The 42,135-nt window shown below is 73.3% G+C and carries 9 protein-coding genes and 1 pseudogene; 5 read left to right on the top strand and 5 right to left on the bottom strand.

Annotated elements, in window-relative coordinates; all coding sequences use genetic code 11:
- The 5 genes and pseudogenes from ACZ7C5_RS37330 to ACZ7C5_RS37310 form a co-directional block, all read right to left on the bottom strand.
- Positions 1-1,808 (bottom strand): annotated as a pseudogene (locus ACZ7C5_RS37330) (type I polyketide synthase); the annotation flags it as partial.
- A gap of 391 nt (positions 1,809-2,199) precedes the next feature.
- Positions 2,200-7,821 (bottom strand): type I polyketide synthase, encoded by a 5,622-nt coding sequence (locus ACZ7C5_RS37325; protein ID WP_470324403.1) that lies wholly within the window; start codon positions 7,819-7,821, stop codon positions 2,200-2,202.
- A 118-nt stretch (positions 7,822-7,939) separates the two neighbouring features.
- Complete coding sequence (locus ACZ7C5_RS37320; protein ID WP_470324402.1) at positions 7,940-13,273, bottom strand: SDR family NAD(P)-dependent oxidoreductase; 5,334 nt, start codon at positions 13,271-13,273, stop codon at positions 7,940-7,942.
- Positions 13,274-13,292: 19 nt separating this feature from the next.
- Positions 13,293-34,424, bottom strand: a complete 21,132-nt coding sequence (locus ACZ7C5_RS37315; protein WP_470324401.1) for an SDR family NAD(P)-dependent oxidoreductase — start codon at positions 34,422-34,424, stop codon at positions 13,293-13,295.
- 243 nt (positions 34,425-34,667) lie between these two features.
- Complete coding sequence (locus ACZ7C5_RS37310; RefSeq protein ID WP_401086794.1) at positions 34,668-35,534, bottom strand: ACP S-malonyltransferase; 867 nt, start codon at positions 35,532-35,534, stop codon at positions 34,668-34,670.
- A 448-nt stretch (positions 35,535-35,982) separates the two neighbouring features.
- Between ACZ7C5_RS37310 and ACZ7C5_RS37305 the strand changes: the two genes are divergently transcribed.
- The 5 genes from ACZ7C5_RS37305 to ACZ7C5_RS37285 all read left to right on the top strand — a co-directional run.
- Positions 35,983-37,674, top strand: a complete 1,692-nt coding sequence (locus tag ACZ7C5_RS37305; protein ID WP_401087248.1) for a flavin monoamine oxidase family protein — start codon at positions 35,983-35,985, stop codon at positions 37,672-37,674.
- A gap of 67 nt (positions 37,675-37,741) precedes the next feature.
- On the top strand, positions 37,742-39,490 hold the full coding sequence (locus ACZ7C5_RS37300) for a fatty acyl-AMP ligase (RefSeq protein WP_470324400.1): 1,749 nt from the start codon (positions 37,742-37,744) through the stop codon (positions 39,488-39,490).
- Complete coding sequence (locus ACZ7C5_RS37295) at positions 39,487-41,082, top strand: acyl-CoA carboxylase subunit beta (protein ID WP_401086799.1); 1,596 nt, start codon at positions 39,487-39,489, stop codon at positions 41,080-41,082. The genes ACZ7C5_RS37300 and ACZ7C5_RS37295 overlap by 4 nt, the downstream gene beginning before the upstream one ends.
- 14 nt (positions 41,083-41,096) lie before the next feature.
- Positions 41,097-41,315, top strand: coding sequence for an acyl-CoA carboxylase epsilon subunit (locus tag ACZ7C5_RS37290; RefSeq protein ID WP_470324399.1), 219 nt, complete (start codon positions 41,097-41,099; stop codon positions 41,313-41,315).
- 77 nt (positions 41,316-41,392) lie between these two features.
- On the top strand, positions 41,393-42,135 hold a 743-nt coding region (locus tag ACZ7C5_RS37285; protein ID WP_470324398.1), incomplete at its 3' end, for an ATP-binding protein.

Raw genomic sequence — 42,135 nt, 5'->3', positions numbered from 1 at the left:
GAAGCCTCGAACACCACGTCCTTCAACGGGAATTCGAACCTGGCACACACCTCGTCGAAGGCGGCGGCGAACACCGGGAACGCCGCGTACAGCTCCCGGCCCATCCCCGCCCGCTGGCTGCCCTGCCCCGTGAACAGGAAGGCGAGCCCGCCGACCGAACCGGCCGATCCGGCGACGACACCCGCGCCGGTCCGGTCCTCGGCCACCGCCGCGAGGCCGGCGAGCAGTTCGTCGCGGTCCGCGCCCGAGACGACCGCCCGCTGCTCGAACCGGGCCCGCGACAGCGCCAGCGAGTATCCGATGTCCGTGAGCGGCAGCTCCGGCCGCTCCCCGACGAAGGCCGCCAGGCGCGCGGCCTGGTCGCGCAGCGCCGCCTCCGACTTGCCCGACACCACCCACGACACCGGAGCGGTGACGGTGGCCTCCGCCGCCTCCTCGGGCTCCTCCGCCGGAGCCTGCTCCAGGATCACGTGGGCGTTGGTGCCGCTGATGCCGAACGAGGACACCGCCGCCCGGCGCGGACGCCCGGCGGCCGGCCAGTCCCGCGCCTCCGTCAGCAGCTCCACCGCGCCCGCCGACCAGTCGACCTTCGTCGACGGCTCGTCCACGTGCAGGGTCTTGGGCATGACGCCGTTGCGCAGCGCCATGACCATCTTGATGATGCCGCCCGCGCCGGCGGCGGCCTGGGTGTGGCCGACGTTGGACTTGAACGAGCCGATCCACAGCGGGTTGTCGGCCGGGCGCTCCTGGCCGTAGGTGTTGATCAGGGCCTGGGCCTCGATCGGGTCGCCCAGGCTGGTGCCGGTGCCGTGTGCCTCGACCACGTCGATCTGGTCGGAGGAGAGCTGCGCGTTGTCCAGCGCCTGGCGGATGACGCGCTGCTGCGACGGGCCGTTCGGCGCGGTCAGGCCGCTGCTCGCACCGTCCTGGTTGACGGCCGAACCCCGCACCACCGCAAGCACCTTGTGCCCGTTGCGGCGCGCGTCCGACAGCCGCTCCAGCAGCAGCATGCCGACGCCCTCGGCGAAGCCGGCGCCGTCGGCCCGGTCGGAGAAGGCCTTGCAGCGGCCGTCGGCCGAGAGGCCGCCCTGACGGGCGAGGTCGATGAAGGCCTCGGGGGTGGACATGACCGTGGTGCCGCCGGCCAGGGCCATCGTGCACTCGCCGTTGCGCAGCGCCTGGGCGGCCAGGTGCAGGGTGACGAGGGAGGAGGAGCAGGCCGTGTCGACGGAGACGGCGGGGCCCTCCAGGCCCAGGGTGTAGGAGATCCGGCCGGAGGTGACGCTGTAGGCGTTGCCGGTGCTGAGGTACCCCTCGACGTCCTCGGGGAGGCGGTCGAGCCGGGTCGCGTAGTCCTGGTACATCACGCCCGCGAATACGCCGGTGCGGCTTCCGCGCAGCGAGTGCGGGTCGATTCCGGCGTGCTCGAAGGCCTCCCAGGAGATTTCCAGGAGAAGGCGCTGCTGCGGGTCCATCGCGAGCGCCTCGCGGGGGGAAATCCCGAAGAAGGCGGGGTCGAACTGCGCGGCTTCGTAAAGAAATCCGCTTTCCCGGTTGTAGAACGTTCCGGGCTTTTCCCGGTCGGCGCTGTAGAGCCGTTCGATGTCCCAGCCGCGGTCGGACGGAAGGGCGGACACCGCGTCCCTGCCCTCGGCGACCATCTCCCAGAGTTCCTCGGGGGAATTGGCGCCACCGGGATAGCGGCAGCTCATTCCCACGATGGCGATGGGCTCGTGCGCCCGCGAGTCGGCCTCGTTCAACAGCTGCTTCGTCTGCTGCAGATCGGCCATTACCCGCTTGAGGTAGTCGCGAAGCTTCTGCTCATTCTGCATCTAAAGCAACCTCTTGAGGAGCGCGGCGGGACATCGACATGACTTCACATGCGACGCTAGGAGCTGGCTCCCCGCGGCGGCCACCCCTAGCGTCCCTAGTCGCCCCCCTACGACCCCAGAGGGGCGGGAATGCCGAGTGGCCAGGGGATATTCGGCCCGCCGGGAAGGTCGTACGGGACCGAGGTCCGGTACGGAGATACGGGGCGGAGATCCCGGGCGGAGGCGTGGGGCGGAGGTCCGGTACAGGGGTGCGGAACAGAGGTGTGGAACAGCGGGAACAGAGGTGTGGAACAGCCGTCCGGACGGCCGAGGGACGGCCGTCCGGACGGCTGGGGGGGGTTCGGCGGGCCCTGCCGGGCCCCTGGGGTCAGCCCAGGCCGAGTTCCTGGTCGATCAGCGCGAACATCTCGTCGTCGCTCACCGCGTCCAGGTCCGTCACCGCGCCGCCGGCGCCGGCGCCCCCGCCGGACACCACCACGGAGCGGCCGAGGACGGCCAGCAGGCCCTGGAGGCGGTTGACCACCTTGTCCCGGTCCTCGTCCGACAGGTCGGCGGAGGACAGCGTGGCCTCCAGCCGGCCGAGGTCGGCGTGCACCGGTGCGGCGCCCTGGACCGCCGGGCCGGCGCTGATCCGGGTGCCGAGGTGTCCGGCGACCGCGCCCGCCGACGGGTAGTCGAAGATCAGCGTCGCGGGCAGGCGCAGCCCGGTCGCCCCGTTGAGCCGGTTGCGCAGCTCCAGGGCGGTCAGCGAGTCGACGCCGAGGTCGATGAAGCCGCGCCCCGCCTCGACCTGACGGTGACTGGTGAACCCGAGCACCTTGGCCACGTTGATCTGCACCAGCTCCAGCAGGACCTCGGCGCGCTTCTCCTCGCTCAGCCCGCCCAGCCGCCTGACCAGCAGCTCGGCCGGGGACTCCCCCGCCGCGCCGGCGGTCGACGCCTCGCGCCTGGCCGGCACCCGGACGAGCCCGTCGAGCAGGGCGGTGAGGTCGCCGGCCGCGGCCTGGGCCCGCAGCTGCGGCAGGTCGAGCCGCACGGGCACGATCACGGCCTGCGCGGTCGCGAGCGCGGCGTCGAGGAGTTCCAGGCCCTCCGACGAGGGGATCGTCGCCAGGCCCGAGCCGGTGATGCGCTGCACGTCGCCGGAGCCGAGCCCGGACGTCAGCTCGCTGCGCTGCTCCCACAGACCCCAGGCCAGGGAGTGGGCGGTGAGCCCGGCGGCCCGGCGGTGCCGGGCGAGGGCGTCCAGGAAGACGTTCGCCGCGGCGTAGTTGGCCTGGCCGGGGCCGCCGAAGACGCCCGCGGCGGAGGAGAAGAGGACGAAGGCCGTCAGGTCCAGCTCGCGGGTCAGCTCGTGCAGGCTGACGGCCGCGTCGACCTTCGGGCGCATGACCGCCTCCAGCCGCTCGGGGGTGAGCGAGCCGATCACGCCGTCGTCCAGCACACCGGCGGTGTGCACGACGCCGGTGAGCGGGTGCTCGGCGGGGATGCCCGCCAGCAGCGCCGCCAGGGCCCCGCGGTCGGCGGCGTCGCAGGCCGCGACGGTCGCCTCGGCCCCGAGCCCGGCCAGTTCGGCCACCAGCTCGGCGGCACCGTCGGCCGCCGGGCCGCGCCGGCTGGTCAGGAGCAGGCGGCGGACGCCGTGCCCGGTCACCAGGTGACGGGCGACGAGGCCGCCGAGCGAGCCGGTTCCGCCGGTGATCAGCACCGTCCCCTCGGGGTCGAACCGGGGAGCGCCGGACCCGGCGGCCTCGGCGGCGTCGACCTCGGAGGCCACGGCCCCGGCGGACGGCTCGACGCGGGCCAGCTTCGGCACGTACAGCACGCCGTCGCGCAGGGCCAGTTCCGGCTCCACGGAGGCGGCGGCCAGCGCCAGCACATCGTACCCGACGGACTCGGCGCCGTCCGGGTCGAGGTCCAGCAGGACGAACCGTCCGGGGTTCTCGGCCTCGGCCGAACGCACCAGACCCCACAGGGCCGCGTGCACCAGGTCGGTCGGCGCCGCGTCGGCCCGCCCGGCCGTCGCACCACGGGTGACCATCAGCAGCCGGGCCCCGTCCAGCCGGTCCGCCGCCAGCCAGCCTCGCACCGTCTCCAGGGCGCGTACGGTCGCGGCCCTGGCGTCCTCGGCGAGCGTCGGCAGGGTGTCTGCCGAGCCCTCCGGGGCCCACGGCAGGCAGACCACGTCCGGCACCTGCCCGCCCGCCTCGACGGCCGCGAGCAGCTCGGTGAGGCCCGGATGGACCGACACCCCGCCCGCGACGCTCTTCAGGGCGGCGTGCAGGCCGAACGCGTCCTCGCCCACCGTCGCCCAGCTGCCCGTGGCGGGTGCGACCGCCGGAGCCGGCACCCAGTCCACGTGGTACAGCGGGCGGGCCGCGCCGCCCGCCGAGGCCAGCTGCCGGGCGGACACCGGCCGGGTCGCCAGGCCCTCCACGGAGACCACCGGCGCGCCGGTGGCATCGGCGGCGGCCAGGGTGATCCGCTTCTCCTCGTCCATGGTCAGGCGCACCCGCAGGTGGGAGGCGCCCTCCGCGTGGAAGGTGACACCGGCCCAGGAGAACGGAAGCCGGACCTCGGGTTCCTCCTCCCCGCCGGCCGCCGGATCGGCGGCGGCGGCCGCGACCCGGTGGTTCACGGCGACGATCGAGGCGTGCAGCGCGGAGTCCAGCAGCGCCGGGTGGACGGAGAATCCGCGGGTCGCGGTGCCCTCCGCGAGCTCCACCTCGGCGAAGACCTCCTCGCCGCGCACCCACACCGAGCGCAGGCCCCGGAAGACCGGACCGTACTCGTACCCCTGCTCGTTCAGCCCCTCGTACAGCCCGTCCAGCCCGATCTGCTCCGCCCCGGCCGGCGGCCAGGACAGCAGATCGGCCTCGACCGTGACGGCGGCCGCGCCGAGCGAGCCGACGGCGTGTGTCGTCCACGGCTCCTCAGCCGCGCCGTCCGGGCGGGAGTGGACGCCCACCGAACGGTGACCGGACGCCTCGGGCGCACCCACCACGACCTGCACCTGCAACGCGCCGGCCGCCGGGAGCACCAGCGGCGCCTGGATGGTCAGTTCCTCGACCTGGCCGTACCCGACCTGGTCACCGGCGTGCACGGCCAGCTCCACCAGGCCCGTGCCCGGCACCAGGACCGTCCCCATCACCGCGTGGTCCGCCAGCCACGGGTGCGACCGCAGCGAGACCCGCCCGGTGAACACCATGGTGTCGGTACCGGCGGGCGTCACCGCGGCACCCAGCAGCGCGTGCGCGCTCTCCACCAGGCCGAGCCCGGCGGCGTCACCGGCGGAGGCACCGCCCTCCAGCCAGAAGCGCTGGTGCTGGAAGGCGTAGGTCGGCAGGTCGGTGCGGCGCGCGCCGCGACCGGCGAAGACGGCCTCCCAGTCGAGTGCCACACCCTGGGTGTGGAGACCGGTGACGGCCTGGGTGAAGGACAGCGCCTCCGGCCGGTCCTTGCGCAGGACCGGGGCGAAGTGGCCCTCGGTGATCTCCTGGGCGAGGGCCGACAGGGTGCCGTCCGGGCCCAGCTCCAGGAACGTGGTGACGCCCTGAGCGGCGAGGTACGCGACGCCGTCGGCGAAGCGCACAGCCTGACGGACGTGGCGCACCCAGTACTCGGGCGAGGTCAGCTCGGTGGCGAGTTCACCCGTGACGTTGGAGACCACGGCGAACTTCGGCTCGGAGTAGGCGAGTTCGGACGCGACCGCGCGGAACTCGGCCAGCATCGGCTCCATCCGCGGCGAGTGGAACGCGTGACTCACCCGCAGCTGACGACCCCGACGACCCTGCTCCTTCCAGTGCTCCAACACCTCCAGGACAGCGGCCTCGTCACCCGAAACCACCACCGACGTCGGCCCGTTGACCGCCGCCACGGCGATCTCCGACTCCCGGCCCGCCAACAGCGGCAACACCTCGGCCTCGGTCGCCTCGATGGCCGCCATCGCACCACCGACGGGCAGGGCCCGCATCAGCCGGCCACGCGCCTCGACCAACTTCGCGGCGTCGCCCAGGGAAAGGACCCCGGCGACATGGGCAGCGGCGATCTCACCGACCGAGTGGCCCACCAGGAAGTCGGGCCTCAGACCCCACGACTCCACCAGACGGAACAACGCCACCTCGACGGCGAACAGCGCCGCCTGCGTGTAAGCCGTCTGGTCCAGCAGCTCCGAAGCCTCGAACACCACGTCCTTCAACGGGAATTCGAACCTGGCACACACCTCATCGAAGGCGGCGGCAAAGGTCGGGAACGCCTCGTACAGATCCCGGCCCATCCCCGCCCGCTGGCTCCCCTGCCCCGTGAACAGAAACGCGAGCTTGCCACGGCCCACCGAAGCGCCGGACACTTCACCACTCGCCAGACCTGCCAGCCCGGCCAGCAGCTCCTCCCGACTCGCACCCGACACCACCGCACGGTGGTCGAACCGCGCCCGCGACACCGCCAACGAGAAGCCGACATCCACCGGCGACAGCTCCGGCCGCTCCCCCACGAACGCCGCCAGCCGCCCGGCCTGCGCCCGCAGCGCCGCCTCCGACTTGCCCGACACCACCCACGCGACCGGAGCGTCGACAGTGACCGCGACGGCCTCCGCCGGCTCCTCCACCGGAGCCTCCTCCAGGATCACGTGCGCGTTGGTCCCGCTCAGGCCGAACGAGGACACACCGGCCCGGCGCGGGCGCCCGGCCTCGGGCCACTCGCGGTTCTCGGTCAGCAGCTCGACCGAGCCCGCCGACCAGTCGACCTTGGTCGACGGCCGGTCCACGTGCAGCGTCTGCGGCATGACGCCTTCACGCAGCGCCATCACCATCTTGATCACACCGGCGACACCGGCGGCGGCCTGGGTGTGACCGATGTTGGACTTGATCGAGCCGAGCCACAACGGGCGGCCCGCCTCCCGGCCCTGCCCGTACGTGGCCAGCAGCGCCTGCGCCTCGATCGGGTCACCGAGCGTGGTGCCGGTGCCATGCGCCTCGACCACGTCCACGTCACCCGTGGACAGGCCCGCGTCGGCCAGCGCCTGCCGGACCATGCGCTGCTGCGAAGGGCCGTTCGGGGCGGTCAGACCGTTGGACGCGCCGTCCTGGTTGACGGCCGAACCCCGCAGGACGGCAAGGACCTTGTGGCCGTTTCGGCGCGCCTCGGACAGCCGCTCCAGCACCAGCATTCCGACGCCCTCGCCCCAGATGGTGCCGTCGGCGGCCTCCGCGAAGGCCTTGATCCGGCCGTCCTCGGCGAGACCGCGCTGGCGGGAGAAGTCCGTGAAGGAGATCGGCGTCGCCTGGACCTGCACACCGCCCGCGAGCGCGAGGGTGCAGTCGCCGCGCCGCAGCGCCTGCGCGGCCAGGTGCAGGGTCACCAGCGAGGAGGAGCAGGCGGTGTCCAGGCTGACCGCCGGGCCCTGGAGGCCGAGGCTGTAGGAGATGCGGCCGGAGGCCACGCTGTTGACGTTGCCGTTCGAGAGGAACGGTTCGAGGTCGGCCGGCACTGTCGGGAGGATGCAGCCGTACTCGTTGTGGATCACGCCGAGGTACACCCCGGTCGGGCTGCCCTTGAGCGAGGCCGGGTCGATGCCCGCGCGCTCCAGCGCCTCCCACGAGACCTCCAGCGCGAGCCGCTGCTGCGGGTCCATGGCGACGGCCTCGCGCGGCGAGATCCCGAAGAACGCCGGGTCGAAGGCCTCGACGTCCTTCAGGAAGCCGCCCTGGTGGACGTAGGTGGTGCCGGGCCGGTCGGGGTCCGGGTCGTAGAGCTCCTCCAGGTCCCAGCCGCGACCCTGCGGGAAGTCGGCGATCGCGTCGCCGCCGCCCGCGACCAGCTGCCACAGCTCCTCCGGCGAGCCCACCCCGCCCGGGAAGCGGCAGGCCATGCCGACGATCGCGATCGGCTCCCGCCCGGCCTCCTCGACCTCGATCAGGCGATTGCGAGTTCGGCGCAGCTCCGCGGTCACGAACTTGAGGTTTTCCAGCAGCTTCACGTCTTGCGCCATTTCCGCATCACCTATCGACGTCAATCTTCGGCGGACGGGCCCGGGTTCGGCCCGTCCGTCCCCCTGAGAACAGAACGGCGGCCCGGACGGCGCGTGGCCGTCCGGGCTCGCCATGGCACTACGCCCCGCCGAACTCCCGCTGGATGATGTCCAGGATCTCGTCGGCCGTGGCCGACTCGAGGTCGTCGTTCCCGTGCTCGGCCCCGAGGGCCGTGCTCTGGACCTCGTTCCACCTGGCCAGCGCGGCCTGCAGCCGGTCCGTGATCCGCGCGGCCTCCTCGCCCTCGGGCGAGGCGGCGGCGATCGCGGACTCCAGCCGGTCCAGCTCCGACAGCACCGAACCGACAGGCGCGACAGCGGGCTCGGCGGCACCGCCGACCTCGGCGAGCAGGTACTGCGCCAGGTCCGCCGGGGTGGGGTAGTCGAAGATCAGGGTCGCGGGCAGACGCAGTCCGGTGAGGGTGTTGAGCCGGTTGCGCAGCTCGACCGCCGTCAGCGAGTCGAAGCCCAGTTCCTTGAAGCTCCGCTCGGGCTCGATCGCGCCCGAGCCCGCGTGCCGCAGGACCTCGGCGACGTTCGACACCACGAGGTCGAGCAGGTACTCCAGCTGCTCGGCCGCCGGGCGGCCGGCCAGCCGGTCGCCCAGCGACACCGGGCCGCTGCCGGTGCCCGTGCCGGCCTGCGCCACGCGCCGCACCGGCGTCCGGACGAGCTTGCGCAGGATCGCGAAGTCCGGTCCGTCGCTCGGCTGGATCCGGTCCGGCTCCAGTCCCATCGGGGAGGCGACGGCGAGCCCTGCGGACAGCACGACGTCCAGCAGTTCGAGACCGCGCCCGGTCGGCAGCGGGCTCATCCCCGCCTGACGGATCCGCTCGACGTCCGCGTCCGACAGGCCCTCGGTGATACCGCTGCGCTGCTCCCAGAAGCCCCACTGGAGCGAACTCGCGACCAGGCCCTCCGCCCGGCGCTGCTCCGCCAGGGCGTCCAGGAAGGTGTTGGCGGCCGCGTAGTTGCCCTGACCGGCGTCGCCGAACAGGCCCGCCGAGGACGAGAACAGCCCGAAGGCGGCGAGATCCAGGTCCCGGGTCAGCTCGTGCAGGTTGTACGCCGCGTCCACCTTCGGGCGCAGCACCGCCTCCAGCCGCTCCGGCGACAGCGAGGCCACCAGGCCGTCGTCCAGCACGCCGGCCGTGTGGAACACGGCGGTCAGCGGACGCTCGGCGGGGATGGTGGACAGGAGGCCGGCGAGGGCGTCGCGGTCGGCGGCGTCGCAGGCGGCGAACTCGACGGTGGCGGCGCCCAGTTCGAGCAGCTCCTCCGTCAGTTCGCGCGCACCGGCTGCCGCGGCGCCGCGGCGGCTGGTCAGCGCCACGTGCCGCACGCCGTGCTCGGTGACGAGGTGGCGGGCCACCAGGCCGCCCAGCGTGCCGGCACCGGTGACCAGCACCGTCCCGGACGGATCGAACTCCACCGGCTCCGCGGCCAAGGACGACGGCACCCGCACCAGACGCGGCACCCTCACGCTGCCGTCACGCACCGCCAGCTGCGGCTCACCCGACGACACCGCCCCGGTCAACCGCTCCCACACCGGCGCGACGTCCTCGACGTCCAACAGCGTGAACCGCTCCGGGTTCTCCGACTGCGCCGAACGCACCAGACCCCACACCGGAGCATGTACCAGATCCCCGACACCCTCGCCCTCGACCCCGGCCACCGCACCACGCGTCACGAACACCAGCCGCGAACCCGCGAACCGCGCGTCCTCCAGCCACTCCCGCACCACACCCAACGCCCGGACCACAGCCCCGCGCACCACATCCGCCGAAACCGAACCCGCCACCGGCTCCAACGGGAAGAACACCACACCCGGAACCGACGAACCCAGCCCCGCCAGACCCCCCTCACCCACAACAGCGAAATCACCAGCCGCAACCGACTCGGCCTTCAGCTCCGACCACTCGACCCGGAACAACGACTCCTCGAAGCCCCCGGCCACCGACAGCTCACCCGCCGGCACCTCACGACGCACCACCGAACGCACCGCGAACACCGGCACACCCGAACCGTCCGCCGCCACCACAGCATCGCCCGACACCCGCACCCGCAGCACCGAAGCACCCGACGCGAAGACCGACACCCCCGACCACGACCACCCCGCACCAGGCCCCGCCACACCCACGGCCGACTCGATCAGCCCCGGATGAACGACAAACCCCTCCACCGACACACCATCAGCGAGCGCGACCTCGGCGAACACCTCATCACCGACCGACCACACCCCCTCCCCCACAACCCGCGCGCCCACCGGCGGCCACACCGACAGATCGAACGCCGGCCCCTCCGACACCACCGACACCACACCCACCGCATGCACCGTCCACTCGGTCCCGTCACCGGCACCGTCCGGACGGGAGAAGATCCGCACCTGACGACGGCCGTCCTCGCCGGCCTCGTCCACCGACACCCGCAACACGACGCCGCCCTGCTCGGGCAGCACCAGCGGCGCGTGGACGGTCAGTTCCTCGACCGTGCCCGCACCGACCTGGTCACCGGCGTGCACCGCCAGCTCCACCAGAGCGGACGACGGCACCACCGCCACACCGTGCACCCGGTGCTCACCCAGCCACCCGTGCGACTGCAACGACACCCGACCGGCCAGCACCACACCGTCCGAGCCCGGCAGATCAACCACCGCACCCAGCAGCGGATGACCGGTGCTCCCGAGACCAAGGCTGGTCACGTCCGCGGCCGCAGCCGTCGAACCGAGCCAGAACCGCTCGCGCTGGAACGCGTAGGTCGGCAGGTCCACCCGCCGGCCGCCGCGACCGGCGAACACGCCGTCCCAGTCGAGCGACGCGCCACGGGCGTGCAGGCCGGTGACGGCTTCGGTGAAGGACAGCGCCTCGGGGCGGTCCTTGCGCAGGACGGGGGCGAAGTGGCCCTCGGTGATCTCCTGCGCCAGAGCCGACAGGGTGCCGTCCGGACCCAGCTCCAGGAACGTGGTGACACCCTGCTCCGCCAGATACTCGACGCCGTCGGCGAAGCGAACGGCCTGGCGGACGTGGCGCACCCAGTACTCGGGCGAGGTCAGCTCGGTCGCCAGCTCACCCGTCACATTCGAGACGACGGCGAACTTCGGCTCGGAGTAGGTGAGTTCGGACGCGACCGAGCGGAACGCGGCCAGCATCGGCTCCATCCGCGGCGAGTGGAACGCGTGGCTCACCCGCAGCTGACGCCCCCGACGCCCCTGCGCCTTCCAGTGCCCCAGCACCTCAAGCACAGCGGCCTCGTCGCCCGAAACCACCACCGACGTCGGCCCGTTGACCGCCGCCACGGCGATCTCGGCCTCCCGGCCCGCCAGCAGCGGCAGCACCTCGGCCTCGGTCGCCTCGACGGCAGCCATCGCACCACCCGTGGGCAGCGCCTGCATCAGCCGGCCACGCGCCTCGACCAACTTCGCCGCATCCGCCAGTGACAGCACACCCGCGACATGCGCGGCCGCGATCTCACCCACGGAGTGACCCACCAGGAAGTCCGGAGTCAGCCCCCACGAATCCACCAGACGGAACAGCGCGACCTCGACGGCGAACAGCGCCGCCTGCGTGTAAGCGGTCTGGTCCAGCAGCTCCGAAGCCTCGAACACCACGTCCTTCAACGGGAATTCGAAGCGGGCACACACCTCGTCGAACGCCGCAGCGAACACCGGGAACGCGTCATACAGCTCCCGCCCCATGCCGGTCCGCTGGCTCCCCTGGCCCGTGAACAGGAACGCCACCTTGCCACGGCTCACCGAACCGCCGGACGCCTCGCCACTCGCCAGGCCTGCCAGCCCGGCCAGCAGCTCGCCCCGGCTCGAACCCGACACCACCGCACGGTGGTCGAAGCGGGAGCGCGACAGCGCCAGCGAGTACCCGATGTCCGTGAGCGGCAGCTCCGGCCGCCGCTCCACGAACGCCGCCAGCCGCCCGGCCTGCGCCCGCAGCGCCGCCTCCGACTTGCCCGACACCACCCACGGCAGCGGAGCGTCGACCGTCACCTCGGTCATCCCGACCGGCCCGGCCTCCGGAGCCTGTTCCAGCAGCACGTGCGCGTTGGTGCCGCTCATCCCGAAGGAGGAGACGGCGCAGCGCCGGGGCCGCTCGGTCTCCGGCCACTTCCGGGCCTCGGTGAGCAGCCGGACCGCGCCCGACGACCAGTCCACCTCGGGGGTGGGCTCGTCCACGTGCAGGGTCTGCGGCAGGATGCCCTCCTGCATCGCGAAGACCATCTTGATGATGCTCGCGACACCCGAAGCGGCCTGGCTGTGGCCGAGGTTGGACTTGTGCGAGCCGATCCACAGCGGCTCGCCGCCCTCGCGGCCCTGGCCGTACGTGGCCAGCAGCGCCTGGGCCTCGATCGGGTCGCCCAGCCGGGTGCCCGTGCCGTGCGCCTCGACCACGTCCACGTCGCCGGTGGTCAGCCCGGCGTTGCTCAGCGCCCGCCGGATGACCCGCTGCTGCGCGGGGCCGTTCGGCGCGGTCAGGCCGTTGGAGGCGCCGTCCTGGTTGAGGGCGGTACCCCGGACGACGGCCAGCACCCGGTGCCCGTTGCGCCGCGCGTCCGACAGCCGCTCGACGAGCAGCATGCCGACGCCCTCGGCCCAGCCCGTGCCGTCCGCCGCCGCCGCGAAGGGCTTGCAGCGGCCGTCGCCGGCCAGGCCGCGCTGGCGGGAGAACTCCAGGAAGGTGTCCGGGGTCGACATCACGGTGACGCCGCCCGCGAGCGCGAGCGTGCACTCGCCGCGCCGCAGCGCCTGCACGGCCTGGTGCAGCGCGACCAGCGAGGAGGAGCACGCCGTGTCGATCGACACCGCCGGGCCCTCCAGGCCCAGGGTGTAGGAGATCCGGCCGGAGGCGACGCTGCCCGAGTTCCCGGTGCTGAGGTAGCCCGCCAGGCTGTCGATGGCCTGGACGGAGCCGGTGTAGTAGTCCGAGGTCATCACGCCGGCGAAGACACCGGTCTGGCTGCCCCGCACGGAAGCCGGGTCGATGCCGGCCCGCTCGAACGCCTCCCAGGAGACCTCCAGCAGCAGCCGCTGCTGCGGGTCCATGGCCAGCGCCTCACGCGGCGAGATCCCGAAGAAGGACGGGTCGAACTCCCCCACGTCGTAGAGGAATCCGCCCTCCACCGAGACGGACTTGCCGAACGCGTCCGGGTCCGGGTCGTACAGGCCCTCGACGTCCCAGCCGCGGTTCGTCGGGAACCCGGCGATCGCGTCGGTGCCGTCCGCGATCAGCTGCCACAGCTCCTCGGGCGTGGTGACCCCGCCCGGGTAGCGGCAGGCCATGCCGACGATCGCGATCGGCTCGGTCGCAGCGCCGACGAGCTGCCGGTTCTGCTGCTTGAGACTCTCGGTCTCCTTGATCGACGCACGCAGCGCCTCGACGAGTTGTGCCTGGGACGTTGTCATCAAGAGCTCCACACATCAGCCATCAGGAGTCGGAGTTTCCGAGCGCCATACGGATCAGGTCCTCGGTGTCCATCGCGTCGATCCCGTCGATCGCTCCGGTCGCGTCGGCCTCCTCGGCCGCCGTCTCCCCACCCCCGAGGTTTGCCAGGTCAAGCAGGAGGTCCAGCACGCCGGCGGCCCGGAAGCGGTCCAGCGGGATGGCCGCGAGCGCGGTGCGGATCCGGGTCTCCTCCGGGTCCGCGTCGTCCGCCGCGTCGTCCGGCACCAGCTCGGCCCGCAGGTGGGCGGTGAGCGCGGCGGGCGTCGGGTAGTCGAAGACCAGCGTCGCCGGCAGCTTCAGCCCGGTGGCCGCGTTGAGGCGGTTGCGCAGCTCGACCGCGGTGAGCGAGTCGAAGCCGAGCTCCTTGAACGCGCGGCCCGGCTCCAGCGCGGCCCCGCCGCCGTGGCCGAGGACGACCGCGACGTGGGTGCCGACCAGGTCGGTCAGCACGGCGTCCCGCTCCTCGCCCGGCAGGGCGGCGAGCCGCTCCGCGAGCGACACCGGACCGGTGGCGGTCCCGCCGGTGGCCGCCGTGCGCCGGCCGGCGCCGCGGCGCAGCCCGCGCAGCAGCGGGTCGTCCGCGCCGTCCGAGAGGAGCTTCGCGAAGTCGAGGCGCATCGGCGAGAGCACCGGGCGGCCCGACACGTGGGCCGCGTCGAACAGCGCCATGCCCAGGTCCGCCGTGAGCGGCAGCATGCCGCCGCGCTCCATCCGCTGGACGTCGGCCTCGGTGAGGTGGCCGGTGATGCCGCTGCGCTGCTCCCAGAAGCCCCACTGGAGGGAGACTCCCGCGAGCCCCCTGGCCCGGCGGTGCTGGGCCAGGGCGTCGAGGAAGGTGTTGCCCGCGACGTAGTTGCCCTGCCCGGCCTCGCCGAACATGGCGGCGGCCGAGGAGAAGAGCACGAAGGCCGCCAGGCCCATGGACTCCGTCAGCTCGTGCAGGTGGAGCGCCGCGTCGACCTTGGGACGCAGCACCCGGCCGAGCCGCTCCGGGCTGAGCGAGCCGATCGTGGCGTCGTCGATCACACCGGCGGTGTGGACGACGGCCGTGAGCGGGTGCTCGGCCGGAACCGACTTCAGCAGGGCCTCGACCGCCGAACGGTCCGTCACGTCGCAGGCGACGACCTCGACCCGGGCGCCGAGCCCGGTGAGCTCGGCCACCAGCTCGGGGGCGCCCTCGGCGTCGAGACCGCGCCGGCTGGTCAGCACGAGGTTGCGCAGCCCGTGCCCGGTGACCAGGTGGCGGGCCACCAGGGCACCGAGGGTGCCGGTGCCGCCGGTGATCAGCGCGGTGCCGGCGCGGTCCAGCTCGGCCGGCACGGCGGTGCCCACCCCGACGACCGGGACCCTGGACAGCCGGCGGGCCGACACCCGGGTGCCGCGCACCGCCAGCTCGGGCTCCCCGGTGGCGACGGCCGCCGCCAGCAGCTCGGCGGTCAGCTCGTTGCTGCGCACGTCCAGCAGGACGAGCCGGTCCGGGTTCTCGCGCTGCGCCGAGCGGAGCAGGCCCCACACGGCGGCGTGCGCCAGGTCGGTCACGTCCTCGTCCGGCCCGGTGGCCGTGGCGCCCTGGGTCACGACGACCAGGCGCGAGTCCGCGAACCGTTCCTCGGCCAGCCACTCCTGGACGAGACCGAGGGCCCCGTACAGCGCGGTGTGGGTCTCCCGAACGAGTTCGGACGCGTCCCCTCGGTTCGGCGTCGTCGAGCCCAGCGGCACGAACACCAGCTCGGGCACGGCCTCCTCGGCCGCGATCTCCGCCAACTCCGAGTACCAGGTGACCTCGTCGAACGGCAGGCCGCAGGTGTCGCCGCCGAGCACCGCCCAGTCGGCACCGGCACCGGCGTTCCCGCCGGCGGCCGGGGCGAACGGCAGCGCCGCCCACTCCGACTGGAACAGCGACTCGTGGAAGCCGGTACGGCCCGCGGCCAGGCCCTCGGCGGTCACCGGGCGGCGCTCCAGCGAGGCGACGGCCGCCACGGGCGCGCCCGCGCCGTCGGCGATCTGCACCGACAGGGCCTCCGTTCCCTCACCGCCGCGGACGATGCGCACCCGCAGCAGCGAGGCGCCGGTGGCGAACAGCGTCAGGCCGTTCCAGGCGGCGGGAAGGGCGATCCGGCCGTCGGCCGCGGTGAACGCGTCCAGCAGCACGGGGTGCAGGGCCGCGTCGAGCAGTGCCGGGTGAACGCCGAAGCCGTCGACCGCCACGCCCTCGGGGAGGGCGACCTCGGCGAACAGCTCGTCGCCACGGCGCCAGGCGGCCCGCAGGCCCTGGAACACCGGGCCGTGGACGGCGCCGAGGCCGGCGAGATCGGCGTACACGCCGTCGGTCTCGATCACCTCGGCGTCCTTCGGCGGCCAGGCCGCCAGGTCGAACCCGGCCGCCGGAGCGGCCCCGGTCAGCGCGCCCTCGGCGTGCCGCGTCCACGGCGTGCCCGCCTCCGCGTCGTCCGGCTGCGAGAAGACCGCCACCCGACGGCGCCCGTCCGGGCCGGCCGGGTCGACCGTCACCCGCACGGCGACACCGCCGCGCTCGGGCAGCACCAGCGGCGCCTGCACGGCCAGCTCCGCGACGGCGCCGGAGCCGACCTGGTCGGCGGCGTGCACCGCCAGCTCGGCCAGCACCGACCAGGGCAGCAGCGCCGCGCCCAGCACGGTGTGATCGGCCAGCCAGGCGTGCGACTGGAGGGAGAGCCGGCCGGTGAGGACCACCGTGTCCGACTCCGGCAGTGTGATCGCCGCACCGAGCAGCGGGTGCCCGGTGGCGGCCTGGCCGAGACCGGTGGCGCTGCCGAGCGTGGCGACGGGCTCCAGCCAGAAGCGCTCGTGCTGGAAGGCGTAGGTCGGCAGGTCGATGCGGCGCGCGCCGCGACCGGCGAACACGCCGTCCCAGTCCAGTTCGGCGCCACGGGCGTGGAGACCGGTGACGGCCTGGGTGAAGGACAGCGCCTCCGGGCGGTCCCTGCGCAGGACCGGGGCGAAGTGGCCGTCCGTGATCTCCTGCGCCAGAGCCGACAGGGTTCCGTCCGGACCCAGCTCCAGGAAGTCGGTGACGCCCTGGGCGGCCAGGTACGCGATGCCGTCGGCGAAGCGCACAGCCTGACGGACGTGCCGCACCCAGTACTCGGGCGAGGCCAGTTCGGTGGCGAGTTCGCCCGTGACGTTGGAGACGACGGCGAACTTCGGCTCCGAGTAGGCGAGTTCGGACGCCACGGCGCGGAACTCGGCCAGCATCGGCTCCATGCGCGGCGAGTGGAACGCGTGGCTCACCCGCAGCTGACGGCCCTTGCGGCCCTCGCTCTTCCAGTGCTCCAGCACCTCAAGCACTGCGGCCTCGTCACCCGAAACCACCACCGACGTCGGCCCGTTGACCGCCGCGACGGCGATCTCCGACTCCCGGCCCGCCAGCAGGGGCAACACCTCGGCCTCAGTGGCCTGGATCGCCGCCATGGTGCCGCCCTCGGGCAGCGCCTGCATCAGCCGGCCACGAGCCTCGACCAGCTTCGCCGCATCGTCCAGGGAAAGGACCCCGGCGACGTGGGCAGCAGCGATCTCACCGACCGAGTGACCGACCAGGAAGTCGGGCTTCAAGCCCCACGACTCGACCAGACGGAACAGCGCAACCTCGACGGCGAACAGCGCCGCCTGCGTGTACGCCGTCTGATCCAGCAGCTCCGAAGCCTCGAACACCACGTCCCTCAACGGGAATTCGAACCTGGCGCACACCTCGTCGAAGGCGGCGGCAAAGGTCGGGAAGGCGTCGTACAGCTCCCGGCCCATCCCCGTCCGCTGGCTCCCCTGTCCGGTGAACAGGAACGCGAGCTTGCCACGGCTCACCGAAGCGCCGGACGCCTCACCGCTCGCCAGACCTGCGAGCCCGGCCAGCAGCTCCTCCCGGCTCGTACCCGCGACCACCGCACGCTGCTCGAACCGGGCACGCGACACCGCCAGCGAGTACCCGACGTCCGTGAGCGACAACTCCGGCCGCTCCCCGACGAAGGAAGCCAACCGCGCGGCCTGGTCCCGCAGTGCGGTCTCGGTCCTGCCCGACACCACCCACGACACCGGAGCGGTGACGGTGGCCTCCGCCACCTCGACCGGCGCGCTGTCCGGAGCCTGCTCCAGGATCACGTGCGCGTTGGTGCCACCGATACCGAAGGAGGAGACGGCGGAACGCCGGGCCCGGTCCACCGCCGGCCACGCGCGGGCCTCGGTCAGCAGCTCCACCGAGCCGGCCGACCAGTCGACCTCGGGGGTCGGCTCGTCCACGTGCAGGGTCTGCGGCAGGTAGCCCTCCCGCATCGCCATGACCATCTTGATCACGCCGGCGACGCCCGAAGCGGCCTGGCTGTGGCCGAGGTTGGACTTCACCGAGCCCAGCCACAGCGGCTCGCCGCCCTCACGGCCCTGACCGTACGTGGCCAGCAGCGCCTGCGCCTCGATCGGGTCGCCCAGTCGGGTACCCGTCCCGTGCGCCTCCACCACGTCCACCTCGGTGGCCGCAAGCCCGGCACCCGCCAGCGCCTGCCGGATCACCCGCTGCTGCGAGGGACCGTTCGGCGCCGTCAGACCGTTCGACGCACCGTCCTGGTTCACCGCCGAACCCCGCACCACCGCAAGCACCTTGTGCCCGCTGCGCCGCGCGTCCGACAACCGCTCCACGAGCAGCATGCCGACACCCTCGGCCCAGCCCGTGCCATCGGCCGCCGCCGCGAAGGCCTTGATCCGGCCGTCGGGCGCCAGACCGCGCTGCCGCGAGAAGTCCACGAAGGTCTCCGGCGTCGCCATGACCGTCACACCGCCGACCAGGGCGAGCGCACACTCCCGCTGGCGCAGCGACTGCACCGCCAGGTGCAGGGCCACCAGCGAGGACGAGCACGCCGTGTCCACCGACACCGCCGGGCCCTCCAGGCCCAGGGTGTAGGAGATCCGGCCGGAGGCCACGCTGCCCGAGTTGCCGGTGCCGAGGTAGCCCTCCAGGCCCTCCGGCGCGGCGTCCCGGCCCGCGTAGTAGTCCGAGCTCATGACACCGGCGAACACGCCGGTCTGGCTGCCGCGCACCGACACCGGGTCGATCCCGGCGTCCTCCAGCGCCTCCCACGACGCCTCCAGCAGCAGGCGCTGCTGCGGGTCGGTGGCCAGCGCCTCGCGCGGCGAGATCCCGAAGAACGCCGGGTCGAAGTCGCCCGCGCTCTCCAGGAAGCCGCCGACCCGCGCGTAGGTCGTGCCGGCCCGGTCGGGGTCGGCGTCGAAGAGGGTGTCCAGGTCCCAGCCGCGGTCGGTCGGGAAGTCCGTCAGGCCCTCCCGGCCCGCGAGGAGCAGTTGCCACAGCTCCTCGGGCGAGCCGGCGCCGCCCGGGTAGCGGCAGCTCATGCCGACGATCACGATCGGGTCGTCGGCCACACCCGGGGTGACGGCCACGGCCTCGACGGCGACCGCCGCCTGGTCGTCCCCGTCGCCGAGCACCTCCGCGCGGACGAACTCCACCAGCGCGGCCGGCGTCGGGTAGTCGAACACCAGCGTGGCCGGGAGGCGCAGGCCGGTGGCGCCGTTGAGCCGGTTGCGCAGCTCGACGGCGGTCAGCGAGTCGAAGCCCAGCTCCTTGAACGGCCGGCCGACCTCGACGGTGTGCGCCCCGCCGTGGCCGAGCACCGCCGCGACGTGGGTCTGCACCAGGGTGAGCAGCGCCGCGTCCCGCTCGCCGGGGGTCAGTGCGGCCAGGCGCGTCGCCAGGTCCGAACCGCCCACCGCGGGCCCGGTGCGGACGGTGCGGCGCGCGGGGGCGCCGACCAGTCGGTGCAGCAGCGCGGGCACCGGGGCGCCCTGGGCGCGCAGCCCGGTGATGTCCAGCGGGATCGGGACGAGGGTCGGCTCGGTGCCGCGCACGGCGGCGTCGAACATCGCGAGCCCCAGCTCCGAGGGGAGCGGGATGGTGCCGGCCCGCCGCATGCGTTCGAGGTCGGCCTGCGAGAGGTGACCGGTGATGCCGCTGCGCTGCTCCCAGAAGCCCCAGGCCAGCGAGGTGGCGGCCAGGCCCTGCGCGCGGCGGTAGGAGGCGAGCGCGTCCAGGAAGGTGTTCGCGGCCGCGTAGTTCCCCTGACCGGCCTCGCCGAAGACACCGGCGGCGGAGGAGAACAGTGCGAAGACGGACAGGTCCAGCTCGCGGGTCAGCTCGTGCAGGTTGACCGCCGCGTCCACCTTCGGACGCAGCACCGTGTCGAGCCGCTCGGGGGTGAGCGAGTCGATCACGCCGTCGTCCAGCACACCGGCGGTGTGCACGACGCCGGTGAGCGGGTGCTCGGCGGGGACGGTGGCCAGCAGGGCGGCGAGCGCCTCCCGGTCGGCGGCGTCGCACGCGGCGACCTCCACCTCGGCCGCGCCCAACTCGACCAGCTCGTCCGCCAGTTCCCGCGCACCCTCGGCGGCCAGGCCGCGACGGCTGGTCAGCACGAGGCGGCGGACGCCGTGCTCGGTGACCAGGTGGCGGGCGATCAGGGCGCCGAGCGAGCCGGTGCCACCGGTGATCAGCACCGTGCCGGCCGCGTCGATCACGGCGTCGTTCACGGCGTCGGCACCGTCGCCGGACCCGGCACGGTCGCCGGTCTCCGGGGCGAAGCGGGCCAGGCGCGGGACAAGGACCTTGCCGCCGCGCAGGGCCACCTGCTCCTCGCCCGTGGCGACGGCGGCCAGCAGCCGGTCGGCGCGCAGGGCGTCGAAGCCGCGGTCGGTGTCGACCAGGACGAAGCGGTCCGGGTTCTCCGCCTGGGCGGAACGCACCAGACCCCAGACCGGCGCGTTGACCAGGTCCTCGACACCCCCGGCCACGGCGACCGCGCCACGGGTGACGAACACCAGACGCGAGTCGGCGAAGCGCTCCTCGGCCAGCCAGCCCTGCAACAGGCCCAGCGCCCGGTGAACCGCCCCACGGGCCTCGTCCGCCGTGTCCGCCGTGTCCGCACCGGCTGTTCCGGCGACGGCCGGCGACACGAACACCACGCCCGGCACGGCGCCCGCCTCGGCCAGCTCCGTGAGCCCCGCGAAACCGGTGAATCCGGTACGGCCGGTGGAACCGATCACCGCCGCCGGACCGGCGGCACCCGCCGCCACGGCCGCGGTCTCCTGCCACTCCACCCGGAACAGCGCGTCGTGGAACTCACCACGCCGGGCCGCCACCAGCTCGTCCGCCGACGCCTCGCGCCAGCCGATCGCCGCCGCCGAGAACACCGGCGAGCCCGACTCGTCCGACGCGTCCAGCGAGCCGCCCGACAGTCGCACCCGCAGAGCGGTCGCACCGGTGGCGAAGAGGGAGACGCCGGTCCACCCGGAGGCGATCCTGGCCGCCCGCCCGTCCAGCGGCAGCACCTGGAGGGCCGCCTCCAGCAGCGCGGGGTGAAGGCCGAAGCCCTCCGCCGACACGCCCTCGGGGAGCACGACCTCGACGAAGAGGTCACCGGCGAGCCGCCAGGCGGCCCGGACTCCCGGCAGCTCCGACACCACCGGCTGGGCACCCTTCGGCGGCCAGACCGACAGGTCGAAGGACCCGGCAGCGACGGAATCGGTCAGCATGCCGGTCGCGTTGAGCGCCCACGGCTCGTCCGCCTCGGCGTCCTCGGCGCGGGAGAACACCCGCACCGCGTGACCGCCGGCGTCCTCGTCCGCCTGGACGGTCACCCGCAGAGCGACACCACCGCGCTCGGGCAGGACGAGCGGGGCCGGCAGCGTCAGCTCCCGGAGCGCCCCGGCGCCGACCTGGTCACCGGCGTGGATCGCCAGCTCCACCAACGCCGACGACGGCACCACGGCCGCGCCCAGCAGCGTGTGCTCGGCAAGCCACGTGTGCGACTGGAGCGACACCCGGCCCGTCAGCAGCACGCCGTCCGAGTCCGGCAGAGCGATCGCCGCGCCCAGCAGCGGGTGCCCCGTCGCGGCCTGGCCCAGACCGGTGGCGTCACCGGTGCCGGAGGACGTCACCTTCAGCCAGAAGTGCTCGTGCTGGAAGGCGTACGTCGGCAGGTCGACACGGCGTGCGCCGCGACCGGCGAAGACGCCGTCCCAGTCGAGCACCGCGCCCCGGGTGTGCAGGCCGGTGACGGCCTGGGTGAAGGTCTGGGTCTCGGGGCGGTCCTTGCGCAGGACCGGGGCGAAGTGGCCGTCCGTGATCTCCTGGGCGAGGGCCGACAGGGTGCCGTCGGGGCCCAGCTCCAGGAAGTCGGTGACGCCCTGGGCGGCCAGGTACGCGATGCCGTCGGCGAAGCGCACAGCCTGACGGACGTGGCGCACCCAGTACTCGGGGGACGTCAGCTCGGTCGCCGGCTCACCGGTCACGTTGGAGACCACCGCGAACTGCGGCTCCGAGTAAGTGAGTTCGGACGCCACGGCGCGGAACTCGGCCAGCATCGGCTCCATCCGCGGCGAGTGGAACGCGTGACTCACCCGCAGCTGACGGCCCTTGCGGCCCTCGCTCTTCCAGTACTCCAGCACCTCAAGCACAGCGGCCTCGTCACCCGAAACCACCACCGAGGAAGGCCCGTTGACCGCCGCGACAGCGATCTCCGACTCCCGGCCCGCCAGCAGCGGCAGCACCTCGGCCTCGGTGACCTGGATCGCCGCCATCGTGCCGCCCTCGGGCAGCGCCTGCATCAGCCGGCCACGCGCCTCCACCAGCTTCGCCGCATCCTCCAGCGACAGCACACCGGCAACGTGTGCAGCAGCGATCTCACCCACGGAGTGACCGACCAGGAAGTCGGGCTTCAGACCCCACGACTCCACCAGGCGGAACAGCGCGACCTCGACGGCGAACAGCGCCGCCTGCGTGTACGCGGTCTGGTCCAGCAGCTCCGAAGCCTCGAACACCACGTCCTTCAACGGGAATTCGAACCTGACACACACCTCGTCGAAGGCGGCGGCGAACACCGGGAACGCCTCGTACAGCTCCCGGCCCATCCCCGCCCGCTGGCTCCCCTGCCCCGTGAACAGGAACGCCAGCTTCCCGTAAGCGACAGTCTCCGTACCCGACTCACCAGCCGCCAGCCCCGCAAGACCCGCCAGCAGTTCCTCCCGGTTCCCGCCCGACACCACCGCACGGTGGTCGAAGCGCGCCCGCGACACCGCCAGCGAGAAGCCGACGTCCACCGGCGACAGCTCCGGCCGCTCCCCGACGAAGGAAGCCAGCCGCCCGGCCTGCGCCCGCAGCGCCGCCTCCGACTTGCCCGACACCACCCACGACACCGGAGCGTCGACCGTCACCTCGTCGGCCTCGACGGCCTTCTCGACGGGCGCCTGCTCCAGGATCACGTGCGCGTTGGTCCCGCTCAGGCCGAACGAGGACACACCGGCCCGGCGCGGACGCCCGACCTTCGGCCAGTCCCGCGCCTCCGTCAGCAGCTCCACCGAACCCGCGGACCAGTCCACCTCGGGCGTGGGCCCGTCGACGTTCAGGGTCTGCGGCAGGTGGCCCTCCTGCATCGCCTTGATCATCTTGATCACGCCGGCGACACCGGCTGCGGCCTGTGTGTGGCCGATGTTGGACTTCACCGAGCCCAGCCAGAGCGGCTCGCCGCCCTCACGCTCCTGGCCATAGGTGGCCAGCAGCGCCTGCGCCTCGATCGGGTCGCCCAGACGGGTACCCGTCCCGTGCGCCTCCACCACGTCCACCTCGGTGGCCGCAAGCCCGGCACCCGCCAGCGCCTGCCGGATCACCCGCTGCTGCGAGGGACCGTTCGGCGCCGTCAGACCGTTCGACGCACCGTCCTGGTTCACCGCCGAACCCCGCACCACCGCAAGCACCTTGTGCCCGCTGCGCCGCGCGTCCGACAACCGCTCCACGAGCAGCATGCCCACGCCCTCGCCCCAGTTGGTGCCGTCGGCGGCCGCCGCGAAGGCCTTGATCCGGCCGTCGGAGGCCAGACCGCGCTGGCGCGAGAAGTCCACGAAGGTGTCCGGCCCGGCCATCACGGTGACGCCGCCGACCAGGGCCATCGAGCAGTCGCCCTGCCGCAGCGACTGCACCGCCAGGTGCAGCGCGACCAGCGAGGACGAGCACGCCGTGTCCACCGACACCGCCGGGCCCTCCAGGCCCAGCGCGTACGAGACGCGGCCGGAGGCGACGCTGCCGGAGGTGCCCGTGCTGAGGTAGCCCTCAAGCTCCTCGGGGACGGACTGGAGGCCGGGGAAGTAGTCGGTGGCCATCACACCGGCGAAGACACCGGTCTGGCTGCCCTGAAGCTCGTTCGGGTCGATCCCGGCGCTCTCCAGCGCCTCCCAGGCCGCCTCCAGCAGCAGGCGCTGCTGCGGGTCGGTGGCCAGCGCCTCGCGCGGCGAGATCCCGAAGAACGCCGGGTCGAAGTCCCCCGCGCTCTCCAGGAAGCCGCCGACCCGGACGTAGGTCGTGCCGGCCGTGGCCGGGTCCGGGTCGTACAGGCCCTCGACGTCCCAGCCGCGCTCGGCCGGGAACGGCACCAGGCCGTCGCGGCCGTCGGCCACCAGCTGCCACAGCTCCTCGGGGGAGGTCACCCCGCCCGCGAAGCGGCAGCTCATGCCGACGATCACGATCGGGTCCTCGGCGGCGGTGACCGTACGGGCGGCGGCCGATGCGACCACCGGGGCCGCGCCGACCACCTCCGCCCGCAGGAAGTCCACCAGGGCGGCGGGCGTCGGGTAGTCGAACACCAGCGTCGCCGGCAGCTTCAGCCCGGTCTCCGCGTTGAGGCGGTTGCGCAGCTCGACCGCGGTGAGCGAGTCGAAGCCCAGCTCCTTGAACGCGCGCTTGGGCGCGATCGCCTCCCCGCCGCTGTGGCCGAGCGCGGCGGCGACGTGCGCACGGACCAGGTCGAACAGCACGCTGTTCTGCTCGTCCTCGGCGAGCCCGGCGAGCCGGCGGCCCAGCGACGAGGAGTCGGCGCGGGCCGCCCTCCCGCTCGCGACGCGGCGGACGGGCGCACCGACCAGGCCGTGCAGCAGCCCCGGCAGAGCAGCCGCGCCCTGGCGGCGCAGGGCGGCCAGGTCCAGCGGCATCGGCACCAGCGCGGCCGTGTCGGCCCGGAGAGCGGCGTCGAGCAGCGCCATGCCGAACTCCGAGGAGATCGGCACCATGCCCGAGCGCTTGATGCGCTCCGTGTCGGCCTGCGAGAGGTGACCGGTGAGGCCGCTGCGTTGCTCCCAGAAGCCCCAGGCCAGCGAGGTGGCGGCCAGGCCCTGCGAGCGGCGGTAGGAGGCGAGCGCGTCCAGGAAGGTGTTCGCCGCCGCGTAGTTGGCCTGACCGGCGTCGCCGAAGACACCGGCGGCGGAGGAGAACAGCACGAACGCCGACAGGTCCAGCTCACGGGTCAGCTCGTGCAGGTTGAGCGCCGCGTCCACCTTCGGGCGCAGCACCGCCGCGAACCGCTCCGGGGTGAGCGAACCGATCACGCCGTCGTCCAGCACACCGGCCGTGTGCACGACCGCGGTGAGCGGGTGCCCGGCGGGAACGGTGGCCAGGAGAGCGGCGAGCGCCTCCCGGTCGGCGGCGTCGCACGCGGCGACCTCCACCTCGGCCGCGCCCAACTCGACCAGCTCGTCCGCCAGTTCCCGCGCACCCTCGGCGGCGAGGCCGCGACGGCTGGTCAGGATGAGGTGACGGACGCCGTGCTCGGTGACCAGGTGGCGCGCGACCAGCGAACCCAGCGCACCCGTACCGCCGGTGACCAGCACCGTGCCGGCCGCGTCCAGCTCGAACCCGCCCCCGGCAACCGGCGTACGGACCAGGCGCGGCACGAAGGCCTTGCCGCCGCGCAGGGCCACCTGCTCCTCGCCCGTGGCGACGGCGGCCAGCAGCCGGTCGGCCCCCAGCTCGCCGAGACCGCGGTCGGCGTCGACCAGGACGAAGCGGTCCGGGTTCTCCGCCTGGGCGGAACGCACCAGACCCCAGACCGGCGCGTTGACCAGGTCCTCGACACCCCCGGCCACGGCGACCGCGCCACGGGTGACGAACACCAGACGCGAGTCCGCGAGGCGCTCCTCCGCCAGCCAGCCCTGCACCAGCGCCAGCGCGTCCAGCGCCGACCAGTGGACAGCGGCCACCAGGTCGTCGCCCTCGGACGACGCCACCGGCACGAACACCAGCTCCGGCACCGAGCCGGCCGCGGCCAGCTCCGCCGGTCCGGCGAACGCGGCGCCACCGGCGAGAGCGCCGTCCGCCTCGCCGAGCACCGCCCACGAGGCGGTACCGGCGGCGGGCAGCGCCAGCGCCGACCAGTCCAGCCGGAACAGCGCGTCGCGGAACACGTCCCCGCCGAGGGCGAGTTCGTCGGCCGTCGGCTCGTGCCAGGACACCGCCCCAACAGCGAGGACGGGCTCGCCCGAGGCGTCCACGGCGATCAGCGAGCCGCCCGAGAGCCGCACCCGCAGAGCGGTCGCACCGGTGGCGAAGAGGGAGACGCCGGTCCACCCGGAGGCGATCCTGGCCGCCCGCCCGTCCAGCGGCAGCACCTGGAGAGCAGCGTCCAGCAGCGCGGGGTGAAGGCCGAAGCCCTCCGCCGACACGCCCTCGGGAAGCTCGACCTCCGCGTAGTGGGCGTCGCCGAGCTGCCAGGCCGCGCGCACGCCCTGGAAGGCCGGGCCGTAGGCCAGACCCGCCTGCGCGAGGCGCCCGTACAGCGACTCCACGTCCACCTCGCGCGCGCCCTGCGGCGGCCAGACCGACAGGTCGATCCCGACGGCCGGCGCGCCGCCGCCCACCCGGCCGGTCGCGTGGCACACCCACGGCTCGTCGATCCCGGCCGCCTCGTCGCGGGAGTAGACCGCGACCGGACGGAAGCCCTCCTCGTCGGCGCCGTCCACGGCCACCCGCAGGGCGACTCCGCCCTGCTCGGGCAGAACGAGCGGGGCCTGGAGCGCCAGCTCCCGCAGGGCCCCGGCACCGACCTGGTCACCGGCGGCCGTCGCCAGCTCCACGAAGACCGAGCCGGGCACCACGGCGGCGGACAGCAGCTCGTGATCGGCGAGCCAGGCGTGCGACTGGAGGGAGAGGCGGCCGGTCAGCAGAACCGTTCCGGTGGCCGGCAGGGACACCGCCGCGCCGAGGATCGGGTGCTCGACCGAGGTCAGCCCGGCGGGTGCCAGGCTGCCGGTGGGCGCCGTCTGCTCCAGCCAGAAGTGCTGGTGCTGGAAGGCGTACGTCGGCAGGTCGACACGGCCCGCGCCGCGACCGGCGAACACGCCGTCCCAGTCGAGTTCGGCGCCGCGGGCGTGGAGGCCGGTGACGGCCTGGGTGAAGGACAGCGCCTCGGGGCGGTCCTTGCGCAGGACCGGGGCGAACACCGAGTCCTCCGCGTCGGCCAGGACGCCCTGGGCGAGAGCGGACAGGGTGCCGTCGGGGCCCAGCTCCAGGAACTTGGTCACGCCCTGAGCGGCGAGGTAGGCGATGCCGTCGGCGAAGCGCACAGCCTCGCGGACGTGGCGCACCCAGTACTCGGGCGAGGTCAGCTCGGTGGCGAGTTCGCCCGTGACATTGGAGACGACGGAGAACTTCGGCTCTGAGTAGGCGAGTTCGGACGCGACCGCGCGGAACTCGGACAGCATGGGCTCCATGTGCGGCGAGTGGAACGCGTGGCTCACCCGCAGCTGACGACCCCGACGGCCCTTGGCCTTCCAGTGCTCCAGCACCTCAAGGACAGTGGCCTCGTCGCCCGAAACCACCACCGAGGAAGGCCCGTTGACGGCGGCCACGGCGATCTCGGCTTCCCGGCCGGCCAACAGCGGCAGCACCTCGGCCTCGGTCGCCTCGATGGCCGCCATCGCACCACCGACGGGCAGCGCCTGCATCAGACGGCCACGCGCCTCCACCAGCTTCGCCGCATCCTCCAGCGACAGCACACCGGCAACGTGTGCAGCAGCGATCTCACCGACAGAGTGACCGACCAGGAAGTCGGGCTTCAGACCCCAGGACTCGACCAGGCGGAACAACGCGACCTCGACGGCGAACAGCGCCGCCTGCGTGTAAGCCGTCTGGTCCAGCAGCTCCGAAGCCTCGAACACCACGTCCTTCAACGGGAATTCGAAGCGGGCGCACACCTCGTCGAAGGCAGCGGCGAACACCGGGAACGCCGCGTACAGCTCACGCCCCATCCCCGCCCGCTGACTCCCCTGCCCCGTGAACAGGAACGCCAGTGCACCACCGGAGACGACCGACCCCGCGGTCAGCGCGGAAAGGCCCGCCAGCAACTCGTCCCGGCTCGTACCCGAGACGACCGCACGGTGGTCGAAGCGCGCCCGCGACGCCGCCAGCGAGTACCCGACATCCACCGGCGAAAGCTCCGGCCGCTCCCCCACGAAGGAAGCCAGCCGCGCGGCCTGATTCCGCAGCGCAGCCTCGGACTTGCCCGACACCACCCACGACACCGGAGCGTCGACGGTGACCGCGACGGCCTCCGCCGGCTCCTCCACCGGAGCCTGCTCCAGCACCACATGCGCGTTGGTGCCGCTGATGCCGAACGAGGACACGGCCGCCCGGCGCGGACGCCCGACCTCCGGCCAGTCCCGGGCCTCCGTCAGCAGCTCCACCGAACCGGCGGACCAGTCCACCTCGGGCGTCGGCGCGTCGACGTTCAGAGTCCGCGGCATGACGCCGTCACGCAGCGCGTGGACCATCTTGATGATGCCCGCCGCGCCGGCGGCGGCCTGGGTGTGGCCGATGTTGGACTTCACCGAGCCCAGCCACAGCGGCTCGCCGCCCTCGCGCCCCTGCCCGTACGTGGCCAGCAGCGCCTGCGCCTCGATCGGGTCGCCCAGTCGGGTACCCGTCCCGTGCGCCTCCACCACGTCCACGTCGCCCGTGGCCAGACCCGAATCGGCCAGCGCCTGCCGGATCACCCGCTGCTGCGAGGGACCGTTCGGCGCCGTCAGACCGTTCGACGCACCGTCCTGGTTCACCGCCGAACCCCGCACCACCGCAAGCACCTTGTGCCCGTTACGGCGCGCGTCCGACAGCCGCTCCACGAGCAGCATGCCGACACCCTCGCCCCAGATGGTGCCGTCGGCGGCCGCCGCGAAGGCCTTGATCCGGCCGTCCGGCGCCAGCCCGCGCTGCCGCGAGAAGTCCACGAAGGTCTCCGGGGTGGACATGACCGTCACACCGCCGGTGAGGACCAGGGAGGACTCACCGCGCCGCAGCGACTGCACGGCCAGGTGCAGGGCCACCAGCGAGGAGGAGCACGCGGTGTCCACCGACACCGCGGGGCCCTCGAAGCCCAGCGCGTACGAGACGCGGCCGGAGGCGACGCTGCCGGAGGTGCCCGTGCTGAGGTAGCCCTCCAGGTCCTCGGGGACGGCCTGGAGGCTCGGGAAGTAGTCGGTGTTCATCACGCCGGCGAACACGCCGGTCCGGCTGCCGCGCAGCTCGTTCGGGTCGATCCCGGCGCTCTCCAGCGCCTCCCAGGCCGCCTCCAGCAGCAGGCGCTGCTGCGGGTCCATGCCGAGCGCCTCGCGCGGCGAGATGCCGAAGAACTCGGCGTCGAAGTCGGCCGCGGGGACGAAGGCGCCCTCGCGCACGTACGTCGTGCCGACCCGGGTCGGGTCCGCGTCGAAGATCCCCTCGTTGTCCCAGCCGCGGTCGGCCGGGAACGCGGAGAGGCCCTCACCGCCGTCCAGGACCATCCGCCACAGGTCGTCGGGCGAGGCGATGCCGCCCGCGAAGCGGCAGCTCATGCCGACGATCGCGATCGGCTCGTCGTCCACGGCGGTGCGGACGGCCACCGCGGCGTCCTCGTCGGCGGTCGCGCTGCCGAAGGTCTCGGCGAGCAGGTACTCGACGAGGGCGGTGGGGGTCGGGTAGTCGAAGGTGAGGGTCGCGGGCAGGCGCAGCCCGGTGAGGGAGTTGAGCCGGTTGCGCAGCTCGACCGCGCTCAGCGAGTCGAAGCCCAGCTCCTTGAACGCCCGCTTCGGCTCGATCGCCCGGCCGTCGCCGTGGCCGAGCACGGCCGCGACGTGCCCGCGGACGAGGTCCGTCAGGGTGTTCGTCCGCTCGCTGGCGGAGAGTCCGGCGAGCTGGGCGGCGAGGCCGGAGGCACCGCCGGCCGCGGTGGCGCGGCTCGCGACGGCACGGCGGACGGGTGCGCCGACGAGCCCGCGCAGCAGGGCGGGGACGGTGGCGTCGGCGGTGCGGAACGCGGCGAGGTCGAGCACCATCGGGGAGGCGACGGGGAGACCGGCGGACAGCACGGCGTCCAGCAGTTCGAGACCGCGCCCGGTCGGCAGCGGGCTCATGCCCGACCGGCGGATGCGCTCGACGTCCGCGTCCGACAGGCCCTCGGTGATACCGCTGCGCTGCTCCCACAGGCCCCACTGGAGGGCGCCGGCGACCAGGCCCTCCGCGCGGCGTCGGGTGGCGAGCGCGTCCAGGAACGCGTTGGCGGCCGCGTAGTTGCCCTGACCGGCGTCGCCGAACAGGCCCGCCGAGGACGAGAACAGGACGAAGGCCGTCAGCTCCAGGTCCCGGGTCAGCTCGTGGAGGTTGAGCGCCGCGTCCACCTTCGGGCGCAGCACCGCCTCCAGCCGCTCCGGCGACAGCGAGGCCACCAGGCCGTCGTCCAGCACACCGGCCGTGTGCACCACGGCGGTCAGCGGACGGTCCGCCGGAACGGCCTCCAGCAGCCCGGCCAGCGCCTCACGGTCGGCGGCGTCGCAGGCCGCGAACTCCACGCTGGAGGCGCCCAGCGACAGCAGCTCTTCCGTCAGCTCCTGGGCACCCGCGGCGGCGCCACCGCGGCGGCTGGTCAGCACCACGTGGCGGACCCCGTGCTCGGTGACGAGGTGGCGGGCCACCAGGCCGCCCAGCGTGCCGGCACCGGTGACCAGCACCGTCCCGGACGGATCGAACTCCACCGGCTCCGCGGCCAAGGACGACGGCACCCGCACCAGACGCGGCACCCTCACGCTGCCGTCACGCACCGCCAGCTGCGGCTCACCCGACGACACCGCCTCGGTCAACCGCTCCCACACCGGCGCGACGTCCTCGACGTCCAACAGCGTGAACCGCTCCGGGTTCTCCGACTGCGCCGAACGCACCAGACCCCACACCGGAGCATGAACCAGATCCCCGACACCCTCGCCCTCGACCCCGGCCACCGCACCACGCGTCACGAACACCAGCCGCGAACCCGCGAACCGCGCGTCCTCCAACCACTCCCGCACCACACCCAACGCCCGGACCACAGCCCCGCGCACCACATCCGCCGAAACCGAACCCGACACCGGCTCCAACGGGAAGAACACCACACCAGGAACCGACGAACCCAGCCCCGCCAGACCCCCCTCACCCACAACAGCGAAGGAAACCGGACCACCGGAAGCCGTCAGCTCCGACCACTCGACCCGGAACAACGACTCCTCGAAGCCCCCGGCCACCGACAGCTCACCCGCCGGCACCTCACGACGCACCACCGAACGCACCGCGAACACCGGCACACCCGAACCATCCGCCGCCACCACAGCATCGCCCGACACCCGCACCCGCAGCACCGAAGCACCCGACGCGAAGACCGACACCCCCGACCACGACCACCCCGCACCAGGCCCCGCCACACCCACGGCCGACTCCATCAGCCCCGGATGAACGACAAACCCCTCCACCGACACACCATCAGCGAGCGCGACCTCGGCGAACACCTCATCACCGACCGACCACACCCCCTCCCCCACAACCCGCGCACCCACCGGCGGCCACACCGACAGATCGAACGCCGGCCCCTCCGACACCACCGACACCACACCCACCGCATGCACCGTCCAGGCCGCGGAGGCATCAGCCGTCTCCGGACGCGAGAAGACCGCCACGGTCCGCCGGCCGTCGGCATCGGCCGCCTCGACGCTCACCCGCAGCACCACGCCGCCCTGCTCGGGCAGCACCAGCGGCGCGTGGACGGTCAGTTCCTCGACCGTGCCCGCACCGACCTGGTCACCGGCGTGCACCGCCAGCTCCACCAGAGCGGACGACGGCACCACCGCCACACCGTGCACCCGGTGCTCACCCAGCCACCCGTGCGACTGCAACGACACCCGACCGGCCAGCACCACACCGTCCGAGCCCGGCAGTACCACCACCGCACCCACCAGCGGATGACCGCTCGCCCCCAGCCCCAGGCTGCTCGCGTCCCCGGCCGCCGTGGCCACGTTCAGCCAGTAGTGCTGGTGCTGGAAGGCGTACGTCGGCAGGTCGATGCGCCGCCCGGCGCCCCGGCCGGCGAACACGCCGTCCCAGTCCAGGGCGGCACCGTGCGCGTGCACGCCCAGGACGGCCTGGGTGAAGGACAGCGCCTCCGGCCGGTCCTTGCGCAGGACCGGGGCGAACACCGAGTCCTCCGCGTCGGCCAGGACGCCCTGGGCCAGGGCCGACAGGGTGCCGTCCGGGCCCAGCTCCAGGAACTTCTTCACTCCCTGCCCGGCGAGGTACGCGACGCCGTCGGCGAAGCGGACCGCCTCACGGACGTGCCGCACCCAGTACTCGGGCGAGGCCAGTTCCTCCGCCGTCGCCAGTTCGCCGGTCACGTTGGAGACGATCGGGATGCGCGGCGCGGAGTAGCCGATCACGCGGGCGTGCCAGCGGAACTCCTCCAGCATGGGCTCCATCCGCGGCGAGTGGAACGCGTGGCTCACCCGCAGCTGACGGCCCTTACGACCCCGCGCCTTCCAGTGCCCCAGCACCTCCAGGACGGCGGCCTCGTCGCCCGAAACCACCACCGACGTCGGCCCGTTGACCGCAGCGACGGCGATCTCCGACTCCCGGCCCGCCAGCAGCGGCAGGATCTCGGCCTCGGTCGCCTCGATGGCAGCCATCGCACCACCCGTGGGCAGGGCCTGCATCAGGCGGCCACGCGCGGCCACCAGGACGGCGGCGTCCTCCAGCGAGAACACCCCGGCCACGTGCGCGGCGGCCAGTTCGCCGACCGAGTGGCCGACCAGGAAGTCCGGGGTCAGCCCCCAGGACTCGACCAGGCGGAACAGCGACACCTCGACGGCGAACAGCGCCGCCTGGGTGTACGCGGTCTGGTCCAGCAGCTCGGACCCGTCGAAGACCAGGTCCTTCAGCGGCGCGTCGAGGTGCAGGTCCAGGTAGGAGCACACCTCGTCGAAGGCCGCCGCGAACACCGGGAACGCCGCGTACAGCTCACGCCCCATCCCGGTCCGCTGGCTGCCCTGACCGGTGAACAGGAACGCCAGCGCACCGCTGGAGGCGACCGACCCCGCGGTCTCCCCGGCGGCCACCGCCGCGAGGCCCGCGAGCAGTTCGTCGCGGTCCGCGCCGGAGACGACCGCCCGGTGCTCGAAGCGGGAGCGCGACAGCGCCAGCGAGTGGCCGACGTCCACCGGCGACAGCTCCGGCCGGCCCCCGACGAAGGACGCCAGGCGCGCGGCCTGGTCGCGCAGCGCCGCCTCGGACTTGCCCGACAGCACCCACGGCACCGGAGCGGTGACCGTCGCCTCGACAACCTCCGCCGGCTCCTCCGCCGGAGCCTGCTCCAGCACCACGTGCGCGTTGGTGCCGCTCATGCCGAACGACGAGACGCCGGCCCGGCGCGGACGCCCGGCCTCCGGCCACTGCCGCGCCTCGGTCAGCAGCTCCACCGCGCCCGCCGACCAGTCGACGTGCGGCGACGGCTGCCCGGCGTGCAGGGTCTGCGGCAGCACGCCGTTGCGCAGCGCCAGGACCATCTTGACGACACCGGCGACACCGGCCGCGGCCTGGGTGTGGCCGACGTTGGACTTCAGCGAGCCGAGCCAGAGCGGCTCGCCGCCCTCACGCCGCTGACCGTACGTCGAAAGCAGCGCCTGGACCTCGATCGGGTCGCCCAGCCGGGTACCCGTGCCGTGGCCCTCGACGGCGTCGACGTCGGCGGGAACGAGGCCGGCGTCCGCGAGGGCGCGGCGGATGACGCGCTGCTGGGCGAGGCCGCTGGGGGCGGTGAGGCCGTTGGAGGCGCCGTCGGAGTTGATGGCGCTGCCCTTGACGAGCGCGAGCACCCGGTGGCCGTTGCGGCGCGCGTCGGAGAGGCGCTCCAGCACCAGGATGCCGGCGCCCTCGCCCCAGCCGGTGCCGTCGGCGTCGGCGGAGTAGGCGCGGCAGCGGCCGTCCTCGGAGAGGCCGCGCTGGCGGCTGAAGGCGAGGAAGCCGCCGGGGCTGGACATGACGGCGGCGCCGCCGGCGACGGCCAGCGGGCAGTCACCGCGGCGCAGGGCCTGGACGGCGAGGTGGAGGGCGACGAGCGAGCCGGAGCACGCGGTGTCGACGGTGATCGTGGGGCCTTCGAAGGCGAAGGTGTAGGCGAGGCGGCCGGAGGCGACGCTGGCGGCGTTGCCGGTGAGCAGGTAGCCCTCCAGGCCGTCGGCGGCGTCGGACAGGCGCGGCCCGTACTCCTGGTTCTCCACGCCGACGTAGACGCCGGTCTGGCTGCCGCGGGCGGCCCTGGGGTCGATGCCGGCGTTCTCCAGAGCCTCCCAGGTGCTCTCCAGGAGGAGGCGCTGCTGCGGGTCCATGCCGAGCGCCTCGCGCGGCGAGACGCCGAAGAAGTCGGCGTCGAACTCGCCTGCCCCGTGCAGGAATCCGCCCTGACGGGTGTAGGTCTTGCCGCCGTCGTCCGGGTCCGGGGAGTACAGGTCGTCGAGGTCCCAGCCGCGGCTGGTGGGGAACCCGGAGATGGCGTCGCGGCCCTCGGCGAGGAGCCGCCAGAGGTCGTCCGGGGTGTCGACGCCGCCGGGCAGCCGCACGGCCATGCCGACGATGGCGATCGGCTCGTCGTCGGCGGCGGCCGGGAGCGGCTCGTCGGCGGGGCTGTCGCCGGTGCCGGAGAGCAGGCGGCGCAGCTCGCGCGCGAGCGCCCGCGGGGTGGGGTGGTCGAAGGGCAGGGTGACGGGCACGGCCAGTCCGGTGGCGGCGACCAGGCGGCGGTGGAACTCGACGGCGGCGAGCGAGTGGAAGCCGAGTTCGAGGAAGGAGCTCTCGGGGTCGATCTCGCTCGGCCCACCGCGGTCCGTGCCGCTGAGCACGTCCCCGACCAGACCGGTGACGAAGGCGAGCAGGTGGCGTTCCTGCTCCGGACCGGTCAGTTCAGGCTGCGAACGGAATTCTCCGGGCTGGCCTACCATCGCTCGCTCCACCACTCTGCCGACACGGCTGTTCAGGGCTGTACAGGGCTGTTCAAGGAAAAACCGGACGTGACGCGAGAGTAGGTCGCCGCCGAGCGGCGCCCACACCCCTACGCACCCCTTTCGCCGGGCGGCGAACCGGTGGGGTTCCGGCGGGATTCCGGTGGGGTTCCGGCGCGATCGCGGCACGCTTCAGCCGCGGTCGCGGCGCGGAATCCGAAGGGCGCGGGACCGCCGCCGGATTCAGCGCTTGGCCGGCCTCAGCGCGGCCCGCAGGACGCTCTTCGGGTCGACCGCGACGACGTCGAAGTTCCGCGTGGTGCACTGCACCCGGCGGAACAGGTTCTCGGGACCGGTGATGTAGAGCTTGCGCACCCCGAGGCCGAGCAGCGAGTCGACGACGTCGGGCCAGCGGATCCCCTTGTCGAAGGTGTCGAGCATCATGGTGCGCATCCGGTCGGCGGTGGTCACCCGGCTGCCGTCCTGGTCGGCGATGACGGTCTGGGCCGGGGCGCCGATCTCGTAGCGGGAGAACACCTCCTCCTCGGCCCTGCGGCGCAGTCCGTCGAAGGCCTCGGCGTGCACCGGCGGACGCATCGTGTACATCGAGTAGCCGCCCATGGCGCCGACGGCCTTCTTGAGGCCTTCGAGGAGGTGCTCCCGGACGGAGAGCATGTAGAAGCCCTCGTCCAGCCGGCCGGACACGTCGTACCACTCTCCGTCGGCGGTGAGCCCGTCGAGGTATTCCCTGAAGTCGTCCTCGGGAACGCGCACGAAGGAGTGGGTCACCACGTCGGTGTGTTCGGTGGCGAAGAACTCCTGCTCGCAGCGGGCGAGTTCGGCGGTCATCCGGACCACGTCGGGATAGTCCATGGCACCGGTCCAGGCGGCCGCGGCCTTCTGCCCGAAACTCGGTCCCGCGACGTAGTCGGCGCGCATTCCCATGACGTCCTCGGCCCGGTCGGCCAGCGCCAGGGAGTTGACCAGGAAGGCCACCTGGGTGTATTCGGAGTAGTCGTCGTCGGCCGCGTAGAAGCGGTCGAGCAGCGAGTAGCCCAGGGCCCGGTCCGCGTCGGCTATCCGCCGGCGCGCGTATCTGTCGAGAACCATGAACTTGCCGACCGTGGAAAAGCTTGACGGCCCCATTCCAGGAAATACGACAGCTGTCTTCTCTTCCATCAGCATTTCACCCAACAGTCAGCTAGCGGACAGCGTGACCGAGGCTACGGCGGGGTTCCGTCCGGCGACCACCCCATAGGCCCCCTACGCCGACCCCGCACCGGTTCCGGTACGGTGCGGGCGGGCCAGGGAGACGCCGCCGGCCTGCGGCGCAGGCCCCTCGGGGTGCCATTCCGTACGGGTTGGGGCCGGTTGACAGGGTGCGTAGGGGTTGCCCCTGCGGCGCCGCGAAAAATAGCGTGAGCCCGTCGGCGAAGGCGGTCCCGCGGTAACTGGGGCACAGTGCGCGGCCGACCCCGGGCCGGCGCCTAGCGAGATGCGGCTCGCGCCGCGCGAGCGTGCGGAACTCTGCCGGAAATTCTCTGATTTCTCGACCAGCATTGTCGGCACGGCCCGAGGGGTTTTCCAGATGACGTCACCAAGCGCGGCTTCGATAGGCATGCTCGTTCCCGACTTCCCGTTCTCCTACGACCGGTGGCTGACCCACCCGGCCGGCCTGGGCGTGCTCCCGCCGGAGCGGGCCGGCACCGAGGTCGCGGTGGTCGGCGGCGGCATGGCAGGACTGACCGCCGCCTACGAGCTGATGCGGCTGGGGCTGCGCCCCGTGGTGTACGAGCCCGGCGACCTCGGCGGCCGGATGCGGGCCGTGCCGTTCGCCAACCACCCCGAGTACGTGGCCGAGTTGGGCGCGATGCGCTTCCCGGTCTCGGCGAAGGCGCTCTACCACTACATCGACCTGCTGGGCCTGCGGACCAAGCCGTTCCCGAACCCGCTGGCGCCGGACACCCCCGGCACCCTGATCGACCTCAACGGCGAGCAGGCGTGGGCCCGTTCGCCGGAGGACCTGCCGGAGCTGTACCAGGAGGTCGCCGACGCCTGGGAGAAGGTGCTCCAGGAGCGCGCGTCGCTGTCCACGATGCGCGACGCGATCACCCGGCGGGACGTGCCGATCCTGAAGGCGGTCTGGGACCGCCTGGTCCGCGAGTTCGACGACGAGTCGTTCTACGGCTTCCTGGCCAGCTCCTCCGCGTTCCACTCGTTCCGGCACCGGGAGATCTTCGGCCAGGTGGGCTTCGGCTCGGGCGGCTGGGACACCGACTTCCCGAACTCGGTGCTGGAGATCCTCCGGGTGGTCTTCACCGAGGCGGACGAGAACCACATGTCGATCGTCGGCGGGGTGCAGCAACTGCCGTACGGCCTGTGGCAGCACGCCCCCGAGTCCCCGGCGCACTGGCCGGCCGGCACCTCGCTCGCCTCGCTGCACGAGGGCGGCACGCCCCGCCCCGGCGTGGTCGGACTGCGGCGCAAGGGCGAGCTGTTCGTGGTCGAGGACGCGGACGGCGACGTGCGCGTGTTCCCTTCCGTGGTGTTCACCCCGCACGTGTGGACGCTGCTCAACCGCATCGACTGCGACCCGGGCCTGCTGACCCAGCCGCAGTGGACGGCCGTCGAGCGCACCCACTACATGGGCTCCTCCAAGCTGTTCGTGCTCACCGACCGGCCGTTCTGGCGGGACGTCGACCCGCGCACCGGCCGCGAGGTGATGGGGATGACGCTCACCGACCGGATCGCCCGCGGCGTCTACCTGTTCGACAACGGGCCCGACCGCCCGGGCGTGATGTGCCTGTCCTACACGTGGAACGACGACTCGCTGAAGTTCGCCTCGCTCACCGACCGCGAGCGCCTGGAGGTCCTGCTCGCCCGGCTGGGCCGGATCTACCCGGACGTGGACATCCGCTCGCACATCATCGACGAGCCGATCAGCGTCACCTGGGAGACCGAGCCGCACTTCATGGGCGCGTTCAAGTCGAACCTGCCCGGCCAGTACCGCTACCAGCGGCGGCTGTTCACCCAGTTCATGCAGGACGACCTGGAGCCCCGCGACCGCGGCTTCTTCCTGTGCGGCGACGACGTCTCGTGGACCGCCGGCTTCGCCGAGGGCGCGGTGACCACCGCGCTCAACGCGGTGTGGGGCGTCGTCGACCACCTGGGCGGCCACGCCCCGCGGGCCAACCCGGGGCCCGGCGACCTCTTCGACTCCCTCGCACCGCTGGAACTCCCGTACTCGTGACCCCTGTCCGGATCCCTGTTCGCCACCACCGACCGTCCACGTCCTCGCGAAACGAGGTAGCACGACCGTGACCATCACCGAACCGGTGCCGACGGGCCCTGCCACGACACTGCCCGGCGCGCTGAGCCTGCGCGCCGAGAAGCAGCCCGACGAGACCGCGTACGTCTACCTCAGGGACGGCGAGGAGCCAGACGGCTCGTTGACCTACCGTCAACTCGAAGCCGACGCGCGCTCCCGGGCCGCCGCACTGGCGGCGGCCGGCCTCGGCGGGGGCAGCGCGGTGCTGCTCTACCCCTCGGGCCTGGAGTTCGTCCGGGCGCTGCTCGGCTGCATGTACGCCCGGGTGGCCGGCGCGCCGGTGCAGGTGCCGCGGCGGGCCACCGGCCTGGCGCGGCTGCGCCGGATCGCCGAGGACGCGGGCACCACGACGGTGCTGACCACCGCCGAGGTGAAGCACGACCTGGAGGAGCGCTTCGGCGACCACCCGGATCTCGCCGGGCTCACCCTGGTCGACACCGGCGCGCTGCCGCGGGCCGAGTGGACCGGCGGCTTCCCGGAGCCGGAGGACATCGCGCTGCTCCAGTACACCTCCGGCTCGACCGGCGATCCCAAGGGCGTGATGGTCACCCACGCCAACTTCCTCGCCAACGTGGCCGAGACCGAGGAGCTGTGGCCGGTCGGCCCGGACGGCGTGGTCGTCTCCTGGCTCCCGCTCTTCCACGACATGGGGATGCTCTTCGGCGTCCTGATGCCGCTGAGCTCGGGGATGCCCGCCTACCTGATGGCCCCGGACGCCTTCGTCCGCAGCCCGGGCCGGTGGCTGGCGGCGATCGACCGCTTCCGGGGCACCCACGCCGCGGCGCCCAGCTTCGCGTACGAGCTGTGCGTGAAGGCCCAGGAGGAGGGCAAGGTGGCGCCCGGCCTCGACCTCTCCTCGTGGCGGGTGGCCGCCAACGGCGCGGAGCCGGTGCGCTGGCGCGCGATCCGTTCCTTCGCCGAGACCTTCGCCGCGGCCGGCTTCCGTCCGGAGGCGAGCTGCCCGGGCTACGGCCTCGCCGAGAACACGCTCAAGGCCACCGGCAGCCGGCTCGGCGAGGAGCCGCCGGTGCTCTGGGTGGACTCGGTCGCGCTGCGGGCGGACCGGGTGGAGCTGTCCGCCCCCGGCGAGGGCGCCCAGCCGCTGGTCGGCTCGGGCGTCCCGGTCCTCGACAGCGTCGTGCGGATCGTCGAGCCCGCCTCCCGCACCGTCCTGGCCGAGCGCGAGGTCGGCGAGATCTGGGTCTCCGGGCCGTGCGTGGCCGCCGGCTACCACGGGCGTCCGCAGGAGTCAGAGGAGACCTTCCGGGCGACGATCGCCGGGCAGGAGGAGGCCGGCCACTTCCTGCGCACCGGCGACCTCGGCTTCGTCCACGACGGCGAGCTGTTCGTCACCGGCCGCCTGAAGGACGTCATCATCCGCCAGGGCCGCAACTTCTACCCGCAGGACATCGAGCTGTCGGCCGAGACCTCCGCCCCCGGCCTGCACCCCAACGCGGCCGCGGCGTTCTCCGTCGACGACGGCGAGCGCGAGCGCCTGGTCGTCGTCGTCGAGGCGGACGGCCGGGCCCTGCGCACCACTCCCCTGGGCGAGCTGGAGGCCCGGATCCGCACCGCCGTCCACGAGGGCCAGCGGCTGGACGTGGACGAGGTGGTCGTCGTGCGGCGCGGCTTCCTGCCCAGGACGACCAGTGGCAAGGTGCAGCGCCGGGCCTGCCGCGCCCGCTACCTGAACGGCGAGCTGAAGGCCGCCGCGGCGGCGGAGCGGAGCGCCCGGTGACCGAGGACACCCCCGCGGGCCACCAGGCCGCCCCGGCCGGCACCGCCGCCAGGATCGCCGAACTACAGCACCGCCGCGACGAGTTGGCCGCCCGCGCCGACTCCGACGCGGCCCGCAAGCAGCACGAGAAGGGCAAGCTCACCGCCCGCGAGCGGATCGACGCGCTGCTCGACCCTGGCTCCTTCGTCGAACTCGACGCCCTGGCCAGGCACCGCAGCCACGACTTCGGCCTGGAGCGCAACCGGCCGCTCGGCGACGGCGTGATCACCGGCTACGGCACCGTCGACGGCCGCAAGGTGTGCGTGTTCGCCCAGGACTTCACGGTCTTCGGCGGCAGCCTCGGCGAGAAGTACGGCGAGAAGATCGTCAAGGTGATGGACCTGGCGCTCAGCACCGGCTGCCCGGTCATCGGCATCAACGACTCCGGCGGCGCCCGCATCCAGGAGGGCGTGGTCTCGCTCGCCTACTACGCGGAGATGGTCCGGCGCGAGGTCGAGGGCTCGGGCGTCATCCCGCAGATCTCGCTGATGATGGGCCCCTGCGCCGGCGGCGCGGTCTACGCCCCCGCCATCACCGACTTCGTCGTGATGGTCGAGGACATCTCGCACATGTTCGTCACCGGGCCCGAGGTCCTGCGCACCGTCATGGGGCAGCACGTCGACCGCGAGGAACTCGGCGGCGCGCTCAGCCACAACACCGTCTCCGGCGCCGCGCACTACCTCGCGCAGGACGAGAAGGACGCCTTCGAGTACGTCCGCCTGGTGCTGGGCCACCTGCCCTCCAACAACATGGAGGACCCGCCGGTCTACGCCGCCACCGAGCCGCGGACCCTCACCGAGGCCGACCGGGCGCTCGACACCCTGGTGCCGGACAGCCCCAACGTGCCGTACGACATGCGCAGGGTCGTGCAGACCGTGCTGGACGGCGGCGAACTGCTGGAGGTGCAGCCGCTGTTCGCCAAGAACGTGGTGTGCGGGCTCGGGCGGATCGACGGGCACAGCGTCGGCATCGTGGCCAACCAGCCGATCGTCTCGGCCGGAGCGCTGGACATCGACGCGAGTGAGAAGGCCGCGCGCTTCATCCGGATGTGCGACGCCTTCCACGTCCCGGTCGTGAGCTTCGTCGACGTGCCCGGCTTCCTGCCCGGCCTGGAGCAGGAGCGGGCCGGCATCATCCGCCGCGGCGCCAAGCTGATCTACGCCTACGCCGAGGCGACCGTCCCGATGGTCACCGTGGTCACCCGCAAGGCGTACGGCGGCGGTTACGGCGTCATGGGGTCCAAGCACCTGGGGGTCGACATCAACCTCGCCTGGCCCACCGCCGAGATCGCGGTGATGGGCGGCGAGAGCGCGGTGACCGTGCTGCACCACCGCGCGGTCAAGCAGGCCGAGGACCCGGTCGCCGAGCGGGCCAGGCTGCGCCGGGAGTACGAGGACGCGCTCTGCAACCCGTACGCGGCGGCCGAGCGCGGCTACGTGGACGCGGTGATCATGCCGCACGAGACCCGGCGGACCATCGCCGGCGCCCTGGAGACGCTGCGCGGCAAGCGCGCCTCCCGGCTGCCGCGCAAGCACGGCAACATCCCGCTGTGAGCGGGGCGGGAGCTGTGAGCGGGGCGGCAGCGGAGGGCACCGACGGGCGGGCCGAGGACGGCCTGCTGGTGGTGTACGGCAGCCCGACGAGCGAGGAACTGGCCGCCGCGGTGGTCGCGGTGACCGCCCTGGCCGCCGCCGGCGCCCCGGCCCGGGCCCGCCCCGGCCGGGGCTGGGCACCGCCCGCCCGGCGGATGACCGCCTGGCCCCGGCACTGGGGCACCGGTGGCTGACCGGCCGCGCGTGCGGCCGCACGACCACCCGATACGACGAGCAAGACGAGCAAACGGCAGGGACGAGGGAGTTCAACGTGCGTAAGGTGCTGATCGCCAACCGTGGCGAGATCGCGGTGCGGGTCGTCCGCGCCTGCCGGGACGCCGGTATCGCCAGCGTCGCCGTCTACGCCGAGCCGGACCGGGATGCGCTGCACGTCCGCGCGGCCGACGAGGCTTACGCGCTGGGCGGTGACACTCCCGCAACCAGCTACCTGGACATCGCCAAGGTCCTCAAGGCCGCCGCCGACTCCGGCGCCGACGCCGTCCACCCCGGCTACGGCTTCCTCTCGGAGAACGCCGACTTCGCCCAGGCCGTCCTCGACGCCGGACTCACCTGGATCGGCCCGCCCCCCCAGGCCATCCGCGACCTCGGCGACAAGGTCACCGCCCGCCACGTCGCCCAACGCGCCGGCGCCCCCCTCGTCGCCGGCACCCCCGACCCCGTCGCCGGCGCCGACGAAGTCGTCACATTCGCCCGCGAACACGGCCTCCCCGTCGCCATCAAAGCCGCCTTCGGCGGCGGCGGCCGCGGCCTCAAGGTCGCCCGCACCCTCGAAGAGATCCCCGAACTCTTCGAATCCGCCGTCCGCGAAGCCGTCGCCGCCTTCGGCCGCGGCGAATGCTTCGTCGAGCGCTACCTCGACAACCCCCGCCACGTCGAGACCCAGTGCCTCGCCGACAAACACGGCAACGTCGTCGTCGTCTCCACCCGCGACTGCTCACTCCAGCGCCGCCACCAGAAACTCGTCGAAGAAGCCCCCGCGCCCTTCCTCACCCC

The organism is Kitasatospora sp. NPDC036993, from assembly GCF_055607525.1.
The sequence above is the reverse complement of the archived record's forward strand: the minus strand, read 5'-3'. Positions and strand labels throughout refer to the sequence as shown.

What these genes read in the sequence shown, in the direction of transcription:
- ACZ7C5_RS37325 (WP_470324403.1), bottom strand. Translation starts at nt 7,821, where the DNA reads ATGGCGCAAGACGTGAAGCTGCTGGAAAACCTCAAGTTCGTGACCGCG.
- ACZ7C5_RS37315 (WP_470324401.1), bottom strand. Translation starts at nt 34,424, where the DNA reads ATGGTAGGCCAGCCCGGAGAATTCCGTTCGCAGCCTGAACTGACCGGT.
- ACZ7C5_RS37310 (WP_401086794.1), bottom strand. Translation starts at nt 35,534, where the DNA reads ATGGTTCTCGACAGATACGCGCGCCGGCGGATAGCCGACGCGGACCGG.